General features: G+C 72.3%; 47 protein-coding genes (1 of these 47 running past the window's edge). 29 read left to right on the top strand and 18 right to left on the bottom strand.

The features are described from left to right. Window positions 1–1,134, top strand: partial view of an SWIM zinc finger family protein gene (locus ABZ714_RS04710; RefSeq protein WP_358823688.1) — the 3' portion only. 168 nt of this gene lie to the left of the window's left edge; 1,134 of the gene's 1,302 nt are visible here — the last part of the coding sequence; its start codon lies off the left edge, out of view; its stop codon occupies window positions 1,132–1,134. 64 nt (window positions 1,135–1,198) lie between these two features. On the opposite strand, the gene ABZ714_RS04705 is transcribed toward ABZ714_RS04710, so the two are convergent. After that, a complete protein-coding gene (locus tag ABZ714_RS04705) occupies window positions 1,199–1,732 on the bottom strand; it encodes a hypothetical protein (RefSeq protein ID WP_358823687.1) in 534 nt (177 codons plus the stop codon). Window positions 1,733–1,929: 197 nt separating this feature from the next. Here ABZ714_RS04705 and ABZ714_RS04700 point away from each other — a divergent pair, with 197 nt between their 5' ends. Next, window positions 1,930–2,583 (top strand): uridine kinase, encoded by a 654-nt coding sequence (locus tag ABZ714_RS04700; protein WP_358823686.1) that lies wholly within the window; start codon window positions 1,930–1,932, stop codon window positions 2,581–2,583. Between the two features lie 158 nt (window positions 2,584–2,741). On the opposite strand, the gene ABZ714_RS04695 is transcribed toward ABZ714_RS04700, so the two are convergent. From ABZ714_RS04695 to ABZ714_RS04680, 4 genes are all read right to left on the bottom strand, one after another. Next, window positions 2,742–3,686 (bottom strand): PfkB family carbohydrate kinase, encoded by a 945-nt coding sequence (locus ABZ714_RS04695; protein WP_358823813.1) that lies wholly within the window; start codon window positions 3,684–3,686, stop codon window positions 2,742–2,744. Window positions 3,687–3,805: 119 nt separating this feature from the next. Then, window positions 3,806–4,708, bottom strand: coding sequence for a pseudouridine-5'-phosphate glycosidase (locus tag ABZ714_RS04690; protein WP_358823685.1), 903 nt, complete (start codon window positions 4,706–4,708; stop codon window positions 3,806–3,808). Between the two features lie 54 nt (window positions 4,709–4,762). Continuing rightward, window positions 4,763–6,016 (bottom strand): MFS transporter, encoded by a 1,254-nt coding sequence (locus tag ABZ714_RS04685; protein ID WP_358823812.1) that lies wholly within the window; start codon window positions 6,014–6,016, stop codon window positions 4,763–4,765. Window positions 6,017–6,258: 242 nt separating this feature from the next. Continuing rightward, window positions 6,259–6,885 carry a methylated-DNA--[protein]-cysteine S-methyltransferase gene (locus ABZ714_RS04680; protein ID WP_358823684.1) on the bottom strand — a complete coding sequence of 209 codons (627 nt, stop codon included), beginning with the start codon at window positions 6,883–6,885 and terminating at the stop codon, window positions 6,259–6,261. Between the two features lie 325 nt (window positions 6,886–7,210). Here ABZ714_RS04680 and ABZ714_RS04675 point away from each other — a divergent pair, with 325 nt between their 5' ends. The 5 genes from ABZ714_RS04675 to ABZ714_RS04655 all read left to right on the top strand — a co-directional run bounded on the left by ABZ714_RS04675 (window position 7,211) and on the right by ABZ714_RS04655 (window position 14,787). Continuing rightward, complete coding sequence (locus tag ABZ714_RS04675) at window positions 7,211–8,206, top strand: MHYT domain-containing protein (protein ID WP_358823683.1); 996 nt, start codon at window positions 7,211–7,213, stop codon at window positions 8,204–8,206. 125 nt (window positions 8,207–8,331) lie between these two features. Next, on the top strand, window positions 8,332–10,491 hold the full coding sequence (gene uvrB / locus ABZ714_RS04670; RefSeq protein ID WP_358823682.1) for an excinuclease ABC subunit UvrB: 2,160 nt from the start codon (window positions 8,332–8,334) through the stop codon (window positions 10,489–10,491). A gap of 224 nt (window positions 10,492–10,715) precedes the next feature. Beyond that, entirely contained in the window at window positions 10,716–11,294 is a 579-nt protein-coding gene (locus ABZ714_RS04665; protein ID WP_358823681.1) for a TerD family protein, read from the top strand. Between the two features lie 161 nt (window positions 11,295–11,455). After that, window positions 11,456–13,531 (top strand): TerD family protein, encoded by a 2,076-nt coding sequence (locus tag ABZ714_RS04660; RefSeq protein ID WP_358823811.1) that lies wholly within the window; start codon window positions 11,456–11,458, stop codon window positions 13,529–13,531. Between the two features lie 221 nt (window positions 13,532–13,752). After that, window positions 13,753–14,787 (top strand): TerC family protein, encoded by a 1,035-nt coding sequence (locus ABZ714_RS04655; RefSeq protein ID WP_358823680.1) that lies wholly within the window; start codon window positions 13,753–13,755, stop codon window positions 14,785–14,787. A gap of 118 nt (window positions 14,788–14,905) precedes the next feature. Here the strand turns inward: ABZ714_RS04655 and ABZ714_RS04650 are convergent, their stop codons facing one another. The 4 genes from ABZ714_RS04650 to ABZ714_RS04635 are packed head-to-tail and all read right to left on the bottom strand — an operon-like array spanning window position 14,906 to window position 19,098. After that, window positions 14,906–16,264, bottom strand: a complete 1,359-nt coding sequence (locus ABZ714_RS04650) for an ABC transporter permease (protein WP_358823679.1) — start codon at window positions 16,262–16,264, stop codon at window positions 14,906–14,908. Then, window positions 16,261–17,100, bottom strand: coding sequence for an ABC transporter ATP-binding protein (locus tag ABZ714_RS04645; RefSeq protein WP_358823678.1), 840 nt, complete (start codon window positions 17,098–17,100; stop codon window positions 16,261–16,263). The genes ABZ714_RS04650 and ABZ714_RS04645 overlap by 4 nt, the downstream gene beginning before the upstream one ends. Further along, a complete protein-coding gene (locus ABZ714_RS04640; protein WP_358823677.1) occupies window positions 17,097–18,536 on the bottom strand; it encodes a peptidoglycan-binding protein in 1,440 nt (479 codons plus the stop codon). The genes ABZ714_RS04645 and ABZ714_RS04640 overlap by 4 nt, the downstream gene beginning before the upstream one ends. Further along, window positions 18,529–19,098: a hypothetical protein gene (locus ABZ714_RS04635; RefSeq protein ID WP_358823676.1), complete on the bottom strand. Its 570-nt coding sequence runs from the start codon at window positions 19,096–19,098 to the stop codon at window positions 18,529–18,531. Before ABZ714_RS04635 ends, ABZ714_RS04640 begins: the two co-directional genes overlap by 8 nt. A 246-nt stretch (window positions 19,099–19,344) precedes the next feature. Here ABZ714_RS04635 and ABZ714_RS04630 point away from each other — a divergent pair, with 246 nt between their 5' ends. Together ABZ714_RS04630 and ABZ714_RS04625 are read left to right on the top strand one after the other, a co-directional pair. After that, window positions 19,345–20,001 carry a response regulator transcription factor gene (locus ABZ714_RS04630; protein ID WP_358823675.1) on the top strand — a complete coding sequence of 219 codons (657 nt, stop codon included), beginning with the start codon at window positions 19,345–19,347 and terminating at the stop codon, window positions 19,999–20,001. Continuing rightward, window positions 19,998–21,464 (top strand): HAMP domain-containing sensor histidine kinase, encoded by a 1,467-nt coding sequence (locus tag ABZ714_RS04625; protein ID WP_358823674.1) that lies wholly within the window; start codon window positions 19,998–20,000, stop codon window positions 21,462–21,464. Before ABZ714_RS04630 ends, ABZ714_RS04625 begins: the two co-directional genes overlap by 4 nt. 165 nt (window positions 21,465–21,629) lie before the next feature. Here the strand turns inward: ABZ714_RS04625 and ABZ714_RS04620 are convergent, their stop codons facing one another. Beyond that, complete coding sequence (locus tag ABZ714_RS04620) at window positions 21,630–22,286, bottom strand: MBL fold metallo-hydrolase (protein ID WP_358823673.1); 657 nt, start codon at window positions 22,284–22,286, stop codon at window positions 21,630–21,632. A gap of 203 nt (window positions 22,287–22,489) precedes the next feature. After that, the gene (locus ABZ714_RS04615; protein ID WP_358823672.1) at window positions 22,490–23,254 is read right to left on the bottom strand and encodes a maleylpyruvate isomerase family mycothiol-dependent enzyme; all 765 of its coding nucleotides are present in this window, start codon (window positions 23,252–23,254) and stop codon (window positions 22,490–22,492) included. A gap of 279 nt (window positions 23,255–23,533) precedes the next feature. Between ABZ714_RS04615 and uvrA the strand changes: the two genes are divergently transcribed. Beyond that, a complete protein-coding gene (uvrA, locus tag ABZ714_RS04610) occupies window positions 23,534–26,470 on the top strand; it encodes an excinuclease ABC subunit UvrA (protein ID WP_358823671.1) in 2,937 nt (978 codons plus the stop codon). 164 nt (window positions 26,471–26,634) lie between these two features. On the opposite strand, the gene ABZ714_RS04605 is transcribed toward uvrA, so the two are convergent. Then, window positions 26,635–27,537, bottom strand: coding sequence for a carbohydrate kinase (locus ABZ714_RS04605; protein ID WP_358823670.1), 903 nt, complete (start codon window positions 27,535–27,537; stop codon window positions 26,635–26,637). Between the two features lie 212 nt (window positions 27,538–27,749). On the opposite strand from ABZ714_RS04605, the gene ABZ714_RS04600 reads away from it, so the two are divergent. Next, window positions 27,750–28,178, top strand: coding sequence for a Rieske (2Fe-2S) protein (locus ABZ714_RS04600; protein WP_358823669.1), 429 nt, complete (start codon window positions 27,750–27,752; stop codon window positions 28,176–28,178). Between the two features lie 51 nt (window positions 28,179–28,229). On the opposite strand, the gene ABZ714_RS04595 is transcribed toward ABZ714_RS04600, so the two are convergent. Continuing rightward, the gene (locus ABZ714_RS04595; protein WP_358823668.1) at window positions 28,230–29,153 is read right to left on the bottom strand and encodes a hypothetical protein; all 924 of its coding nucleotides are present in this window, start codon (window positions 29,151–29,153) and stop codon (window positions 28,230–28,232) included. Between the two features lie 361 nt (window positions 29,154–29,514). Here ABZ714_RS04595 and ABZ714_RS04590 point away from each other — a divergent pair, with 361 nt between their 5' ends. The 16 genes from ABZ714_RS04590 to ABZ714_RS04515 all read left to right on the top strand — a co-directional run bounded on the left by ABZ714_RS04590 (window position 29,515) and on the right by ABZ714_RS04515 (window position 48,866). Beyond that, window positions 29,515–30,147, top strand: coding sequence for a papain-like cysteine protease family protein (locus tag ABZ714_RS04590; RefSeq protein ID WP_358823667.1), 633 nt, complete (start codon window positions 29,515–29,517; stop codon window positions 30,145–30,147). Next, window positions 30,144–31,037 (top strand): hypothetical protein, encoded by an 894-nt coding sequence (locus ABZ714_RS04585; RefSeq protein ID WP_358823666.1) that lies wholly within the window; start codon window positions 30,144–30,146, stop codon window positions 31,035–31,037. Before ABZ714_RS04590 ends, ABZ714_RS04585 begins: the two co-directional genes overlap by 4 nt. A gap of 145 nt (window positions 31,038–31,182) precedes the next feature. Then, a complete protein-coding gene (uvrC, locus tag ABZ714_RS04580; protein WP_358823665.1) occupies window positions 31,183–33,252 on the top strand; it encodes an excinuclease ABC subunit UvrC in 2,070 nt (689 codons plus the stop codon). Next, window positions 33,249–34,187, top strand: a complete 939-nt coding sequence (gene rapZ / locus ABZ714_RS04575) for an RNase adapter RapZ (RefSeq protein ID WP_358823664.1) — start codon at window positions 33,249–33,251, stop codon at window positions 34,185–34,187. The genes uvrC and rapZ overlap by 4 nt, the downstream gene beginning before the upstream one ends. After that, the gene (gene yvcK, locus ABZ714_RS04570; protein WP_358823663.1) at window positions 34,184–35,248 is read left to right on the top strand and encodes a uridine diphosphate-N-acetylglucosamine-binding protein YvcK; all 1,065 of its coding nucleotides are present in this window, start codon (window positions 34,184–34,186) and stop codon (window positions 35,246–35,248) included. Before rapZ ends, yvcK begins: the two co-directional genes overlap by 4 nt. Then, entirely contained in the window at window positions 35,239–36,228 is a 990-nt protein-coding gene (whiA, locus tag ABZ714_RS04565) for a DNA-binding protein WhiA (RefSeq protein ID WP_358823662.1), read from the top strand. Before yvcK ends, whiA begins: the two co-directional genes overlap by 10 nt. Window positions 36,229–36,435: 207 nt before the next feature. Continuing rightward, window positions 36,436–39,390 carry a M14 family zinc carboxypeptidase gene (locus tag ABZ714_RS04560; protein ID WP_358823661.1) on the top strand — a complete coding sequence of 985 codons (2,955 nt, stop codon included), beginning with the start codon at window positions 36,436–36,438 and terminating at the stop codon, window positions 39,388–39,390. Between the two features lie 216 nt (window positions 39,391–39,606). Beyond that, window positions 39,607–40,614, top strand: a complete 1,008-nt coding sequence (gap, locus tag ABZ714_RS04555; RefSeq protein ID WP_358823660.1) for a type I glyceraldehyde-3-phosphate dehydrogenase — start codon at window positions 39,607–39,609, stop codon at window positions 40,612–40,614. Between the two features lie 168 nt (window positions 40,615–40,782). Further along, window positions 40,783–41,994, top strand: a complete 1,212-nt coding sequence (locus tag ABZ714_RS04550) for a phosphoglycerate kinase (RefSeq protein ID WP_358823659.1) — start codon at window positions 40,783–40,785, stop codon at window positions 41,992–41,994. Window positions 41,995–42,002: 8 nt separating this feature from the next. Then, the gene (tpiA, locus tag ABZ714_RS04545; protein ID WP_358823658.1) at window positions 42,003–42,779 is read left to right on the top strand and encodes a triose-phosphate isomerase; all 777 of its coding nucleotides are present in this window, start codon (window positions 42,003–42,005) and stop codon (window positions 42,777–42,779) included. Between the two features lie 113 nt (window positions 42,780–42,892). Beyond that, complete coding sequence (secG, locus tag ABZ714_RS04540; RefSeq protein WP_358823657.1) at window positions 42,893–43,129, top strand: preprotein translocase subunit SecG; 237 nt, start codon at window positions 42,893–42,895, stop codon at window positions 43,127–43,129. A 144-nt stretch (window positions 43,130–43,273) separates the two neighbouring features. Then, window positions 43,274–43,609, top strand: coding sequence for an RNA polymerase-binding protein RbpA (locus tag ABZ714_RS04535; protein WP_358823656.1), 336 nt, complete (start codon window positions 43,274–43,276; stop codon window positions 43,607–43,609). Between the two features lie 488 nt (window positions 43,610–44,097). Then, complete coding sequence (pgi, locus tag ABZ714_RS04530) at window positions 44,098–45,750, top strand: glucose-6-phosphate isomerase (protein ID WP_358823655.1); 1,653 nt, start codon at window positions 44,098–44,100, stop codon at window positions 45,748–45,750. A 4-nt stretch (window positions 45,751–45,754) separates the two neighbouring features. After that, window positions 45,755–46,258 carry a PH domain-containing protein gene (locus tag ABZ714_RS04525; RefSeq protein ID WP_358823654.1) on the top strand — a complete coding sequence of 168 codons (504 nt, stop codon included), beginning with the start codon at window positions 45,755–45,757 and terminating at the stop codon, window positions 46,256–46,258. Then, window positions 46,255–47,889, top strand: a complete 1,635-nt coding sequence (locus ABZ714_RS04520) for a PH domain-containing protein (protein WP_358823653.1) — start codon at window positions 46,255–46,257, stop codon at window positions 47,887–47,889. The genes ABZ714_RS04525 and ABZ714_RS04520 overlap by 4 nt, the downstream gene beginning before the upstream one ends. A gap of 56 nt (window positions 47,890–47,945) precedes the next feature. Then, window positions 47,946–48,866 (top strand): poly-gamma-glutamate hydrolase family protein, encoded by a 921-nt coding sequence (locus tag ABZ714_RS04515; RefSeq protein ID WP_358823652.1) that lies wholly within the window; start codon window positions 47,946–47,948, stop codon window positions 48,864–48,866. Window positions 48,867–48,954: 88 nt separating this feature from the next. Here ABZ714_RS04515 and pgl read toward each other — a convergent pair whose 3' ends face one another. The 5 genes from pgl to tkt are packed head-to-tail and all read right to left on the bottom strand — an operon-like array spanning window position 48,955 to window position 55,600. Continuing rightward, entirely contained in the window at window positions 48,955–49,740 is a 786-nt protein-coding gene (gene pgl, locus ABZ714_RS04510) for a 6-phosphogluconolactonase (protein ID WP_358823651.1), read from the bottom strand. Then, window positions 49,737–50,822: a glucose-6-phosphate dehydrogenase assembly protein OpcA gene (gene opcA, locus ABZ714_RS04505; protein ID WP_358823650.1), complete on the bottom strand. Its 1,086-nt coding sequence runs from the start codon at window positions 50,820–50,822 to the stop codon at window positions 49,737–49,739. Before opcA ends, pgl begins: the two co-directional genes overlap by 4 nt. Then, window positions 50,819–52,351 carry a glucose-6-phosphate dehydrogenase gene (zwf, locus tag ABZ714_RS04500; protein WP_358823649.1) on the bottom strand — a complete coding sequence of 511 codons (1,533 nt, stop codon included), beginning with the start codon at window positions 52,349–52,351 and terminating at the stop codon, window positions 50,819–50,821. Before zwf ends, opcA begins: the two co-directional genes overlap by 4 nt. A 5-nt stretch (window positions 52,352–52,356) precedes the next feature. Continuing rightward, window positions 52,357–53,478: a transaldolase gene (gene tal / locus ABZ714_RS04495; RefSeq protein WP_358823648.1), complete on the bottom strand. Its 1,122-nt coding sequence runs from the start codon at window positions 53,476–53,478 to the stop codon at window positions 52,357–52,359. A 34-nt stretch (window positions 53,479–53,512) separates the two neighbouring features. After that, window positions 53,513–55,600, bottom strand: coding sequence for a transketolase (gene tkt, locus ABZ714_RS04490; protein WP_358823647.1), 2,088 nt, complete (start codon window positions 55,598–55,600; stop codon window positions 53,513–53,515). 418 nt (window positions 55,601–56,018) lie between these two features. Between tkt and ABZ714_RS04485 the strand changes: the two genes are divergently transcribed. Next, window positions 56,019–56,993: a heme o synthase gene (locus ABZ714_RS04485; RefSeq protein ID WP_358823646.1), complete on the top strand. Its 975-nt coding sequence runs from the start codon at window positions 56,019–56,021 to the stop codon at window positions 56,991–56,993. A 157-nt stretch (window positions 56,994–57,150) separates the two neighbouring features. Further along, window positions 57,151–57,486, top strand: coding sequence for a hypothetical protein (locus ABZ714_RS04480; RefSeq protein ID WP_358823645.1), 336 nt, complete (start codon window positions 57,151–57,153; stop codon window positions 57,484–57,486). Window positions 57,487–57,671 lie beyond the last annotated feature (185 nt).

Genomic DNA, 57,671 nt, shown 5'->3' with positions numbered 1-57,671 from the left:
GAGGAGAGCGCCCTGGACCCGGCCCGGCTGGCCCGGGGGCGGGCGTACGCGCGCCGGGGCCTGGTCGACGCGATCACGATCACCCCCGGCCGGATCACCGCCTATGTCCACGGCAGCCGCCCCCGCCCCTACCGCACCCGGATCGGGCTGCGGGTCCTCGGCGACGGCGAATGGGACGAACTGCTGGCCGCCGCGGCCGGGCCCGAGTACTTCTCGGCGCTCCTCGACAAGGACGTCCCCCGGGCGCTCGCCGCCACCGCCGATCTGCTGCCGGGCCCCGGCGATCTGATCCCGGACTGCTCCTGCCCCGACGACGGCTTCCCCTGCAAGCACGCGGCGGCCCTGTGCTACCAGACCGCCCGGCTGCTGGACGAGGACCCGTTCGCCCTGTTCCTGCTGCGCGGCCGGGGCGAGCGGGAGATCCTGGCGGCCCTCATCCGGCACGACTCCACCGGGGGCCCGGGCCCGGCCGGGGGAGCGGGCACCGGCGAAGGCCCGCGGCTGCCGACCGTACCGGCGGACACGGCCGGGGCGCTGCACCGGCCCGTGGGCGTCCTGCCGCCGCCGTTCCCCGTACCGGCCCATCCCGGCAGACCTCCCGCGGGCTCCGACGAGCCGGGCGCCCCCGATCCGCTCGCCCTCGACCTGCTGGCGACCGAGGCGGCCCACCGCGCCCACGCCCTGCTGACCACGGGGGCCGACCCGGTCGCCGGACTGACGGTCTGGGAGGACACCGTCCGGCTGGCCGCCGCCCACCCCGGCGCCGGGCTCACCGCGTCCACCCGGACGCTCTACCGCGATCTCGCCGGGGCCGTCGGCCGGACCGCCACCGAACTCGCCCGCGCCGTCGCCGCCTGGCACCAGGGCGGACGCGCCGCCCTGGCCGTACTGGAAGAGCCGTGGGACCCGCCCGCGGGACCCTTCGACCGGGCCGGTCCGGCGCTCGCCGCCGCCGGGCTCCCCGCCTTCCGCCCGCTGCGCAACCGGCTCTCCACCCCGGCCGTCCAGCTCAGACTCGGCCGGGACGGGCTGTGGTACGGCTACGAGTCGGACCCGGGACGCGAGGAGTGGTGGCCCCGGGGGACACCGGACACCGACCCCGTGGGCGCCGCCACCGCCCTCCTCGGGCCCTGAACCTCGAACCGGCGCACCGCGGGTCCGGCAGATCACCGTCCGGCGGACGGCCGTCCCGTGCCGTTCACAGGGTTCCCGCCCAGGAGCGGAGCTCGGCGAAGTCCTCGTCCCGCAGCCCCCACCGGGGCGAGATCCGCATCAACAGCGCCGGGGCGTCGTGGTGTTCCGCGACATGGGCGGCGTCCCTGGAGGTGATCATGTCGTCCACCCAGGCGAACGGCCGCCCGGCCGCCCAGCTCAGCAGGGGACGGGTCTTCCAGCACAGTCCGTCCGGTTCGGTGCCGGGCGCCGCGGGCCACTCCACCACCGGGAGGTCGTCCGGCAGTCCGATCCGCGGCGAGACCAGCGCATTGGCGTCGTGCGTCCAGGCGGACGCCCAGGCCAGGGCGAACGGCAGCCCGGTGAGACGTTCACCGTGCGAGGGGTTCAGCCGGACCCGCAGCCCCCGCCGGTGGCGGCGCGATCCGGGCGCCTGACGCGACAGCCACACCTCGGGACGGAGCCGGTGGGTCGTATAGCCGCGCAATCGGGGACAGCGCGCCGCGAACGGGTTGAGCGGGCCGTCGATGTCGAGAAGGAGCAGCGGGCGGTCTGTCATGAGGGTGAACTCTCCCATCCCGGGCCCGGTTCGGCAGCCCGTGGTCCGGCCCTCGTTGCCGGACCCGCCAGGGGGGCCGGAGACGAGCCGGGGACGGGACGGTGCCGGGGGCGCGGCACCGCGGTTTCCGGGCCCGGGTTCCGGTTGGCGAGTAGTCGCCACGGGGGTCGACGGCCGGGCCGCGCGATGATGAACTGATGAGAGTCGAACCGATCACCTGGGAGCGGCTGACCGAAGCCGTCACGGACCGGGCCCTGGCGGCGGGGCTCACGACCGGCGGGGCGGAGGGCGCGGGCTCCCGGCTGAGGGTCGGGGTCGACGGGGCCCCGGCCGCGGGCGCCGGGGAGTTCGCCACCCGGATCGAGCAGGCCCTGCGGCTGCGCGGGCGGCCCGGACTCACCGTCGGCACCGGCGGATTCCTGCGCCCCGCGTCGCTGCGGTACGAGTACGGGCGCGAGGACCCCGACGCCTACTACGACGACTGGTTCGATACGGGCGCCCTGTGGCGGGAGGTCTTCGGCCCCTTGGAGGAGGGCGGCACGGGCCGGGTACTGCCCGATCTGTGGGATCCGGTGACCGACCGGGCGACCCGCAGCCCGGCGGTGCGAGTGCCGGGCGACGGCGTGCTGTTGCTGTACGGGCCGTTTCTGCTGGGGCACGGGTTTCCCTTCGACCTGACCGTACATCTGCGGCTCTCCCCGGCCGCGCTGCGACGGCGCACACCCCGGGCCGAACAGTGGACACTGCCCGCGTTCGGGAGATACGAGGAGGAGGCGGGGCCGGAGCGGACGGCCGACATCGTGGTTCGGGTCGACGATCCCCGGCACCCCGCATGGGGTGTTCCGGACTGAACAGTTCCGTCGGTCCCGTTCCCCGGGCAGGGGCCGAGGGCCGGCGGTCCGTATCGGCATACGCCGGATTTTCGGGCGTCGTGTGCGTGGTGACCGGTACGCCGGGTGAGCGGCGGCCGAACCGGCCGGGAGCGGTCCGCAGCCCCGCCCGTAGCCGGTCAGCCGGTGACCCCGGGAGGGGTGCCGGGCTCGTACGGCGTGTCGGGGAGGAGGGGGCGGCCGCCGGTCAGGGTGACCGCCTCGGCGCCGGCCCGGCAGCCCTCGACGGCCGCATCGGCGGGATCCGCCCCCGTGGTCCAGGCGGCGAGAAAGGCACCGGTGAAGGCGTCCCCCGCGCCCGTGGAGTCCACGGCCTCGGCCCGGGGAGCCGGGACCCGGGCCGTGATTCCGCCGGACCCGGCGACCACGGCGCCCCCGGCCCCGAGGGTGACCACGGCCAGCCGGAATCGGCGGCCCAGCGCCTCGGCGGCCGACATCGGATCGGCGATCCCGGTCAGCAGCCGGGCCTCGTCGGCATTGGGGAGGACGAGATCGACACCCCGGAGCGCGGCCAGGACCGGCTCGGTTCCCCGGCGGGCGATGAAGCCCGCCGACGCCGGGTCGACGCTCACGGTCACACCCCGGTCCCGGGCCGACTCCAGAGCCAGCCGGACGAGCCGGACGGCGGTATCGGCGAAGAGGAGATAGCCGGAGAGATAGAGATGCCCGACGCCGTCCAGCAGCTCCGGCGACCAGTCGGCGGGGCCGATCCGCAGTACGGCCCCGCTGTCGGTGAGGAAGGTCCGCTCACCGCCCGTACCGGCGTCGACGAGCGCGACCACGGTCGCCGTCGGGGCGGAGCCGTCCGGGATCAGCAGTGGCCTGACCCCTGCCGCGCGCAGCCGTCCGGCGTGCCAGTCGGCCTCGGCCCGGCCCACCCGGCCCAGCAGCCGCACTTCGGGTCCGCCGCCGCTCTCGCCCCGGGAACGGGCCGCCCAGCAGGCCGCGTTGGCCCCGGCGCCGCCGGGCAGGATCCGGATCCGGGCGACGGTATCGGTACCGGGCGCCAGGGGAGTGGTGTGCCGCGCCACGACATCCGTCACGACGTCACCGACCACGAGCAGCGCGCCCGGTCCGCCGGGCGGCCCGCCGGAGCCCCGGCGGACGGCGGTGGCGGGCCCGGGGCCCTCCTGCGGCCCGCCGGATACCGGGGGCGTATCCCGTACCGGGGCGGGAGCTCCGGTCACAGGGCTGCCGCGATCAGGGACGCGAGGCGGACATTGCCCCGTACGGCCGCCGCATTCGCCTCCAGGGACGCGCCGCCGGTGTGCCGGGAGAGATAGTCCAGCAGAAACGGTGTCACCCCCTGGCCGGTGATTCCGTGCTCCGCGCAGGCGTCGAGCGCCGCGCCCAGGACCCGGTCGTGGAGGTCCGGGTCGAGCTGGGCGGACTCCGGGACCGGATTGGCCACGATCAGCGCCGACTCGGGGCCGCCGAGCCGTTCCCGGGCCCGGATCACCGCCGCCGCCTCCTCGGGGGAGCCGACGGTCCAGTCCACCGGCTCGCCGGACGAGGTGAGATAGAAGCCGGGGAAGCGGTCGGTTCCGTAGCCGACGACACCCACCCCGAGGGTCTCCAGCCGCTGAAGGGTCGCCGGGACGTCCAGAACGGACTTCACCCCGGCACAGACCACCGCGATTCCGGTCCTGGCCAGCTCCGGCAGGTCGGCCGACTCGTCCTGGGAGCGGGCCCAGTCCCGGTGCACCCCGCCGAGCCCGCCGGTGGCGAAGACCCGGATCCCGGCCCGCGCGGCCAGAAAGGCGGTCGCGGACACGGTCGTCGCGCCGTCGGAGCCGGTCGCGAGTGCGGGCGCCAGATCCCGGCGGCCCAGTTTGCGGATGCCCTGGCCACCGGCGATCCGGGCCAGTTGGGCGGTGTCGAGACCGATCCTGGCCCGGCCGCCGAGTACGGCGATCGTGGCGGGTACGGCGCCCAGCGACCGTACGACCGCCTCCAGTTCGACGGCGATGTCGAGATTGCGCGGCCGGGGCAGGCCGTGGGCGATGATCGTGGACTCCAGGGCGACGACCGGCCGCCGGGCGGCGAGGGCGTCGCGTACTTCCTCGGAAACCTCCGTGAGCGCCATGTCCCCATCCCTGGCACCCGGGACGGCCCCGCAAACCCCGGGACCGGGGCCCGGTCAGGCGCGGCCGGGCGACCGGCGGAGCGCCAGCGCGGCCAGCGGGAGCAGCATCAGGGCCCCGATCAGGTTGAGGACGCCGTAGCCCAGCTGCGACACCACCAGCCCGGCGAGAGCGCCGCCGATTCCCGCCGCGGCGTTCATGGCCAGATCGGACAGCCCCTGGACGGGTGCCCGCGCGGCCTGCGGCACCGAGTCGGTCAGCAGGGCCGAACCGGCGACCAGCCCCGCGGACCAGCCGAGTCCCAGGACGAACAGTCCGGCGGCGACCAGGGTGTGGCTGCCGTCCGCCGTTCCGGCGAGCAGGGCGGCCAGCGCCAGCAGCCCCACCGCGAGTCCGATCACACGCACCCTGCCGTAACGATCCGCCAGCCAGCCCATCACCGGGGAGAACGCGTACATCCCCGCGATATGGCCGCTGATCACCAGACCGATCAGCTCGATCCCGGCGCCGTGGTGCTTCAGCGCCACCGGGGTCATCGACATGATCGACACCATCACGGTGTGCGAGACGGTGACGGCCACCAGGCCCAGCAGCGCCGCCGGGGATTCCCGTACCGCCCGGACGCCCGCCCGCAGCGACCCGTCCGCCTTGCCTGCGGGCTCCGGCGCCAGGGCCCGGGCCGTCAGCAGCGGATCGGGCCGCAGCGTCAGCTGGAGCACCGCCGCCGCCAGCAGGAACACCCCGCCCGCCCAGATGAAGGGGCCCGCCTCGGCCGGGACTCCGAGTCCGGAGACACTGTCCCCGGCGGGCGCCGCGATGTTCGGGCCGAGTACGGCACCGATGGTGGTCGCCCACACCACGAGGGAGATCGCCCGCCCCCGCCGCTCCGGCGGCGCGAGATCGGCCGCGGCGAACCGGGCCTGGAGATTCGCCAGACTCCCGGCGCCGAACGCCGCCAGGCCCGCCAGCAGGACGGGGAAGTTGTCGGCGACCGCGCCCAGCACCACCACACCCGCGCCGACGGCCCCGATGAGATAGGCCAGCACCAGGCCGGCCCGTCGGCCGCGCGCCGTCATCAGCGCCGCCAGCGGTACCGACAGCAGGGCCGTACCCACCACGGACGCCGTGGACGCGAGCCCGGAGAGCGCGTCCGTCCCGCTGACCTCCTGGGCCAGGACCGCCGCCAGCGCGACACCGGTCGCGATCCCCAGCCCGCCGAGGATCTGGCTGATCACCAGGGCGATGGTGATCCGCCGCTGCAGGGCGGGCAGTTCGGCCGCCGAGACGGTGCCACCCGGCGGGTCACCCACGGGGCGGGGCGCGGGGACCACGACGGGGCCGGGAACCGGCTCGGTCCCGGATATCGCAGGGGTGTCGGAGGGCTCAGGGCTCGGGTTCACCGACGCAGTGTCCCAGTTCGGCCGAGCCGGGGACACCGCTTTCCGCCCCTCCCACCTGCGGTTCCGATCACAGGGGTGCGGCGCCGCGACCGCGCGTTTGCCCGGCGGGGCTCATGGGGCGCGCGGGCCGCGCGGGATCCACGGCGGACTCCCTAGAACAGCGGCTCCGGCAGGACTCCCTCCAGCGCCAGCAGCAGACGCTTGGTCTCCAGGCCGCCGCCGAAGCCGCCGAGCCCGCCGTCCGTCTCCACCACACGGTGGCACGCCACCACGATCGGCAGCGGATTGGAGCCCATGGCGGCACCCACGGCCTGCGCGGCGCCGGGCTGACCCACCCGGGCCGCCAGATCGCCGTAGCCGACGACCGCGCCGTACGGGACGTCCTCGTCGAGCCGCTTCAGCACCTCGCGGTTGAAGCCGCCGGAGAGCGACCAGTCCAGCGGCAGTGAGAATGCCGTGAGCCCGCCCGCGAAGTAGGCCCTGAACTGCCGTATCGGCTCGGCGAGGCGGCCCGGAGCCTCGGCGGAGACCTCGACGGGTGTCGCCCGCAGGCGCCCGGCGAGCCGCCGCAGCGCCGTGGCCCGTATCCGCTCGTCGGCGTGGAAGACGACATTCACCAGGCCGCGTTCGGTCGCGGCCAGCAGCAGCGGCCCGATCGTGGTCTCCAGGACGGCCCACTCGACGGTGCCCGAACCGCCGGGCGCGTTCGGACGGCCCGCGGCGTCGCTCGGGTCGTCGCCCGGGGCGGCGGGCTCGGTGACGGCGTTCGTACGGCTCATACGGACCACCGTACGACCGGCCACTGACAGCGGGCCTCCACCACTGCCGCCGGGCCCGGAACGACTCCTTCACGGCCGGTTTCCCAACCCTCGGCGGAAACGCTCAGGAACCAACGCCGACATGCGGTATCCCGGCCCGAAAAGGCACTGGAACGCACAGAATGCGGCATGCGGGCGCCTCCGGGCCGATAATTCGACCCCTCGTGTTCTCCCCCGGTCCGCCGGGTCATACTCTCGGCTGCTGAACACGACACAGACGTTCCACCGGGGGATCGCGGATCACACCAGGGGATCGCGCGAAATTCCGGGAGCAAGGACGCACGCCATGCAGGGAACCATCGACGGATTCAGTTATGGGATCGTCACACCGCTGGCCGCCTATGTGATGGCCTGCCTGGGCGCCGCCCTCGGACTGCGCTGCACCACCCGGTCGGTCCGCAACAACCAGTCGTTCAAGGCGGGCTGGCTCGCCATGGGGGCGACGGCGATCGGGTCCGGCATCTGGACCATGCACTTCATCGCCATGATCGGCTTCTCGGTCGACGGCGCCCCGATCACCTACGACCCGCCGATCACCTTCGCCAGTCTCGCGGTGGCGATCGTCATGGTCGGTATCGGGATCTTCATCGTCGGCTACCGGGGCGCGACCACCATGGCCCTGGTCACCGGCGGGACCATCACCGGACTCGGGGTCGCCTCCATGCACTATCTCGGCATGGCCGGGATGCGGCTGCGCGGCACCCTCCAGTACGACACCACGACCGTCACCCTCTCCGTGATCATCGCCGTGGTGGCCGCCACCGCCGCCCTGTGGGCCGCCGTCTCCATCCACGGCTTCCTCGCCAGCCTCGGCGCCAGCCTGGTGATGGGCGTCGCGGTGACCGGAATGCACTACACCGGCATGGCCGCCGTCAGCGTCCATCTGCACGGCGCGTCCGGTGCCGCGCGGGGCGGCGAGTCGGCCGTGGCCCTGCTGCTGCCCATGCTGATCGGACCGCTGGCCTTCCTGCTGATCGCCGGAGTGGTCGTGATGTTCGATCCGCTGCTGGTGATGGGCCAGCCGGAGTGGGAGCGCTCCGGTACGGGCACCGCTTCCGCGCCGGGCATCCCCGCCGAGAGCGCCCGGCGCGCGGGAATGGTGACCGCCGACCCCGCCCGTTTCTCCGGCCACGGCCACGCGCACGGACAGCACCACGGCCACGGGGGCGGCACCGGCTACGGCTACGGTCACGGTTTCGATTCGGCCGCCGCCCCGGCCCCGGACCCGGTCGCCGACGAGGGCGCCCTGCGCCGCCGTTCCCAGCAGTACGACGGCTGGTGATCCCGGCGGGGCGACCGGACGCACCGTGACCGGCCGCCCACGGGCCGCCCGTACGCGGCGGTCCGCGGACCCCCTCGGAGCGGTCCGCGACCCCGATTGTCAGTGGGGGGTCGTACGGTGGATCCATGCGGCCCGTTTCCGATATCGAACGCACGGTGGCGCCTTTCGAGGTCGTCAGTCCCTATCGCCCCAGTGGTGACCAGCCCACGGCCATCGCCGACCTGGAGCGGCGCGTCCGCGCGGGGGAGAAGGACATCGTCCTGCTCGGTGCCACCGGCACCGGCAAGTCGGCCACCACCGCGTGGATGATCGAAAAACTCCAGCGCCCGACCCTGGTCATGGCGCCGAACAAGACCCTGGCCGCCCAGCTCGCCAACGAGTTCCGCGAGCTGCTGCCCAACAACGCCGTCGAGTACTTCGTCTCGTACTACGACTACTACCAGCCCGAGGCGTACGTCCCGCAGTCCGACACCTATATCGAGAAGGACTCCTCGATCAACGAGGAGGTCGAGCGGCTGCGCCACTCCGCGACGAACTCGCTGCTCACCCGGCGTGACGTGATCGTCGTCGCCTCCGTCTCCTGTATCTACGGCCTGGGCACCCCCCAGGAGTACGTCGACCGGATGGTCCCCCTCCGGGTCGGCGAGGAGATCGACCGCGACCAGCTGCTCCGCCGCTTCGTCGACATCCAGTACACCCGGAACGACACGGCGTTCACCCGCGGCACCTTCCGGGTCCGCGGCGACACCATCGAGATCTTCCCGGTCTACGAGGAGCTGGCCGTCCGGATCGAGATGTTCGGCGACGAGATCGAGGCCCTCTCCACCCTCCACCCCCTCACCGGCGAGATCATCGACGACCACCAGTCGCTCTACGTCTTCCCCGCCAGCCACTACGTCGCCGGACCCGAGCGGCTGGAGAAGGCGGTCACCGGTATCGAGGCAGAGCTGGAGTCCCGCCTCGCGGAGCTGGACAAGCAGGGCAAGCTGCTGGAGGCCCAGCGGCTCCGGATGCGGACGACCTACGACATCGAGATGATGCGCCAGATCGGCTCCTGCTCCGGCATCGAGAACTACTCCATGCACTTCGACGGCCGTGACCCCGGTTCGCCGCCCAATACCCTCCTCGACTACTTCCCCGAGGACTTCCTGCTGGTCATCGACGAGTCCCATGTCACCGTCCCGCAGATCGGCGCGATGTACGAGGGCGACGCCTCCCGCAAGCGGACCCTGGTGGACCACGGCTTCCGGCTGCCGTCCGCCCTCGACAACCGGCCGCTGAAGTGGGAGGAGTTCACCGAGCGGATCGGCCAGACCGTCTATCTGTCGGCCACCCCCGGCAACTACGAGCTGGCCCGCTCCGACGGCTTCGTGGAGCAGATCATCCGCCCCACCGGCCTCGTCGACCCGGAGGTCGTGGTCAAGCCCACCGAAGGCCAGATCGACGACCTGGTCCACGAGATCCGGCTGCGCACCGAACGCGACGAGCGGGTGCTGGTGACGACCCTCACCAAGAAGATGGCCGAGGACCTCACCGATTACTTCCTGGAGATGGGCATCCAGGTCCGCTATCTCCACAGCGACGTCGACACCCTGCGCCGGGTCGAGCTGCTGCGCGAACTGCGCGCGGGCGAGTACGACGTCCTGGTCGGTATCAACCTGCTGCGGGAGGGCCTCGACCTGCCCGAGGTCTCCCTGGTGGCGATCCTCGACGCCGACAAGGAGGGCTTCCTGCGCTCCGGGACGTCCCTGATCCAGACCATCGGCCGGGCGGCCCGCAATGTCTCCGGCCAGGTCCATATGTACGCGGACAAGATCACCCCGGCGATGGAGAAGGCCATCGAGGAGACCAACCGCCGCCGGGAGAAGCAGATCGCCTACAACACCGAGAAGGGCATCGACCCCCAGCCGCTCCGCAAGAAGATCAACGACATCGTCGCCAAGATCGCGCGCGAGGAGATCGACACCGAGGAGCTGCTCGGTACGGGCTACCGCTCGGGCAAGGACGGAAAGGGCGGCAAGGCGCCCGTGCCCTCCCTGCGGACCACCGGGCCCGGCGGGACCGCGGCCGGTGCCGCGGCCGGCGGCGGCAAGGGCCGGGGCAAGACACCCGCACCGGTCACCGACCGCCCGGCCGCCGAGCTGTCCGCGATCATCGAGGAGATGACCGCCCGGATGCGCGCCGCCGCCGCAGACCTCCAGTTCGAGGTGGCGGCCCGGCTCCGGGACGAGGTCGGGGAGCTGAAGAAGGAGCTGCGCCAGATGAAGGAGGCGGGGCTGGCCTGAGCCGGAGAAGAAGAGGGGGCACGGCCCGCGGGACACCCGGGCCGAGGGGTCGGTCGGACCCCCGGGACACGGGCCCCGGACCGTACGACGGCCCAGGCCATGGGGCTGTGTTGCAAGACCGACACAATAATCGGCCAATTGCGCCACGCGGTTGACGAGACTGCGTAGGGTGCAGGGCAGCCGTCCATAGGGGCGGCGGCACTTCAGTGAGAAGGGGACAGCGCGTGACGGTCAATATGACCAAGGGTCAGGCCATCAGCCTGCAGAAGAGCGACGGGGGCACCCTCACGGCTGTGCGGATGGGACTGGGCTGGCAGGCGGCCGCCCGCCGCGGCCTGTTCGGCACGCGGACCAAGGAGATCGACCTGGACGCGTCGGCGGTGCTCTTCGCCGACAAGCAGCCCGTGGACGTGGTCTTCTTCCGCCACCTCGTCAGCGACGACGGCTCGGTCCGGCACACCGGCGACAACCTGGTCGGCGGTGCCGGCTCGGGCGGTGACGACGAGGCCGTCCTGGTCGACCTGGCCCGGGTGCCGGTCCACATCGACCAGATCGTCTTCACGGTGAACTCCTTCACCGGCCAGACGTTCCAGGAGGTGAAGAACGCCTTCTGCCGGATCGTCGACGAGACCAACGGCCAGGAGATGGCCCGTTACACCCTGGACGGCGGCGGCAACTACACCGCGCAGATCATGGCGAAGGTACACCGCGTCGGCGACGGCTGGAAGATGACGGCCCTGGGCAACCCCGCCAACGGCCGGACGTTCCAGGACCTGATGCCCGCGATCCTCCCGCACCTGTAAGGCGTCCGGCTCCGGACGGACGACGGACACCACAGCTCCCGGCAGCGGACGGCCGGGAGCTGTACCGCTTGCCATCCGCGGGCACCGCGCGGCGCGTACCGCCGTCGCACGGCACCCGCCCGACGACAGCAGAGCAGCTGAAGAACCGAGGGGACGAGGCGATGACGGCCGAGCTGGTCCGAGGGCAGAACCATCCGCTGCCCGAGACCGTCCTGGAGGTACGGGTCTCCGCCCATCACCCCGTGATGGTCTGCGCCGCGGGCGCCGACGAGGCCGGTACCGTACGCGACGCCTGGCTCGCGCACCCCGGCGCGCCGCGCCCGCTGCCCGGGGTCGAGGTCTCCACCGGGACCACCCCGGCCCCCCGCTTCCAGGTCGACCTCGGCGCCGTACCGGACGAGGTGCACCGGCTCCATCTGCTGATCGCCCTGCCCGAGGGGACCGGGGGACCGTCCCATTTCGGCGCCACCGCCGCGCCCTTCCTGGCCGTGACCGGCCGCCGGGACGGTAGCGAGATCGCCGGCTTCACCATCACCGGCCTCGACGCCGAGAACGCGGTGATCGCCCTGGAGCTCTACCGCCGCCAGGGCGCGTGGAAGGTCCGGGCCGTCGGCCAGGGATATCCGGGCGGTCTCGCCCAGCTCCTCGCCGACCACGGCCTCGAAGCGGCCCGGGAGCGGGCCGCCGAGATCGCCTCGGCGGTCGCCCGCCCGGCGCCGCGTACCGAGCCCGCCCGGCTCCGTACCCGCCCCGGCGACGACGGCACCCGCTCCGCGACCGGCGGCACGGGTCCCGCCGGTACCCGGCCCGCCCCCGGTTCCGGCTCCCCGGCCGACGGCTCGGACACCGTCCCGGCCGGGCCCGGCCCGCTGTCCGGCCCGGGTGCCCGCCCGGGCCAGCCCCCGCTGACCCCCGTGGCCGACAGCGGCGACGCGACCCTCCCGAGCGCCCCGGCCGGTCCCGGCGAGGGGCCGCGGGACGCCGGAGCGGGAGCCCCCACGGTCCCGGGCGGCCGGATCGACTACTCGCACCCCCGCCGCCGCCCGGCACCGCCGTCCCCGCCGCCCGCCGCACCGGCCCCCGCCGCCGCCGCCGGGGAGCCCGCCGGGCCCGTCGCCGGTGACGCCACGGGCTGGTCCATGGAGGAACGGCTCTACAACCAGATCTGGGGCATGTTCGAGGATCTGGCCCGTACCGTCGCCGCCTATCGCAGCGCCGTCGAGTTCGCCGAGTCCCGGCTCGACCAGGAGCTGGACCAGGCGCTGGCCGACCCGCGCAGCCGGATCGGCGGCGCCGGTGACGCCGCCCGCGACGCCGCCCGGGCCAAGTGCGAGCAGCTGACGGACCGGGCCCGGCAGTCCCTCGACCGGGACCTGGCCCAGCTCTCCGCCGAGTCCGATGTGGTCGAGCCCGCCCTGCCGCCCGCCTACGCCCGCTGGGACAACCCCGTCTGGCACGCCTACCGGGTTCCGACGGAGACCCCGATGGCGATCCGGCTGGGCGACCTCCAGCTCCCCGAGACGCCGGAGCTGCGTATTCCGTTCCTGCTCCGGCTGCCGCTGGAGCGGGGGCTGTGGGTGGACAGCGGACGGTCGGGCTCCGATACGGCCCTGATGCTCGACGAGGCCCAGCTGCGGAAGCTGGCCCTGGACTGCGCGGTCTCCCACGCGGCCCGGCTGGTGGCGGTCCATCCGCCCGGCGACTTCGCCGTCCAGGTGATCGACCCGGCGGGTACGGGCGCTCCGTCGCTGGCGCCCCTGGTGGAGTCCGGGGTGCTGGCGGTGCCGCCCGCGACCGGGGCCCAGGGGGTCGCGGCCACCCTCACCCGGCTGACCCAGCGGGTGGACCTGGTCACCATGGCGGTCCGCGGCGGCGCGCCCGACGCGCTCCCGCCGGACCTCGACACCTCCGAGCAGCTGCTGATCGTCAATGACTTCCCGCACGGCTTCGACGACCGCGCCGTCACCCAGCTGCGCTATCTGGCCGACGAGGGTCCGCAGGTCGGGGTGCATCTGCTGATGGTGGCCGACCGTGAGGACGCGCGTGCCTACGGTCCCGTACTCGATCCGCTCTGGCGGTCGCTGCTGCGGATCACTCCGGTCCCGGACGACCATTTGGCGGATCCCTGGGTACGGCATTCCTGGACGTACCAGCCGCCCATGATCCCGCAGGGGAGTGCGATTCTCGGCCAGGTACTCGGTCGAGTGGCCGAAGCTCGACGCTCATGGGAGCGCTGACCAGCCACTTTGAACTTTCTTTACCAACTGCTTTACCGGTGCTTTGGTACTCCTGTACGCTCGCTCTGAAGCGGAGGGGAGTACTCCCGAATGCGGCGTGCCCGTCAGTACGGACCCTCAGGTCCCGGGGCGCCGGCCCGAGTGTGGCGAGGCCACCCGGGTGGAGGAGACCTCCGGCAGCGACGACGCTGATCAAGTAGCCGTACGACGCCGGAGGCGCAGTGGACATCTCGTTTACCGTGTGGTTGTTGACCATCCTCGGTCTCTCAGCCCTCATTGCGGTCGACTTCTTCATCGGGCGCAAGCCCCATGACGTGTCGATCAAGGAAGCCGGAATCTGGACGATCGTCTGGATCGCGCTGGCGGTGCTCTTCGGCGTCGGCCTGGCGGTCTGGGGCAGCGGCCAGGCGTCCGGCGAGTTCTTCGCCGGATTCATCACCGAGAAGTCGCTCAGCGTCGACAATCTCTTCGTCTTCGTCCTGATCATGGCGAAGTTCGCGGTGCCGTCCCACCTCCAGCAGCGGGTGCTGCTGATCGGTGTGCTGATCGCCCTGGTCCTGCGGGCGATCTTCATCGCCGCGGGTGCCGCGATCATCTCCAACTTCTCCTGGGTCTTCTACATCTTCGGCGCGTTCCTGATCTACACCGCCTGGAAGCTCATCCAGGAGGCGCGGGCCGACGAGGACGACGAGGACTGGGAGGAGAACAAGCTCCTCAAGGCCGCCGAGAAGCGGTTCGGGGTCGCCGACCAGTACCACGGCACCAAGCTGTTCATCCAGAAGAACGGCAAGCGCATCATGACCCCGCTGATGGTGGTCATGCTCGCCATCGGTACCACGGACATCCTGTTCGCCCTGGACTCGATCCCCGCGATCTTCGGTCTGACCCAGGACCCGTACATCGTCTTCACCGCCAACGCCTTCGCCCTGATGGGTCTGCGGCAGCTGTACTTCCTGATCGGCGGACTGCTGAAGAAGCTGGTCCACCTCAGCTACGGCCTGTCGGTGATCCTCGGCTTCATCGGTGTGAAGCTGGTACTGCACGCACTGCACGAGAGCGGTGTGAGCGTTCCGGAGATCTCCATCCCGTTCTCGCTCTCCGTCATCGGCGGTGTTCTGGTCATCACCACGATCACCAGCCTCATCGCCTCCAAGAAGCAGGCCCGGCTGGAGGCCGAGCAGGCCGCGGCCGACGGCGGCGACGGGGACTCCGGGGCCGACGGCTCCGGCTCCGCGAAGGACAGCGTGGACGCCTGACGCCCGTAGGGCATACGGCTCGAGGGGTGGGTGCGACGACCGTCGCACCCACCCCTTCCGCGTCGCCGGACCTCCGGCGGCGTCGCCGACCGGGTCCGCGGTGCCCGGGGCGGGCGGCTCAGGGCGTGGCCAGCGCCTCCGTGGGCGAGAGCCCGGAGGCCCGTACCGCCGGATAGAGCCCGGCCAGCGCGCCGATGGCGAGGGTGGCGCCGATCCCCCCGGAGACCGCCCACAGCGGTACCACCGACGGCCAGCCCTGATAGACCGCGTATCCGGTGGTCACCCCGGAGCCCAGGACCGCCCCGCCCAGCCCGCCGAGGGCCGACAGCAGCAGCGACTCCGCCAGGAACTGGATCCGGACCTGGCCCCGGGTCGCCCCGAGGGACCGCCGGAGCCCGATCTCGGACCGGCGTTCCAGGACCGAGATCACCATGGTGTTGGCCACCCCGACCCCGCCGACCAGCAGGGCGACCGCCCCCAGGCCCAGCAGCAGGGCGGTGAACGCCTGGTCCGCCGCCTGCTGCGCGGCCAGCGCGTCCGAGGGGCGGGAGACGTCGACCTCGTTGGGCGCCTCCGGATTGGCGGTCGACCCGAGGACGTCCCGGACGCTCTCCACCTCCGAGTCGGCGGACCTCGCGTAGACGGTGGTCGGGCGTCCGTCGAACGCCAGCGCCGACTCCGCCACCGGCCAGCCGATCAGCGCCGCCTCGTCCAGTTCGGGGGCGAGCGCCGCGGGGGCGAGGACCCCGACGACGGTGAACATCCGGTCGCCGACCAGGATCTGCACATCGGGTCCCGGGCGGCCGATGCCGAGCCGTTCGGCGGCGGCGGATCCCAGGACCACCGCCGGATAGCGGCCGGTCGCCGCGTTCAGCCAGGTTCCGGTACGCAGCTCGGCCGCGACGGTCTCCAGCAGATTCGTCCGGACCGCGTAGGCGGTCAGCCCGTTCGTCCGTGCCTTGGGGATCTTCCCGGTCCGGAAGATCTTCGTCTCCGGTACCCGCCCGATCGCCGACACCTCGTCCACGGGGGCGATCCGGCCGACCATGGCCTCGGCCTCCGACGGCAGCCGGGCCTCGCCGCCGGTGAGCGTCGAGCCGGGCGCGACGGTGAGCAGATTGGTGCCGAGGGCGCTCAGCCGCCGGTCCAGCTCGGCGCGGGACGACGAGGAGATACCCACCACCGCGACCATCGCGGCGATACCGATCGCGATGCCCAGCGCCGACAGGAAGGCGCGCAGGGGGCGGGTCCGCAGCCCGACCGCCCCGACCCGCAGCACATCGCCGGGGCCCAGCCGCGCGGGCCGCAGCTCCCGGGCGTCGCTCCGCCGTTCGCGCCGCTCGTGCCGCTCGTGCCGCTCGTGCCGTTCGCGCCGTGCACGGCGGGTGCCGCCGGGGGCCGGGTCCCGGGTGAGCGGTACGTCCCCGGCCGGTGCGGGGGGCTCGTGGCCGGTCCGGGAGTTCGTACGCGGGCTCATCGGTACGCCCCCGTGGTGTCGCCCCGGCCGTCCGGGTCGAGCCGCCGGACCGGGTCGTACGGGCCGTTCGGCTCCGCACCGCCCGCCCCCCGGCCGCCCCGCTCCGGACCGCCCGGAACCGGATCGCCCGGAACCGGAGAGCCCGGAACCGGATCGCCCGGAACCGGGTCGTCCGTACGGGTGTCCGCGACCATCAGCCCGTCCCGCAGCAGTACCTGACGGGGCAGCGACGCCGCGATCTCCCGGTCGTGGGTGATCACCAGAACGGTGGTACCCGCCCGGTTCAGCTCCCGCAGCAGCCGCATCACCCCGTCCCCGGAGACCGAGTCCAGCGCGCCCGTCGGCTCGTCGGCGAGAAGCAGCGGAGGGTCCCCCGCCACCGCGCGGGCGATGGCCACCCGCTGCTTCTCGCCACCCGACAGCTCATGGGGCTCGTGGTCCGTCCGGTGCCCGAGGCCGACCCGCTCCAGCGCGCTCGCCGCCCGCCGCCGGCGCTCCGCCGGACGCAGCCCGCTGTACAGCAGCCCGTCCGCGACGTTCTCCAGCGCCGTGGTCCCGGCCGCCAGATGGAAGTGCTGGAAGACGAAGCCGATCCGGCCCGCCCGCAGGGCGGAGAGCCGGCGGTCGCTCAGCGCCCCCACGTCGTATCCGTCGATCCGTACCCGCCCCGTCGACGGCCGGTCCAGCGTGCCGAGGACATGCAGCATCGTGGACTTCCCCGAACCGGACGGGCCGACGATCCCGACCAGTTCGCCCCGGCCGATCCGGAGCGACACCCCGGCGAGCGCCGTCACCCCGCCCGGGTACACCTTGGTCACCTCCGTCAGTTCGATCACTTGGGCATCCCCACGATCGCCCCCTCGGTGACGCCGTCCCCGGAGATCTCCACCCGGCCCTCCGCGAACAGGCCCGTGGTCACCGGCAGATAGGTCGACGTGGTGCCGGAGACGACCTCCACCCCGAAGCCGCCGCCGGTGAAGGCCAGCAGGGCCGCGACGGGGACGCTGAGGACGTTGTTCCGGGTGCCCGCGACGAATTCGACGTCCACCGAGGCCGAGCTGAATCCCTCGGCGGCCCGCTGGGCCTTCGCCCCGCTCAGCGCGATGACGGCCTCGATCTTCGTGGTCGCCTCCTCCTGCCCGGTGGCTGGTTCGAGTACGGTGTCGACGCTGGCGACCCGGCCCGGGACCCGGCGGTCGTCCGGCAGGACGACCGTGACCTCGCGGCCCTTCTTCACCAGCCGCAGGTGTTCGGGTTCCAGCTCGACCGTGGCGGCCTTCGCGGTCCCCGTGTACGTGAGGATCTGGGCCCCCATCTGGACGGCGCCGCCCTTCGCGGCGTTCACCCCGTCGACCCGGATCGCGGCCGGGGTGAACACCACCCGCCCCAGGTCCACCACACCGGTCTCCGTCAGACCGAGGTCCTCCTGCCACTCCTTCACGGCGTCGGCGGTGAGGTCGGTGAACTCGTCGTCCACGGTGAAGCCGGTGTACCCCAGCTCCCGCAGATTCCGCTCGAACTGGCGGACGTCCTCGCCCTCGACCCCCTCCTTCAACGCGCGGTAGGCGGGCAGGGAGCCGTAGAGCAGAGTGACCGGCCGGTCGTCCACCGCGTACAGCCGCTGCCCCCGGCTGATCCGCTTGCCGCTCTCCGGTACGGCGGTGACAGTCCCGGCGATCCGGCTGGTGACGGTGGCCGAGGTGCCGTAGCCGAGGGCCCCGTCCGCCGTCTGGATGTCGCGCAGGGTCTGCCGGGTCACCTTCGCCGTGTTCGGCGGCAGACCGGCCGACTCCCCGTCACCGGCGTCCGCGTCGTCGCCGATACCGAGCCCGGCGACGGCGAGCGCGCCGCCCGCGGCGAGCACCGTGAGGACGGCGGCGATCCGGCGGCCGCGCTTCCGGCGGCGCCGTTTGGTCCGGCCGGGCGGCGCCGGGACGCCCCCCGGTTCGCCGTCCGGACCGGATCCGGCCGTTCCGCCGGGCCCGGCCTCGCCGGTCCGACCGTCCGGTTCGCCCGGTCCCGGGTCCTGGGCCGGGTCGGCACCCCGGCTCTTACCGGGCTCATCAGCCCCATCAGCATTATCAGCCCCTCCGGTTCGGTCGGGCGGTCCGTCGCGGCGGTCCTCGCCCGGCACGGATTCCCGGATTCCGTACGGCAGCCGGAGCCGGGCCGTCGTGGCGGCCGGACCGTCGGCGGACCCGCCGGGCCCGGCACCGTACGCGCCGACCCGGCCCGGCTCGCCCCCGCCGCGTCCCGCCGGCGACTCAGCCATCGAGTTCCTGCTTCCCCTTGCCCTTCGGCATCTCGCCCCGGCACTTCTCCTCGGCGCCCTTGAAGTCGGGGTCCTCGGTGATCCGGCCGTCGATCTGGATCCCGCCGCCCGACTGCGGGTCGGGGAACTCCTCGACCCCGTTGGTCCGCATGCACTGGGCGAACTTCCGCATCGACTCGGCCATCTTCGGATCGGGCTTCCCGCCCTTGGCCATGCCCTGCGGCTGGTACTTGCGGCAGGCCTCGTTCGCCTTCTCGGCCTTCTCCTTGGAGAGCCCCTCCGCGTTCATCTGGATCCTGCCGTCCTTGGGATCCGGCACGTCGAGCCCGTGTTCCCGCAGGCACTCCGCGAACTTCCGGGCCCTCTCCTCGTGGTCCGCGGGCACCGGGCCCTCCCCGTTCCCACTGCCGGCACCGCCGCCCCCCTCGGCCGCGCCCTTCGCCGAAGGGGCCGCGGCCACCTTCTCCTTGCCGCCGTCCGATCCGCAGCCGGTCAGCGCCAGTGCGAGAGCGGCCAGGACGGCCAGTGCCCCGGTCGCCGGACGGCGGGTGAGTGATCGCATCGTCGTGACTCCTCGTCCCGGGGCCGGTCGGTCCCGGCCCCTACGCCGACCGATGGAACGCCCCAGGAGGTTTCCACCCCGTTTCCGGCCCGGCCCGCGGTCCCGGCCCGGCGCCCCGCCCGCGAGCCCGGCGAGATCCACAAGAGGTGACCTAACGCGATGGAAACGCGACGGCGTCCACCATGGCGGTGAGCCCGATGACCACGGGGGTGTCGTCGGGACCCACTGACCCGGGGGAGGACGACCATGCGCGTACTGGTGGTGGAGGACGAGCCGAGGCTCGCGGACGCGATCGCCGAATGGCTGCGCGAGGAGACCCATGCCGTGGACGTCGTCCACGACGGCGCGGCGGCGCTGGAGCGCGTCGGCGTCAACGACTACGACGTCGTCGTCCTCGACCGGGATCTGCCGGTCGTCCACGGCGACGAGGTCTGCCGGGCCGTCGTGGGCACCGGCAGCACCGCCCGGGTGCTGATGCTCACCGCGGCGGCGGAGATCGCCGACCGGGTCGGCGGCCTCGGCATGGGCGCCGACGACTACCTCACCAAACCCTTCGCCTTTCCCGAACTCGCCGCCCGGGTCCTGGCGCTGGGCCGCCGCTCCCGGCCCGCGACGCCACCCGTGCTGCGCCGGGCCGGGATCACCCTCGACCCGGCGCGCCGCGAGGTGTTCCGCGACGGCCGCTACGTACCGCTGTCGCCCAAGGAGTTCGCGGTCCTCACCGAACTGCTGCGCGCCGAGGGGGCCGCGGTCTCCACCGAGCAACTGCTGGAGAAGGCGTGGGACGAGCACGCCGACCCGTTCACCGGTGCCGTACGGCTCGCCGTGCTCAAGCTCCGGCGGAAGCTGGGCACGCCGCCGGTGGTGGAGACGGTGACCGGAACGGGGTACCGCATCGCATGACGCACGGCCAGGACACCACCGACGACCTTCATGGCACCCCTGAGACCCCTGAGACCCCTGACAACTATGACTTACGTGACCGCGACGGCGGCACCGGCGCGGACGTCACGGGGCACGGGACCGGGGCGCCGTTGTCCGGCGACCGGGCCCGGTGCCGCCCGTCCGCCCGCGGAACCCCGGCGGGCAGACGCCGGTTCCGGCTTCCGCGGCCCGAGAAGCTGCCCCTGAGAGCCCGGCTGACGCTGATCTACGGCGGGCTGTTCATGGCCGCCGGGGTGGTGCTGCTCGGGGTGACGTACGTCCTCTTCGAGAATCAGGTCCCGAGGGGCGCCAAGTTCCTCGACGCCGTCCAGAAGGCGCCCACCGCCGGACCGCTCCCCACGGCGTCGCCCGGCGGCGGCCCGTCCGGCCGCCCGTCGCCCGGCGTGCCGCCGCCCGGCCCCGAGCAGCGGTTCATCGACATCAACGGCGTACGGACCACCGCCGAGGACGGCGCGGTCGCCCTGAAGCGTCAGCAGGAGGCGCTGAACGACGCGGCGGCCACCAGCCTCCTCAGCCAGGGCGGACTGGTCCTGGTGGTCGTCGGCGGGGTCGCCGCCGGATTCGGCTGGCTGGTCGCCGGCCGCGTACTGGCTCCGCTCCGCCAGGTCACCGAGACCGCGCGGCGGATCGCGGCCGCCCCCGCCGCGGGCCGGGGGCTGCATGAACGCATCGCGCTCTCCGGTCCCCAGGACGAGGTGAAGGATCTGGCCGACTCCTTCGACACCATGGTCGAACGGCTGGACCGCTCCTTCGACGGCCAGCGCCGCTTCGTCGCCAACGCCTCCCACGAGCTGCGTACGCCACTCACCCTCGGCCGGGCCCTGGTGGAGGTGGCCATGCACCGCAGGACCGCGTCCGACGACGTCCTGCGGCTCGGTGAGGACCTGCTGGAGATCAATCTCCGGCACGAGCGGCTGATCGGCGGGCTGCTGCTGCTCGCCGACTCGGAGAACGAGGTCACCGAACGGCTGCCGGTCGACATGGCGGACATCGTCGCCCATGTCGTCGGGCAGACCGCCACCGAGGCCCGGGCGTCGGGCATCACCGTCCGTGAATCGGCCGCCGAGGCGCCCACCAGCGGCAATGCCCTGCTCCTGGAACGGATGGTGCACAACTTGGTGGAGAACGGGATCCGGCACAACACCGGCCCCGGCGGTACGTTGCGCGTCGCGAGCCGGGCCGCGCCCGGCGGCGGGGCGGTGGTGGAGGTGGTCAACACCGGCCCGCTCGTCGCCCCGTTCGACGTACCGACCCTCTTCGAACCCTTCCGGCGGCTGGGCCGCGACCGGGTGATCAGCGCCAAGGGCGCCGGGCTCGGCCTCTCCATCGCCCGCGCGGTGGCCCGGGCGCACCACGGCACGGTGACGGCCCGGCCCCGGGACGGCGGCGGCCTCGTGGTGACGGTGACCCTGCCCCCGTGACGCCCGAAGGGCCCGGCGCGGCGGCCCGTGATGGCCGGAAACCGCCGTCCACCCGGGGCCGGGCCGGGGGTCCGGTGCCGCCCTCGGTCCCGTACGACCTCGTACAGCCATGACCGCCGTGAACCTGGTGACCCCGCCCGCCGGACCCCGTCCCGGCCGGTGGGGTCACCAGCCCCGGGCGTGCCACTCCGGCAGCTGTGGACGCTCCGCGCCCAGGGTGGTGTCCTTGCCGTGCCCCGGATAGACCCAGGTCTCGTCCGGCAGCCGGTCGAACAGCTTGGTCTCCACATCCCCGATCAGCCGGGCGAACGCCTCCGCGTCCTGCCGGGTGTTGCCGACCCCGCCGGGGAAGAGGCAGTCGCCGGTGAACACATGGGGGTGGCCGTGCGGATCGTCGTAGACCAGGGCGATCGAGCCCGGGGTGTGGCCCACCAGATGCCGGGCGGTCAGCCCGACCCGGCCGACGGTGATCACATCCCCGTCGTCCACCGGGACGTCGGTGGCCACCGGAATGCCCTCGGCGTCGTCCCGGCCCGCGTACGTCCGCGCGCCCGTCGCCGCCACCACCTCCGCCAGCGCCTGCCAGTGGTCGCCGTGGCGGTGGGTCGTCACGACGGACGCGATCGAGTCGTCCCCGATCAGCGAGAGCAGCGTCCCGGCGTCGTTGGCGGCGTCGATCAGCAGCTGCTCCCCGGTGGCGCGGCACCGCAGCAGATAGCTGTTGTTGTCCATGGGGCCGACCGCGACCTTGGAGATCATCAGATCCGTCAGCTCGTGCACATCCGCGGGCCCGCCGACCTTCACCACTCCGCTGTACGTCATGGTTCGAGCCTAGGGCCTCTCCCGGTCCCGCCGAAGGCCCCCGGGGTGGTCCGGACGCCCGTGGCCCGGAGTGCTTCCCGGGAAACCGGCGGGATCCGGCCGGACCGGGCCGTACGGGATCGGCGGAACCGGGCCGTACGGGGCCGGCTGGAACCGCCTCCCCGGAATCCGCCGGTCCCGCCGCCCGGAACCGGGTGCGGCGGCTACAGCGGCGGCAGGGCGGGCGGTGCGGCCGGGGTGCCGTCCGCCGTCGCCGCCCTCAGCGCCGGGTCGTCGCCCCGGCGCCCCGCGAGCCAGCCCACCAGGGACGCCGCGGGGCCCTCCACGGTGTGCGGCCCCTCGGAACCGGCGGCCCGGCCCGTCGTCCAGCTCCCGAGGCCGCCGGCGGCGGTGATCAGGGTCGGCGGTACGTCGGGGTGGCCGGTGAAGCGCTCCGCGAGAAAGGCCGTCTCGCGCAGCAGGAACTCCTCGGGAAGGTCTTCGAGCACGACCCCCGCGTCGAGGTCGACATGGTGGAGTTCGATCTCCACGAGCCTGCGGAAGGGGATCCGGGCGGCCCGGTCGGTGACCCCGTTGCGCAGGGCGACCGTACGGTTCCAGTCGGCGGGGCGGGCTCCGACGGCGGCCAGCCGGGCCGCGCTGTCGCGGACGTCGGCGAGCTGGACGTCGAGCGGGCGTCCCGCGTCCCGCTCGATATCGGCTTCGCGGGCCTCGGCGCTCGGGTACATGGGGCGTCCTTCGAGGACGTTGACGAGCGCGTCGGCGTTTCTGGCGATATGGGCGAGTACATGGCCGCGGGTCCAGCCCGGGAGGCGTGACGGTCCGGCGAGTGCCGCGTTGTTCCCGGTGGAACCGCCGTCGCCGCCGTCACCGGTACGGTCGCCGCCGTCGCCGAGCGTACGGGCGGTGGCGAGCAGCCGATCGGTGGCCTTCCGCAGCAGGTCGAGGTCGCGCAGGGGATCGATCATGCGGTCGACCCTAGCCCCGGCCGGGCCCTCGCCACACGATCGGGTGAAGACGGTTCCTGGCCGCGATAAATCGAATGCGCGTGCTATAGCCTGGGGCGAGGCATCCTTGGTTGTCGGGCATCGGTACGGCACGGGACCGTACGGCCCCCGCACCGGCGGGGGAGTCCCGCGAACCGCCCCGTCCCCCCGTGGCCCCCCGTAGGCTGGAACGGTCTGGTCGGCGGCCGGTGCCGTTGTGCAGGACAGGACCAGATCACTCAAGAAAGGTGCGGACCCGGCGTGGCCGACCGTCTCATCGTTCGTGGCGCTCGCGAGCACAATCTCAAGAACGTCTCGCTCGACCTTCCCCGTGACTCCCTCATCGTGTTCACGGGTCTCTCGGGGTCGGGCAAGTCATCGCTCGCCTTCGACACGATCTTCGCCGAGGGCCAGCGCCGCTATGTGGAGTCCCTGTCGTCCTATGCCCGTCAGTTCCTGGGGCAGATGGACAAGCCGGACGTCGACTTCATCGAGGGGCTCTCCCCGGCGGTCTCGATCGACCAGAAGTCGACCTCGCGCAATCCGCGCTCCACGGTCGGCACCATCACCGAGGTCTACGACTACCTCCGGCTGCTCTTCGCCCGGATCGGCAAGCCCCACTGCCCCGAGTGCCGCCGCCCCATCTCCCGGCAGTCGCCGCAGGCGATCGTGGACCGGGTGCTGGAGCTGCCCGAGGGCAGCCGGTTCCAGGTGCTGTCGCCGCTGGTGCGCGAGCGCAAGGGCGAGTTCGTCGACCTCTTCGCCGACCTCCAGACCAAGGGCTACAGCCGGGCCAGGGTCGACGGGACGACGATCCAGCTCGCCGAGCCGCCGAAGCTGAAGAAGCAGGAGAAGCACACCATCGAGGTGGTCGTCGACCGCCTGACGGTGAAGGGCAGCGCCAAGCGGCGGCTGACGGACTCCGTGGAGACCGCCCTCGGACTCTCCGGCGGCATGGTCGTGCTCGACTTCGTCGACCTCCCCGAGGACGACCCCGAGCGCGAGCGGATGTTCTCGGAGCATCTGTACTGCCCCTACGACGACCTTTCGTTCGAGGAGCTGGAGCCCCGCTCCTTCTCCTTCAACTCGCCCTTCGGCGCCTGCCCGGACTGCACCGGTATCGGCACCCGGATGGAGGTCGACGCCGAGCTGATCGTCCCGGACCCGGACAAGTCCCTCGACGAGGGGGCGATCCACCCCTGGTCCCACGGGCACACCAAGGAGTACTTCGGGCGGCTGATCGGCGGGCTCGCCGACGCCCTGGGCTTCGCCACCGACATGCCGTGGGGCGGGCTGCCGCAGCGGGCCAAGAAGGCGCTGCTGTACGGCCACAAGACCCAGGTCGAGGTCCGCTACCGCAATCGGTACGGGCGCGAACGCGCCTACACCACCCCCGCCTTCGAAGGCGCCGTGCAGTTCGTGCGGCGGCGGCACCAGGAGGCGGAGAGCGACTCCAGCCGTGAGCGCTTCGAGGGCTATATGCGCGAGGTGCCCTGCCCCACCTGCGAGGGGACCCGGCTGAAGCCCGTCGTCCTCGCGGTGACGGTGATGGAGCGCTCCATCGCCGATGTCTCGGGGATGTCGATCAGTGAATGCGCCGAGTTCCTGGGGCGGCTGAAGCTGACCGCCCGCGACAAGAAGATCGCCGAGCGGGTGCTCAAGGAGGTCAACGAGCGGCTGAGGTTCCTGGTCGACGTCGGTCTCGACTATCTCTCCCTCAACCGGGCCGCCGGCACCCTCTCCGGCGGCGAGGCCCAGCGGATCCGGCTGGCCACCCAGATCGGATCCGGTCTGGTCGGGGTGCTCTACGTCCTGGACGAGCCCTCCATCGGCCTCCACCAGCGGGACAACCACCGGCTGATCGAGACCCTGGTCCGGCTCCGCGACATGGGCAACACCCTGATCGTCGTGGAGCACGACGAGGACACCATCAAGGTGGCCGACTGGGTGGTCGACATCGGCCCCGGCGCCGGTGAGCACGGCGGCAAGGTGGTCCACTCGGGCCCGCTGGCCGAGCTGCTGGCCAACGACGCCTCGGCGACCGGCCAGTACCTCTCCGGCAAGAAGGCGATCCCCACGCCCGAACTGCGCCGCCCGGCCGACCCGGCCCGGCGGATCACGGTCCGCGGCGCCCGGGAGAACAACCTCAGGGACATCGACGTCTCGTTCCCGCTCGGAGTCTTCACCGCCGTCACCGGTGTCTCGGGCTCGGGTAAGTCCACCCTGGTCAACGACATCCTCTACACCCATCTGGCGCGTGAGCTGAACGGCGCCAAGTCGGTACCCGGACGGCACACCCGGGTCGACGGCGACGACCTCGTGGACAAGGTCGTCCATGTCGACCAGTCGCCCATCGGCCGGACGCCCCGCTCCAACCCCGCGACGTACACGGGCGTCTTCGACCATGTCCGCAAGCTCTTCGCCGAGACGATGGAGGCGAAGGTCCGGGGCTATCAGCCAGGCCGGTTCTCCTTCAACGTCAAGGGCGGCCGCTGCGAGAACTGCTCCGGCGACGGCACGATCAAGATCGAGATGAACTTCCTGCCGGATGTCTACGTCCCGTGCGAGGTCTGCCACGGCGCGCGGTACAACCGAGAGACGCTGGAAGTCCACTACAAGGGCAAGTCGATCGCCGAGGTGCTCGACATGCCCATCGAGGAAGCCCTCGCCTTCTTCGAGGCGGTGCCGACGATCGCCCGGCACCTCAAGACGCTCAACGAGGTCGGTCTGGGCTACGTCCGGCTCGGCCAGCCCGCGACCACGCTCTCCGGCGGTGAGGCCCAGCGCGTCAAGCTCGCCTCCGAGCTGCAGAAGCGGTCCACCGGGCGGACGGTCTACGTCCTCGACGAGCCGACCACCGGTCTCCACTTCGAGGACATCAGCAAGCTGATCACGGTCCTCTCGGGCCTGGTCGACAAGGGCAATACGGTCATCGTCATCGAGCACAACCTCGATGTGATCAAGACCGCCGACTGGGTCGTCGACATGGGCCCCGAGGGCGGCAGCGGCGGCGGCCTGGTGGTCGCCGAGGGCACCCCCGAGGAGGTCGCGGGCGTTCCCGCCAGCCATACCGGCAAGTTCCTGCGGGACATCCTCGACCCCGAGCGGGTCAGCGACGCGGCGGTGCCCCGGGCCAGGACCGCGCCCAGGAAGCGCGCCGCGAAGAAGGCCGCGCCCCGCGCCCGCAAGGCGTCGTAGCCGGGCGGCCGTGAGCCGCCGACGGGCCCGTACGGACTTCCGTACGGGCCCGTCGCCGTCCGCCGGGGTGGCCCGGAACCCCGACGACGGACCCGGGCCCGGATGCGCTGAGCCCGGCTACGGCCCCGGGCGCGTACGCCGTGAGCCCCGCGACGGCGGGACCGTCAGCCGAGCTCCGCGGCGTACGGAGGCTCCGCGCCCGGCCGCGAGCAGGTCACGGCCGCCGCCCGGGCCGCCAGACCGAGGACCTCGCGCCAGCCGTCCCCGCCCAGTGCGGCCAGTCCCGCCGCCGACAGCGCGTCCCGGGCGGCCAGCCCGTGGAGCAGGGCCGCGTTCACGGTGTCACCGGCCCCGATGGTGTCGGCGACCGCCACCGGGACGGCCGGGACCGAGACCTCCGTACCGTTCCGGGTACGGACCGTGAGCCCGCCCGCGCCCCGGGTCACCACCACCGCGTCCGGCCCCTCCGGCACCCCGCCCAGCCACTCCGCGTCCTCCTCGGAGAGCTTCAGCACCGAGACGTACGGCAGCCACGACCGGAACCGCTTCCGATAGGCGCCGGCGTCCGGGATCAGCGGCGGCCGCACATTGGGATCCAGCAGCGTGCACCGGCCCAGCCGGGCCTCCCGCAGCAACAGCGCCTCGTAGGCCGACGCGCCCGGCTCCAGGACGAGGGAGCAGGTCCCGAAGGCGACCGCCCGGGTCCCCGCCGACAGCGGCGGCGGCAGTTCGAACAGCCGGTCCGCGGTGCCCCCGGCGTAGAACGCGTACCCCGCCGAACCGTCCGCGCCCACCGCCGCGACCGCCAGTGTCGTCGGCTCGGGTCCCCGGACCACGAAGGACGTGTCCACCCCCGCCGAGACGAGCCCGCCCAGCAGCGCGTCCCCGAAGCCGTCCGAGGAGATCCGGGAGCAGAACGCGGCCGGAGCGCCCAGCCGCCCCAGGGCGATCGCCGTGTTGTACGGTCCGCCGCCCGGTCTCGGCGCCAGCGGCGGAAGCGGCCCGCCCGCCTCCCGCGGTGCCACGGGGACCAGGTCGATCAGAGCCTCACCGGCGACGACGATCATGGCCCCGAACGTACTCCATGGCCCGTCCGCGCCCCGGGGAGCCCGGACGAGGGCCGCCGGGGACGCGCCGGTATCGTCGGATCCGTCACCGTCGGCCGGACCGGCGGCGGGCCCGGCCTGCCCGGGGCCGCGTCCACCCGGCCGTCCGTACGCCCGACCCACCCGGTCCGGCCGCCCCGTACGCCCGGCCCTCCCCGAACTGTGGAGCCTCTATGTCCGCCACCCCCTCCGCCCGCCGTACCGTGCTGAAAGGCGCCGCCCTCGCCGGAGCCGCTGGCCTGGGGGTCGCCGCCTGCTCCACCGAGTCCAAGCTGGGCCGCGCGCAGGTCCCCACACCCACGGCGCCCGTCGACCTCGGCGCGGCCGACGCGGTACCGGTCGGCGGCGCCCGGCTCTACCGCGAGCAGCGGCTGGTGGTGAGCTGCCCGGCGAAGGGGGAGTTCAAGGCGTTCAGCGCCCAGTGCACCCACGCGGGCTGCGCCCTGGACAAGGTCGAAGGCGTGGAGGGCAACTGCCCCTGCCACGGCAGCCGGTTCGACGTCACCACCGGCCAGGCCCTGAACGGCCCGGCGACCGTACCGCTGCCGCAGGTCCCGGTCACGGTCCGGGACGGTCGGCTGATCGCGGGCCCGGACGCCTGAGCCGCCGCCGCGCCTGCCGCCCGGCGCCGGACGGTAGGGGACAGACTGCCGTCACTCCCAGTCCCAGTCGATGCCCAGGATCCCCGGGCGCACCCCCTGCTCCACCAGATGGACCGTACGGTGACGGCCGCTGAGGGTCAGATCGGTCCGGCCGCCGCGCGGGGCACCGGTCGTGGCCTGGGCGAACCGTCGGCAGCGCACCGGGAGCGCGCCCTCGTCGAACCGGATCTGGAGCACGTACTGGCCGCCCGCGTAGGTGAAGCCCCGGACGTACTCGGCGCTCGGACCGCCCGTGCCGTCCTCGAATCCGTAGCCGAAGAAGTACGTCTCACCGGCCCGCAACCGGGCGTCGAACAGTAATTCGGCGACCACGATGGCGCTCTCGCGGTGCCAGCGCACCCGCCCCGTACGGCAGTTCTCCAGCGCGCTGACCCGGACCCGGGCCGGATCGCAGCCGGGGTCGCCGTGGTGGATCGCCAGACAGCGGTCGACGCCGTCGCGGTGGGCCCGGACCACATGCTGGGAATCCCGGCCCAGCAACTCCCGGGCGCCCCCGATCCGGACCCGCTCGTGGTGGCCGACCGTGTGCAGTCCGGCGTCCGCCGGGGACTCCAGATCGGCCAGCAGCGCCTCCACGGTGTCCGAGACCTCCAGCAGGGACCGGTACGAGCGGGACGGCGGGCGCTCCACCTCGGCGGACTCGTTGACCCCCAGTAGCCGGGTCAGGGAGTTGCCCGGCAGATCGAGTACCTCCTCCAGTGCCCGGACGGCCCGCAGCGACTCGGGGCGCTGGGGCCGCCGGGCGCCCTGCTGCCAGTAGCTGAGGCTGGTGACGCCCACCTTGATGCCCCGATGGGCGAGATGGTGCTGGACGCGCTGGAGCGGCAGCCCGCGCACCGAGAGCGCGGCCCGCAGCGCCAGATGGAACGGGCCGGTGTGCAGCACCTGCTTCAGATCGGCCTCGGTGTGACCCATGGAACCTCCAGCGGTGTCGCGTCGGGCGGACGCGGCGGGGCGCGCCCGCCGCACCCGTGCGCGGGTCCGTGGACCGTGCCGGCGAAGGGGCCCGGCCGGGGCCGGGCCCGGCGGCGGAGCCCGCGCAAGGGCCGCACGGCGACCGGTGAACGTTCACGGCCCCCACCGCCTCCACCCGGGTCCGGGCACGGCGGCGCAGGTCGGGCAGGGGGAGCCGTTCACACCGCGGGCCGTCCCGTTCACAGCGCCGTGTCCCCCGCATTGAAGCGTGTTGACCTGCCCCCGACAAGGATGGACGCTCGACGGGCAGCGTCCGGACGCGCTCCTCCACCCCCACCCTCTCCCCTCGGGAGGAACGCGAATGAGTGATATGACGAAATGGCGACGGCTCGCCGCCACGGCGGCCGTTCTCGCCGCGGTCGTCACCCTTCCGCTGTCGGCCGCGACGGCGGCCCCGGCCGCACCCCCGTCCCCCGCGCCCGCCGCGGCGGCCCCGGCCGATCCCGGCGCCCTCGCCGTGAAGCGGCTCGACATCACCATGCAGGCCCAGGAGAAGACCAACTGGTGCTGGGCCGCCGCGGGCAACACCATCGCCTCTTACTACGGGCGCAACTACTCCCAGAACCAGTTCTGCAACGCCGCCTTCAACCGGCAGCAGAACACCCAGTGCCCCAACAACCAGGCCACGCTCGGCACCGTGCAGACCGGGCTGCGCTGGGCGGGCATCAGTCCCGGCTCGTACATCGGTGACTGGCTGCGCTACACCGCCGTCCAGACCGAGATCAACGCCAACCGGCCGATAGAGACCCGGATCCAGTGGTCCAGCGGCGGCGGCCATATGCATGTGATCTACGGCTACGACACCGCGAACAACTGGGTCTACTGGGCCGACCCCTGGCCCTCCAGCTCGCGCTACAACTGGGCATCGCACGCCTGGTACGTCAACAACGGCTCCTTCTCCTGGACCCACTCGCTGTACCGGATCGGAGCGTGAGCGCGATGCAGCGGAACCCCTTCAACGGCCACCCCGCCCCCACCGCTGCCGACAGCGCTCCCGAGACCGGGCACCGCAGGGCGGCCCTCGTCGCGGGCGCCGCCGTCTGCCTGGCCTTCGGGGCCCTCGGCACCTTCACCGGCACGGCCTCCGCGGCCGGTCCGGTCCCGGCGCCCGCCCCGGCGTCGGCGGGCGATCTGACGGCGGCCAGGGCCGCCGCCACCTCCCCGGCCACCCTCGACACGCTCTCCCGGTTCTTCTCCCGGGACGGCGCGGTGCCCCGGACAGCCGCCGAGCCCCGGTCGGACGGCGCCACCGTGCCCGTCTACGTGCTCTCCCCGGCCTTCGTGGCGGGCAAGGCGGGCGCCCCGGTGGCCGAGGCGCAGTTCCTGGCCACCCCCGCCGTCGCGTCCGACGGACAGAGGGCGTCGGTCTGGGCGGCCCGTACCGGCTCCGGCTGGCAGGTGGTGAACATCGCCACCGGCGACGACGAGTTCCGGTACGCCCGGGCGGGCGCCGCGAAGCTGCCCGGCGGGACCGTCTTCCGCGAGCCCCAGACGGATGCCTGGTACGTCACCGGAGGCAGCCGGGTCCTGCCGCTCGACCAGGACGCCGTGAAGGCCGTCGGGGCGAAGGGGACCACCGTCGCCGCCTACCGGAACCGGGTCACGGCGGCCTACGGGGACAAGCTGCCCGGCTCCCCGTACGCCAAGAAGGGCGCGGCGGGCGGCTACGCGGCCCCCGCGGCGGCTCCGGAGCGGGCGGCCGGCGCCGGCTCCGGCGGCGGGGACGACAGCACCACCGCCGTCGCGGCCGGGACCGGCGGGCTGGTCGCCCTCGCCCTCGCCGGGATAGCCGCCCGGCGGCTGCGCCGGTCCCGGGAGGTCTGACCCGGGCCCGGCCCGGGGTGCCCCCGCCGCCGCCGTGACGGGCTGCGGGGGCACCCCGGAACACGACTCCGGTGGGCCCGCGGCAAGCCTTCGCCGCGGGCCCACCGGCCCTGGACTGTCAGTGACCGCCAGTAGGGTGGACGGTATGGCAGACCCCTCCAGCTACCGCCCCAGGCCGGGAGAGATCCCCGACTCACCGGGGGTCTACCGGTTCCGCGACGAGCACCGCCGGGTGATCTACGTCGGGAAGGCGAAGAACCTCCGCGCGCGCCTCGCCAACTACTTCCAGGACGTGGCGAATCTGCATCCGCGCACCGCCACGATGGTGACCACGGCCGCGTCGGTGGAGTGGACGGTGGTGGCGACCGAGGTCGAGGCGCTCCAGCTGGAGTACACCTGGATCAAGGAGTACGACCCCCGGTTCAATGTGAAGTACCGGGACGACAAGAGCTATCCCTATCTCGCCGTCACGCTCAATGAGGAGTTCCCCCGGGTCCAGGTCATGCGGGGCGCCAAGCGCAAGGGCGTCCGGTATTTCGGCCCCTACGGGCACGCCTGGGCCATCCGCGAGACCGTCGATCTGATGCTCCGGGTCTTCCCCGTCCGCACCTGCTCAGCCGGGGTCTTCCGCAATCACCGGCAGAAGGGCCGCCCCTGTCTGCTGGGATACATCGGCAAGTGCTCGGCGCCCTGCGTCGGCCGGGTCACACCCGAGGAGCACCGGGAGCTGGCCGAGGAGTTCTGCGACTTCATGGCCGGTCGTACCGGCGCCTATCTGCGCCGCCTCGAAGGGCAGATGGCCGAGGCGGCCGAGGAGATGGAGTACGAGCGGGCGGCCCGGCTGCGGGACGACATCGCGGCCCTGCGGCGCGCCCTGGAGAAGAGCGCCGTGGTGCTCGCCGACGCCACCGACGCCGATCTGATAGCGGTGGCCGAGGACGAACTGGAGGCGGCCGTCCAGATCTTCCACGTCCGCGGCGGCCGGGTGCGCGGACAGCGCGGCTGGGTCACCGACAAGGTCGAGGCCGTCGACACGGCGGGACTGGTCGAGCACGCCCTCCAGCAGCTCTACGGCGAGGAGCGCGGCGACGCCGTGCCCAAGGAGGTCCTGGTCCCCGCCCTGCCCGCCGGGCCCGAGGCCGTCGGCGACTGGCTCGCCGAGCGGCGCGGCTCCCTGGTCTCCCTCCGGGTGCCCCGGCGCGGCGACAAGAAGGCCCTGATGGAGACCGTGGAGCGGAACGCGCAGCAGGCGCTGGCGCTGCACAAGACCAAGCGGGCCGGCGATCTCACCACCCGCTCCCGGGCGCTGGAGGAGATCGCCGACGCCCTGGGTCTCGACTCGGCGCCGCTGCGGATCGAGTGCTTCGACATCTCCCATCTCCAGGGCCAGGACGTGGTGGCGTCGATGGTGGTCTTCGAGGACGGGCTGCCGCGCAAGAGCGAGTACCGCCGCTTCCAGATCAAGAGCTTCGAGGGCCAGGACGACGTCCGGGCCATGCACGAGGTGATCGGCCGCCGCTTCCGCCGCTATCTGGCGGAGAAGGACCGGACGGGGGAGTGGATCGGCGCCGACGACGCTCCGGTCACGGGCCCTGACGAGCCGCTGACCGGTACCACCGTCACCGAGGGGCCCGGCGCGGTCACCGAAGGTGCCGGAGCGGAAGCCGAAGGCGGCCGGGACGACGACGGGCGGCCCCGGAGGTTCGCGTACCCGCCCCAGCTCGTCGTGGTCGACGGCGGGGCGCCCCAGGTCGCGGCGGCCCGCCGGGCCCTGGACGAGCTGGGGATCGACGACGTCGCGGTCTGCGGACTCGCGAAGCGGCTGGAGGAGGTCTGGCTGCCCGGCGACGACGACCCGGTGGTGCTGCCCCGCTCCAGTGAGGGCCTCTATCTGCTCCAGCGGGTCCGTGACACGGCACACGATTTCGCCATCCGCTATCAGCGCTCCAAACGGACCAAACGCATCCGTACCAGCCCTCTCGACGCGATTCCCGGCCTCGGGGAGACCCGGAAACAAGCTCTGATCAAGCATTTCGGCTCGGTGAAGCGGCTGAAAGGCGCCACAATCGAGCAGATCTGCGAGGTTCCCGGGATGGGACGCAAGACCGCCGCGTCGGTGGTCGAGGCCCTCGCCCAGGCGGCACCGGCCGCCCCGGCCGTGAACACCGCGACCGGAGAGATCATGGAAGAGGACGACGGGGGAAGCACGGAATGAACAAGCACCACACAGACGGAGCGGCAGACGTGAGTACGGGCACGGTCAACGAAGTCGGCGGCGGCACGGAGGCGGCCATCCCGGAGCTGGTCATCATCTCCGGAATGTCGGGCGCGGGCCGCAGTACCGCCGCCAAATGCCTGGAGGACCTCGGCTGGTTCGTGGTCGACAACCTCCCGCCCGCCCTGATCCCCACCATGGTGGAGCTCGGCGCGCGTTCCCAGGGGAACGTGGCCAGGATCGCGGTCGTCGTCGACGTCCGCGGCGGCCGCTTCTTCGACAATCTGCGCGAATCGCTCGCCGATCTCGCCGCCAAGCGGGTCACCCGGCGGATCGTCTTCCTGGAGTCCTCCGACGAGGCCCTGGTCCGCCGCTTCGAGTCCGTCCGCAGGCCGCACCCCCTCCAGGGCGACGGCCGGATCGTCGACGGCATCGCCGCCGAGCGGGATCTCCTGCGCGAGCTGCGCGGCGACGCCGATCTGGTGATCGACACCTCCAGCCTCAACGTCCACGAGCTGCGGGCCAAGATGGACGCCCAGTTCGCGGGCGACGAGGAGCCCGAGCTGAGGGCCACCGTGATGTCCTTCGGCTTCAAGTACGGCCTGCCGGTCGACGCCGACCTCGTGGTGGACATGCGCTTTCTGCCCAACCCCCACTGGGTCCCCGAGCTGCGGCCCTTCACCGGCCTCAACGAGGAGGTGTCGAACTACGTCTACAACCAGCCCGGCGCCAAGGAGTTCCTGGACCGCTACACCGAGCTGCTCCAGCTGATCGCCGCCGGATACCGCCGCGAGGGCAAGCGCTATGTGACGGTCGCCGTCGGCTGTACCGGCGGCAAGCACCGTTCCGTGGCCACCGCCGAGAAGCTGGCCGCCCGGCTCTCCTCGGCCGGTGTCGAGACCGTCGTCGTCCACCGTGACATGGGGCGCGAGTGACCGGACACTCCCTGCGCCTGCGGCGGCTGCGCCGGTTCGGCTCCTCCGCCGGGCCGCGCAAGCGGGGCGCCCAGCCCAAGGTCGTCGCCCTCGGCGGCGGCCGGGGGCTCTCCGCCTCCCTCGCCGCCCTGCGCCGGATCACCGGCGACCTCACCGCCGTCGTCACCGTCGCCGACGACGGCGGCTCCAGCGGCCGGCTCCGGGAGGAGCTGGGCGTCCTGCCGCCGGGCGATCTGCGCAAGGCGCTGGCCGCGCTCTGCGGGGACGACGACTGGGGCCAGACCTGGGCCCGGGTCATCCAGCACCGCTTCCAGTCCGGGGGCGAGCTGCACGACCACGCCGTGGGCAATGTGCTGATCGTCGCCCTCTGGGAGCAGCTCGGCGACCATGTCCAGGCCCTCGACCTGGTCGGCAGGCTGCTGGGCGCGCACGGCCGGGTGCTGCCGATGTCCGCCGTACCGCTGGAGCTCCAGGCGCTGGTACGGGGACACGACCCCGACCGGCCCGACGAGATCGGCACCGTCCGGGGACAGGCCACGGTCGCCCTCACCCCCGGGGAGGTCCAGTCCGTCCATCTCGTCCCGGCCGATCCGCCCGCCGTACCGGAGGCCGTGGCCGCCGTCCTTGACGCCGACTGGGTGGTTCTCGGACCCGGTTCCTGGTTCTCCTCGGTCATCCCCCATCTGCTGGTCCCCGAACTGCTGGACGCGCTGGTGGAGACCAAGGCGCGCCGGGTGCTGTCGCTCAATCTCGCCCCGCAACCGGGCGAAACGGAAGGCTTCTCACCGCAGCGTCATTTGGAGGTTTTGGGACGACACGCGCCTAAACTCGCCCTGGACGTGGTGCTGGCCGACGAGGCCGCCGTGCCCGACCGCGATTCCCTCGCCGACGCCGCAAAACGCCTCGGTGCCGCGGTCGAACTGGCGCCCGTGGCGGTCGCCGGTGGGTCCTTCGCCCCGGGCGAAGGCCCCGGGCCGGTTCCGAAGCACGACCCGGAGCTGCTGGCCGCCGCGTACGACCGTATTTTTCGGATGCATGGAAGGATCGGCCCATGGCGATGACGGCAGCGGTGAAGGATGAGATCTCCCGGCTTCCCGTCACCCGGACCTGCTGCAGAAAGGCGGAGGTCTCGGCGATCCTTCGGTTCGCGGGCGGACTGCACCTGGTCAGCGGGCGGATCGTGATCGAGGCGGAGCTGGACACCGGGATCGCCGCCCGCCGGCTGAAGCGGGACATCCTGGAGATCTTCGGCCATGGCTCCGAGCTGATGGTGATGGCCCCCGGCGGGCTGCGCCGGGGCTCCCGCTATGTGGTCCGGGTGGTCGCGGGCGGTGACCAGCTGGCCCGCCAGACCGGCCTGGTGGACGGCCGGGGCCGCCCCATCCGGGGGCTGCCGCCGCAGGTGGTCTCCGGGGCGACCTGTGACGCCGAGGCGGCCTGGCGCGGCGCCTTCCTGGCCCACGGTTCCCTCACCGAGCCCGGCCGCTCCTCGTCGCTGGAGGTCACCTGTCCCGGCCCCGAGGCGGCGCTGGCCCTGGTCGGCGCGGCCCGGCGGCTCTCCATCGCGGCCAAGGCCCGGGAGGTCCGGGGCGTGGACCGGGTCGTCGTCCGCGACGGCGACGCGATCGGGGCGCTGCTCACCCGGCTCGGGGCGCACGAGTCCGTGCTGGCCTGGGAGGAGCGCCGGATGCGGCGCGAGGTCCGGGCCACGGCCAACCGGCTCGCCAACTTCGACGACGCCAATCTGCGCCGCTCGGCGCGGGCCGCGGTGGCGGCCGGCGCCCGGGTCCAGCGGGCCCTGGAGATCCTCGGCGAGGAGGTGCCCGAGCACCTCGCCGCCGCGGGACGGCTGCGGATGGAGCACAAGCAGGCGTCGCTGGAGGAGCTGGGCGCCCTCGCCGACCCGCCGCTGACCAAGGACGCGGTCGCCGGGCGGATCCGCCGGCTGCTGGCGATGGCCGACAAGCGCGCCCAGGACCTGGGCATCCCGGGTACGGAGTCCAGCCTCACCGAGGAGATGGCCGAGGGCCTCGTCGGCTGACCGCCCCGTCCCGGCCGCCCGTCGCCGGGTCCGGCCGGGAGGTCCGGTCCCGTATGCCCGGATGTACGTACGTCCGGGCGGTCCCGGCCCGCCCCGTATCCGACCCCCTGTCCCGGTTCACCGGCCCTCATCCCTTGACATGGTCATTGAGGGTCAACAGTCTTGCTCCCGTTCGCTTTCTGGCACGCACACCAGTAAGGGGGGCTCATGAGACGCAGAGCGAGATCCTTGCTCGCCGCGGCATCGCTGCTGGCCGCGACGCTCGCGGCGGCACCTTTCGCCCAGGCGCAGGCGGGGGACGGGGCAGGGGAGGGGGACGGCCTGTCGGTATGGCGGGCGACCGTCACCAAGGAACAGGTGCCGCTGCTGCTCGCGGCGGGCGCCGACGGCCATGAACTCAGCGAGCGGGTACCCGACCGGGGCACCGCCACCGTCGAGCTGTACCTGACCGACCGGCAAGCCGGTGAACTGCGCGAACAGGGCGTCGGCGTCAAGGAACACACCCTCTCCGCCGCCGCCCGGAAGCGGGTCGCCGCCGCCGGAGACGGGGTCTACCGCCCGTACGGCGGGGAGAACGGGCTGAAGAACGAGATCGTCGCCGCCGCCCAGGCGAACCCGGCGATCACCAAGGCCGTGAGCATCGGCAAGTCCGTCAAGGGCCAGGACATCCTCGCCCTGAAGATCAGCCGGAACGCCAAGACCGTCCGGGACGGCACCAAGCCCGCCACGCTCTACCTCTCCAACCAGCACGCCCGGGAGTGGATCACCCCGGAGATGACCCGGCGGCTGATGCACCACTATCTGGAGAACTACGGCAAGGACCCCCGGATCACCCGGCTGATCGACAGCTCCGAGCTGTGGTTCGTGCTCTCGGCCAACCCCGACGGCTACGACTACACCTTCACCGGGACCGCCGAGCGCCAGTGGCGCAAGAACCTCCGCGACAACGACGGCGACGGCCGGATCGCCCCCGGCGACGGCGTCGACCTCAACCGCAACTTCTCGTACAAGTGGGGCTACGACAACGAGGGTTCGTCCCCCGACCCGTACGACGAGACCTACCGCGGCTCCGGACCCGGCTCGGAGCCCGAGACCAAGGCGGTCGACGCCTTCCAGAAGCGCATCGGCTTCCAGTACGGGATCAACTACCACTCCGCGGCCGAGCTGATCCTCTACGGCGTCGGCTGGCAGGTCGCCACCAAGACCCCCGACGACGTCGCGTACGAGACGATCGCCGGCACCCCCGCTAACCCCGGGATCCCCGGCTACCGCCCCCAGGTGTCGTCCGAGCTGTACATCACCAACGGCGAGGCGGACGGGCACGCGGCCAATGTCAACGGGATGATGATGTTCACCCCGGAGATGTCGACCTGCGCCACCGCGTCCCGGGTCGATCCGAACGACCAGTGGAACGCCGCCGACTGCGCCTCGGTCTTCACCTTTCCGGACGACGAGAAGCTGATCCAGCAGGAGTTCGCGAAGAACATCCCCTTCGCGCTCGCGGTCGCCGAGAGCTCCCTCACCCCGGACCGGCCGGTGTCGCCGACCGGCGCGACGGCCCCCGACTTCACCCCGGACCCGTTCACCGTCTCGTACGCCCGCGGCGGTGACCAGGAGGTCTCGGTCGTCGCCAACCGGAACCTGCGGGACAAGGAACTGAACTACCGGGTCAACGGCGGCCGGGTCCACGACGAGGACCTCGAACCGTGGCGCGGCGGCGAGACCTACGGCGGCGAGGACAACATCCGCTTCGACGAATACCGCGCCGAGGTCGAGCACGGGGACGTCGGCGACCGGGTCGAGGTCTGGTTCACCGGCCGGACCAGGGAGGGCAAGCGGGTCTCCAGCACGCCCTTCGCCTACACCGTCGCCGAACGGCCCGTGGCCGACGCGCTGGTGATCGCCGAGGAGGGCGGCACCGCCCCGGCGCGGAACGCCGGCCTCTACACCGAGGCCCTGGCGAAGAACAAGAAGCGCGCCGCCGTCTGGGACGTCGCCACCCAGGGCACCCCGCATCCGCTGGGCGTACTCGCCCACTTCGACACGGCCGTCTGGTACACCGGCGCCGCGGCCCCGTCCTGGGCCACCACCAAGGCGGTCCGGGCCTATCTCAACGAGGGCGGCAAGCTCGTCACCACCGGCGAGCGGGCGGGCGGCAACGCCAACCTGGGCCGGGCGGTCAGCGACGACTTCGCCCAGTACTACCTGGGCGCGTCCGGCCGGGCCTCCCTCGCCGGGGTGAACTCCTTCGCGGGCTCCGGACCCCTTTCGGGTGCCACCGCGACCCTCGGGGACGCCCCCGGGAACCCGCTGAACGCGGCGGGCGCGTACACCATCACCTCCGACACCCTGCCCCCGGCCGAGTTCCCGCAGTTCCGCGGTGCCGCCGCGGGCGACTATCCGGGCGTACGGATGCCGTTCTCGCCGTACGAGGGCGCGTACTACGCGGTGGCCGCCCACCGCAACGCCTCCTGGCAGCGGCTCACCCGGACCGTCGACCTCACCGGTACCACGGCCGCCGACGCCCCGAAGCTCACCACCCGGCTCAGCTTCAACACCGAGCCCGGGTACGACAACGCGGTCGTCGAGGTCCGTACCGTCGGCCAGGAGGACTGGACGACCCTGCCCGACCTGAACGGCGGAACGTCCACCACCGTTCCGGCCGAGTGCGACCGGGCCTTCTACATCAACCAGCATCCGCATCTGCGGCACTACCTGACCCTCGGCCCGGACGCCTGCGCGTCCACCGGGACGACCGGCGCGTGGCACGCCTTCACCGGTGCCTCCGACGGCTGGAAGGCGGCCGCGTTCGATCTGAGCGCCTACGCGGGCAAGCGGATCGAGCTGCACGTCTCGTACGTCACCGATCCCAGCGACGGCGGCCGCGGGGTCTTCGTCGACGACACCCGGCTGGTCACCGCGGGCGGCGAGCAGGCGGACGGCGGCTTCGAGACGTCCCTCGGCCCGTGGACCGTCACGGCCCCGCCGGCCGGCAGCCCCGCGCCGCGCGGCAACTGGGACCGGGCGGGCGATCTCTATCCGTCGGCGTCGGCCGTCACGACCCGTGACACCGTGCTGATCGGATTCGGACTCGAACACGTGCCCGATGCCGCCGAACGCGGGCGGCTGGTCGGAAAGGCCCTGAAGGCGCTGCGGCGCTGACCGGACCGGCCGGACTGACCGACAGTAGTCGGAACTGAAGATTCCGTTTGTTGCGGCGGCGGGCCGTCCCTCTCCGGGGGGTACGGCCCGCCGTCGACGCGTACCGGCCGTCCGATGTCACTCCGGGGCGCCCGTGGAGGTAGGGTCGTAAGCGGTCGGGGACATCCCATACAGCTCGCCGGCGACGAGCCGGCACACCAACGAGGAGATCGGTTCGTGACGATCCGCGTAGGCATCAACGGCTTTGGCCGCATCGGTCGTAACTACTTCCGCGCGCTGCTGGAGCAGGGTGCAGACATCGAGATCGTGGCTGTCAACGACCTGGGTGACACCGCGACCACCGCGCATCTGCTGAAGTACGACACCATCCTGGGCCGCCTCAAGGCCGAGGTGTCGCACACCGCCGACACCATCACCGTCGGTGGTCGCACCATCAAGGTGCTCTCCGAGCGCAACCCGGCGGACATCCCCTGGGGTGAGCTGGGCGTCGACATCGTGATCGAGTCGACCGGCATCTTCACCAAGAAGGCGGACGCCGAGAAGCACCTGGCGGGCGGCGCGAAGAAGGTCCTCATCTCGGCTCCGGCCAGCGACGAGGACATCACCGTCGTCATGGGTGTCAACCAGGACAAGTACGACCCCGCGCAGCACAACATCATCTCGAACGCGTCCTGCACCACCAACTGTGTGGCGCCGATGGCCAAGGTCCTCGACGAGAACTTCGGCATCGTCCGCGGAATGATGACCACGGTCCACGCGTACACCAACGACCAGCGGATCCTGGACTTCCCGCACAAGGACCTGCGCCGCGCCCGGGCCGCCGCGGAGAACATCATCCCGACCACGACGGGCGCCGCCAAGGCCACCGCCCTGGTCCTCCCGCAGCTCAAGGGCAAGCTGGACGGCATCGCCATGCGCGTCCCGGTCCCCACCGGCTCCGCCACCGACCTGGTCGTCGAGCTCTCCCGCGAGGTCACCAAGGACGAGGTCAACGCCGCGTTCAAGAAGGCCGCCGAGGGCGAGCTGCAGGGCGTCCTGACGTACACCGAGGACCCGATCGTCTCCTCGGACATCGTCAGCGACCCCGCGTCCTGCACCTTCGACTCGTCGCTGACGATGGTCCAGGAGGGCAACTCGGTCAAGATCCTCGGCTGGTACGACAACGAGTGGGGCTACTCCAACCGCCTCGTCGACCTGACCGTCTTCGTCGGCAACCAGCTCTGAGCACTCAGCCGGCTCCGACCGCTCTGGGAGTACGACACGGCTCGGCCCCGCACAGCCCGGCACAGTACGGCTATCAGAGCACCACGAAGTGAGCGAGAGGGCTCGGACGGCGCAGCGCAGCGCCGCCCGGGCCCCCTCGCGCGTCCAGCCCTTCCGAGGAGACCGTCCATGAAGACGATCGACCAGCTGTTGGCCGACGGGGTCAGCGGCAAGCGGGTATTCGTCCGCGCCGATCTCAATGTGCCGCTCGACGGCACCACCATCACCGACGACGGCCGGATCCGCGCCGTCGCCCCCACCATCGCCCGGCTGGCCGAAGCCGGCGCCCGGGTGGTCGTCGCCTCCCACCTCGGCCGCCCCAAGGGCGCCCCGGACCCGGCGTTCTCGCTGGCTCCCGCCGCCGCCCGGCTGGGCGAGATCCTCGGCGCCCCGGTCGCCTTCGCCACCGACACGGTCGGCGACGCGGCCCGCGCCGCGGTGGACGGTCTGGCCGACGGGCAGGTCGCGGTGGTCGAGAACCTCCGCTTCAACCCCGGCGAGACCAGCAAGGACGACGCCGAGCGCGGCGCCTTCGCGGACCAGCTGGCCGCCCTGGCCGATGTCTACGTGGGCGACGGCTTCGGCGCCGTCCACCGCAAGCACGCCTCCGTCTACGATCTGCCCGCCCGGCTGCCGCACGCGGTCGGCGATCTGATCGCCACCGAGGTCCGCGTCCTGAAGCGGCTCACCGAGGACGTCTCCCGGCCGTACGCCGTGGTCCTCGGCGGCGCCAAGGTCTCCGACAAGCTCGGGGTGATCGACAACCTGCTGGGCAAGGCCGACCGCATCCTGATCGGCGGCGGCATGGCCTATACCTTCCTCAAGGCCCAGGGCTTCGAGGTCGGCACCTCGCTGCTCCAGGAGGACCAGGTCCCGGTCGTCCAGGAGTACCTGAAGCGCGCCGAGGCGGCCGGTGTGGAGTTCGTACTCCCCGTCGACGTCCTGGTCGCCCCCGGATTCCCGGACCTCAAGACCAAGGCCCCGGCCAACCCCACCACCGTCGCCGCGGACGCCATCCCGGCCGACCAGGAGGGGCTGGACATCGGTCCCGAGACCTGCAAGCTGTACGCATCGAAGCTCGCCGACGCGGCCACCGTCTTCTGGAACGGTCCGATGGGCGTCTTCGAGCACCCCGACTACGCCGAGGGCACCCGGGCCGTGGCCCGGGCCCTCGCCGACTCCCCGGCCTTCTCCGTGGTCGGCGGCGGTGACTCCGCCGCCGCCGTACGGACCCTGGGCTTCGACGCCGACGCGTTCGGCCACATCTCGACCGGCGGCGGTGCCAGCCTCGAATACCTCGAGGGCAAGACGCTGCCCGGCCTCGCCGCACTGGAGGACTGATCACTCTCATGACCACCCGCACCCCGCTGATGGCGGGCAACTGGAAGATGAACCTCAACCACCTGGAGGCCATCGCCCACGTCCAGAAGCTCGCCTTCGCCCTCGCCGACAAGGACTACGACGCCGTGGAGGTCGCGGTCCTGCCGCCCTTCACCGATCTGCGTTCCGTCCAGACCCTGGTCGACGGCGACAAGCTCCGGATCGGCTACGGCGCCCAGGACATCTCGGCCCAGGACTCCGGCGCCTACACCGGAGAGATCTCCGGCTCGATGCTGGCCAAGCTGAAGTGCTCGTACGTCGCCGTCGGCCACTCCGAGCGCCGCCAGTACCACAACGAGTCGGACGAGCTGTGCAACGCCAAGGTGAAGGCCGCCTTCCGGCACGGCATCACCCCGATCCTCTGCGTCGGCGAGGGCCTGGACGTCCGCAAGGCCGGAAACCAGGTCGCGCACACCCTCGCCCAGGTCGACGGCGGACTGAAGGACGTCCCCGCCGAGCAGGCCGAGACGATCGTCATCGCCTACGAGCCCGTCTGGGCCATCGGCACCGGTGAGGTCGCCACCCCCGAGGACGCCCAGGAGGTCTGCGGGGCGATCCGCGGCCGGCTGGCCGAGCTGTACTCGCCGGAGCTGGCCGACAAGGTCCGGATCCAGTACGGCGGCTCCGTGAAGTCCGGGAACGTCGCCGCGATCATGGCCCAGCCCGATGTGGACGGCGCCCTGGTCGGCGGTGCGGCCCTCGACGTGGACGAGTTCGTCAAGATCGTCCGCTTCCGCGACCAGTGAGTATGCGGTAGCGCCGATCCGTCGTACCCTTGCGGGGACCCCGGGCCGTGTCCGGCCGGGGTCCCCGCAGTCACCAGACCATCCAGAGAATTGCCAGGAAGTAGGGTCCAGCCGTGGTTATGGGGTTCTCGATCGCCCTGATCGTCTTCAGCCTGCTGCTGATGCTGCTCGTGCTGATGCACAAGGGGAAGGGCGGCGGCCTCTCCGACATGTTCGGCGGCGGTATGCAGTCGTCCGTCGGCGGCTCCTCGGTCGCCGAGCGCAACCTGGACCGGATCACCGTCGTGATCGGTCTGCTCTGGTTCGCCTGCATCGTCGTACTCGGCCTGCTGATGAAGCTGGACAACTGACACCCCCGCCACCCGGCCGGGAACAGATCGGCCCACGGGTGTAACTCCAACGACTGGACGGGCGTTGGGCCTTACGTAGACTGGGGCACCGCGGCGCAGCCGCTGTGAGACGCTGTGCAGCACCATCACGCAGGGAGTTACACCGTGGCAAGTGGCAACGCGATCCGGGGGAGCCGGGTCGGGGCGGGGCCGATGGGCGAGGCCGAGCGCGGCGAGTCCGCGCCGCGTCTGCGCATCTCCTTCTGGTGCTCCAACGGGCACGAGACGCAGCCGAGCTTCGCCAGCGACGCGCAGGTCCCCGACGTCTGGGACTGCCCGCGCTGTGGGTTCCCGGCCGGTCAGGACCAGGACAACCCACCGGACCCGCCGCGCACCGAGCCGTACAAGACCCATCTCGCCTATGTGCGGGAGCGGCGGAGCGACGCGGACGGCGAGGCCATCCTCGCCGAGGCGCTCGCCAAACTGCGCGGCGAGATCTAGGCCGTGTCCTGAAAGTTTCGTCTGGCCCGCGACGCCCGGCACGCACAATCTCCCCCTGTGCCCTACGGGCACGGGAGGTACCCACGGCGTTGCCGGGATTTCCCCAGTACGTCCGGTACGAGGGAAACCGCCCCCTGGCTTCGCCGGGGGACCCCCACCGCCGTCGCGAATTCGCACGCACCGGACGCCGCGGGCCCCGCCCTCCGGGCGGACGGCGCTACTTTCCGGACACGGCCCAGGACTTCGATCCGGCCGGGACACCCATGAGGTGTCCCGGCCGGATTTTTTCACGGGCTTCCGGGGTTGACCGGGATGCCCGGTTGTCAGTGCCGTCGCCTACGGTTCTGTATCAGGCGAACACGGAGCGTCATCGCGTCGGATCCGGTGGCGGGCGTCCGCCGTGCTCACCTCGCCGCCCCTGGTTGATCAACTAGGTTGGAGGCGGTGGGGCGCAAGGCAGGCACAAGACGAAGTGAGCTGATGTCCGAGTGATCGAAGAAGGCCGTACCCGGCTCAATCAGACGCCCGAGTGGACCGCGCTCGGCAAGCACCGCGAGCAGTTGGGCGACACCCGTCTGCGGGAGCTGTTCGCCGCCGACCCCGACCGCGGCCGCCGCTACACCCTGCGCGTCGGCGACCTCCGGATCGACTACGCCAAGCAACTGGTCACGGACGAGACCCTGGAGCTGCTGCGGGAGCTGGCGGAGGCGACCGGTGTCGCCGGGCTCCGGGACGCCATGTTCCGCGGCGAGAAGATCAACACCACCGAGGACCGGGCCGTTCTGCACACCGCCCTGCGGGCCCCCCGCGACGCCGTGATCGAGGTCGACGGGGAGAACGTGGTGCCCGGCGTCCACGCGGTGCTGGAGAAGATGGCCGCCTTCTCGGAGCGGATCCGCTCCGGGGCGTGGACCGGCCACACCGGACGCCCGATCAGAAATGTGGTCAATATCGGGATCGGCGGCTCCGACCTCGGCCCCGCCATGGCCTACGAGGCGCTGCGCGCCTACACCGACCGCGAACTGACGTTCCGTTTCGTCTCCAATGTCGACGGCGCCGACCTCCACGAGGCGGTCCGCGACCTCGACCCGGCCGAGACGCTCTTCGTCATCGCTTCCAAGACCTTCACCACCATCGAGACCATCACCAACGCCACCTCCGCCCGCCGCTGGCTGCTCGACGGGCTGAACGCCGGTCAGGACGCCGTCGCCCGGCACTTCGTGGCGCTCTCCACCAATGGGGAGAAGGTCACCGACTTCGGGATCGACCCGGAGAACATGTTCGAGTTCTGGGACTGGGTCGGCGGGCGGTACTCCTTCGACTCCGCCATCGGGCTCTCCCTGATGATCGCGATCGGACCGGAGCGGTTCCGTGAGCTGCTCGACGGCTTCCACCTGGTCGACGAGCACTTCCGGACGGCCCCGCCGGAGGAGAACGCGCCGCTGCTGCTGGGTCTGCTGGGTATCTGGTACGGCGCGTTCTTCGACGCCCAGTCGCATGCCGTGCTGCCGTACTCGCACTACCTGAGCCGTTTCACCGCCTATCTCCAGCAGCTCGACATGGAGTCCAACGGCAAGTCCGTGGACCGGGCGGGCCGGCCGGTGGAATGGCAGACCGGGCCCGTGGTGTGGGGCACGCCCGGTACCAACGGGCAGCATGCCTACTACCAGTTGATCCATCAGGGCACCAAGGTCATTCCGGCGGACTTCATCGGCTTCGCCCGGCCCGTCGGCGAGCTGGCGCCGGGACCGGCCGCCCAGCACGATCTGCTGATGGCCAACTTCTTCGCCCAGACCCAGGCCCTGGCCTTCGGCAAGACGTCCGACGAGGTACGGGCCGAGGGCGTGCCGGCGGAGCTGGTGCCGCACAAGACCTTCCGGGGGAACCATCCGACGACGACGATCCTGGCGGACGAGCTGACCCCGTCCGTACTGGGTCAGCTGATCGCGCTCTACGAGCACAAGGTCTTCGTCCAGGGCGCGGTGTGGCAGATCGACTCCTTCGACCAGTGGGGCGTCGAGCTGGGCAAGGTCCTCGCCAAGCGGATCGAGCCGGTACTGACCGAGGGCACCGGAGGGGAGGGGCTCGACAGCTCGACCGCCGCCCTGACCGCCGCGTACCGGGAGCTGAGGGGGCGCTGAGCCGATGGATCAGGGGGGAACGGCGGTCCGGCTGCGGCCGCCCCGCGAACGGCTCGACGCCCGTGCCGTGGGCTGGTGGCGGACGCAGTGGCTGGTGGCGCTGCTGGGGCTGGGAGGAATCCCGGCGCTGCTGGGGCTGCTGATCGAACCGGCGCGGTTCTGGCTGCTGCTGTCGGCGGCCGTGCTGGGCGGGCCGTGTCTGATCGGGGCCCTCGTCTTCCCGTCCTGGTGGTTCCGGGTACACCGCTGGGAGGTGACGGACGAGGCGGTGTACGTCAGAACCGGTGCCTTCTGGCAGGAGTGGCGGATCGCCCCGATGTCCCGGATCCAGACCGTCGACACCCTCCGGGGCCCGCTGGAGCGGTACTTCGGACTCGCCACCCTCACCGTCACCACGGCCTCGTCCCAGGGGCCGGTGAAGATCGTGGGGCTCGGTCATCGGACGGCGGCCGAACTGGCGGAGCGGCTGACCCTGATCACCCGGGCGACCGCCGGGGACGCGACATGACCGCCGAGGCGTCCGGCCCGGCCGGACCCACCGGGACGTCCGAGGCACCCGAGCCACCCGAGGTGCCCGTGACGGTGGAGCCCGGAACCGATTGGCACCGGCTGGACCGGCGGACGCTGCTGGTCACCGCCGCCGTGATGACCGGTGTCGCCGGGGGCGTCGTCCTCCCCGTACTGCTGGGACTCTCCTCCGGCGCCTGGTTCGGCAGCGGGCCGCGCCGGGGGATCGGCCTCGTCCTGCTCTTCACCGGCGCCGTGCTGCTGGTCGCCGGGGCCGTGATCGCCGAGTACCTCACCTGGCGGCACACCCGCTACCGGATCGGGCCCGACCGGGTCGATCTGCACAGCGGACTGCTGCTGGTGAAGCGGCGGTCCCTGGCCCGGGAGCGGATCCGCAGCGTCGACATCACCGCCCATCCGCTGCTGCGGATCCTGGGCCTGGTGAAGGTCAGGATCGGGACGGGCGAGAGCAGCGGCGGCAAGGAGTCGTCCCTGGAGCTGAACCCGGTCGCCCGGGCCGAGGGCGACCGGCTGCGGGCCGAACTGCTCGACCGGCCCGCCGAGCCGTCCGCCGCCACGGCCGACGGCGCGCTGGCCCGGTTCGACCCCCGCTGGATCCGGTACGCGCCCCCGGCCTTCCCGACCCTCGTCCTGGGCGCCGCGGCGGCCGGTGCCCTGATGCAGCTCAGCGACTGGTTCGGGGTCCAGAACGAGGTGATCTCCACCATCGGGGACCTCTTCGCCGGGGTATCGATCACCTTGATGGTCCTCGCCCTGGCACTCGCGGCCCTGATCGCCGGGGCGGTGGGGTCGCTCGGCCTCTGGGTCGAGATGTGGTGGAACTACCGGCTGGAGAGGGAGCCGGGCGGGGTGCTGCGGGTCCGCCGGGGGCTGTTCACCACCCGGTCGATATCCGTCGAGGAGCGGCGGCTGCGGGGCATCGAGCTGGTGGAGCCGCTGGGGGTACGGGGCTTCGGCGCGGCCCGGGTCGACGCCATCGCCACCGGGCTCGCCAAGGAGGGCGACGCCGACCACGAGGACCTGCACATACTGCTGCCGGTCGCGCCCCGGGCGGTCGCCGACGAGGTGGCGGCGCTGGTGCTCCGGGAGCCCGGGACACCGACCGCCGCGCCGCTGACCGCCCATCCCCGGGCGGCCCGGTCCCGGCGGCTGCGGTGGGCCCTGGGGAGCGCGGCGGCCCCGGCCGTCGTCCTGGCGGGCCTCGGCCTCTGGCTGACACCGGTCCTGCTGTACATCGCCGCCGGTTACGCGGTGGTGGCGCTGCCGCTCGCCGTATCGCTCGCCCGCGACGCGTACCGCAGCCTCGGCCACACCGTCTCGGGCCGCTATCTGGTGACCCGCTCCGGCACCATGGCCCGGCGTACGGTTGCCCTCCGGCGGAGCGGGGTGATCGGCTGGACCATCACCCGGTCGCTGTTCCAGCGCCGGGCCGGGCTGATCACCCTCACCGCGACCACGGCGGCCGGAGCGGGCGGCTACTCGGTCCACGACACCGCCGAGGGCGAGGGCCTGCTCTTCGCGGCGGAGGCGGTGCCCGGGCTGCTGGCGCCGTTTCTGGAACCGGTCCCCGCCCCGGACGGAACCCGAAGCTCCGGTGCCGGCGGGGCATGACCGGGTGATAGCCCGGTAAAGGTGTGGTGACCATGGAATCGGTTGAGGATCACCCCATGACTGACACCAGCCGACGTTCGGTACTGACCGCCGCGCTCGCCACCGCCGCCGGGACCACCGGGATCCTGGCCGCCGGACCGGGAACCGCCGTCGCCGCCCCGGCTGCGCCCGGCGCCGCTCCCGCCGGAGCGGGGGCCGGGTACGCCACCCTGTCCGGGTACACCAAGTACTCCCAGATCTACCAGGACACGGCCCGTATCGAGGGCACCGACTACGGGCGGCGCTTCAAGCGGCATGAGCGGGTGGACGCCACCTTCCCCGGGAAGGTACAGCTGCCCGGGACCTCGGTGATCGCCCTGCACGGCGGCGGGATCGAGCCCGGCACGTCCGAAGTGGCGCTGGGGGTCGCGGGCTACCACCCCAAGGGCCTGGTCCCGACCGGAGCGGCCACGGACCCCCGCTACGACTACTGGATGTTCGAGGGGCTGCTCGGCCAGGGACAGAACGCCGCGCTCCATGTCACCTCCACCGGCTGCGACGACTACCACGCGCTGGGGCTGACCGAGGGCAGTCTCAATGTGGTGAGCGTCCACGGCTGTACGGCGAACCAGCAGGGCGCTCCCGGCTACGGACTCGTACTCGGCGGGCTCAACCAGCAGTTCAAGGAGCTGGTGGCGGAGGAACTGGCGACCCTGAACAGCGGTCTGCCGGCCCCGGCCATCGTGGTCGTCGACGGTTCGCAGGCCCCCGAACTCGGCGGCGTCTCACTGAACAACCCGTGCAACCGGACCCTGTTGAAGCAGGGGGTCCAGTTGGAGCTGACCAACACCCTGCGGGACTCCCTCTTCGACGACCCCTCCACCCGGACCAGCCGGGCCAATACCGTCAATGCCCGGTTCTGGGCCTTCACCGGGGCCATCAGGGCGGCGATCGTCCGGCTGGAGGCGGCTCAGGCGGCGGCGAAGACCGCGCCCTGAGCCGGGCCGCTACCGGCGGGAACGACCGAGGACCCGGACACCGTGGCGGTGTCCGGGCCCTCGGGCCGTACCGAAGTGCCGATACCCCTCAGGCGGAGGCCGGGGGGTACAGCTCGCGCGGAAGCTGGGCCGCGGCGGCGGTGTCCAGCAGCCAGAGGGTGCGGGACCTGCCGCGGGCGCCGGCCGCCGGGGCCTGGAGTTCACCGGCCCCGGAGAGGGCGATCGCCACGGCGTTCGCCTTGTCCTCGCCCGCTGCCAGCAGCCAGACCTCGCGGGCCGCCCGGATCGCCGGGAGGGTCAGGGAGATCCGGGTCGGCGGGGGCTTCGGGGAGCCGTGCACCCCGACGACCGTACGGTCCGTCTCCCGGACGGCGGGGTGCTCCGGGAAGAGCGACGCCACATGGGTGTCCGGGCCGACGCCCAGCATCAGGACGTCGAACGTGGGCACCGGGCCGTGGTCCTCCGGTCCGGCGGCGGCGGCGAGTCCGGCCGCGTACGCCGCCGCTGCCGCCTCCACGTCGTTGCCGTACGGACCGTCCGACGCGGCCATGGGATGCACCCGGGCCGGGTCGACCGGAACGTGGTCCAGCAGCGCCGCCCGGGCCTGGGTGGCGTTGCGTTCCGGGTCCCCCTCGGGGAGGAACCTTTCATCGCCCCACCAGATGTCGAGCCGCTGCCAGTCCACCGCGTCCCGGGCCGGGGAGGACCCCAGCGCCGCCAGCAGACCGTTGCCGTTGCGCCCGCCCGTGAGGACCACGGACGCGGTGCCGCGGGCGGCCTGGGCGTCCACGATCCGGGTGATCAGCCGGGCCGCCGCGGCCTGGGCCATCAGCTCCTTGTCCCGGTGGACCACCAGCTGCGGGGCTCCGGTCACTTGGCCGCCGCCTTCTTCGCCGCGGTCTTCCGTGCCGAGGGCTTCCCCGCCGGAGTCGCCGGAGTCGCCGGAGCGGCCGCGGTGGCCTCCGCTTCCGCCTCGGCCGCCTTCGCCGCCGCCGCGATCTCCGACACGTCCGCCGAGCCGCCGGGCCCGCCGTCACCGAGCCGGTCCACCCCGTACCGCAGGGCGGAGGCATAGGTGTCGTCCGGGTCCAGCCGCCGCAGCTCCTCCGCGATCAGCTCGGCGGTCTCCCGGCGCTTCAGCGCCACCGCCCGGTCGGGCTGCCCCTGGATGGAGAGGTTCGCCAGGGCGCCGTCGGCCCGGTCGAGCACGATCGGACCGCAGTCCGTCTCCATCCGTACGGCGGTCAGTCCGGGACCGGGGGAGTGGGTGCGCCGTACGGGCACCCCCAGCCGGTCCGCCAGCCACATCGCCAGCAGCTCCACGCTCGGATTGAACTCCTCGCCCTCCACCTCGACCGCGGTGACCTCGCAGACCACCTGGTCCAGCGCGGCGGCCAGCATGGAGCGCCAGGGCGTGATCCGGGTCCACGACAGATCCGTGTCGCCCGGGGTGTACGCCTCCGCCCGCTTCTTCAGCTCGCCGATGGGATCCTCGGCGGCGTAGGTGTCGGTGACCCGGCGCTGGGCCAGCGCGCCCAGCGGGTCGTTCGCCGGGTCCAGCGGGGCGTTGACCGGCCACCAGACCACCACCGGGGCGTCCGGCAGCAGCAGCGGCAGCACTACCGACTGGGCGTGCTCGGTGACCTCGCCGTACAGCCGCAGGACGACGGTCTCGCCGGTGCCCGCGTCGGCCCCGACCCGGACCTCGGCGTCGAGCCGGGTCTGGGCGCGGTCGCGCGGGGTGCGGGAGACCCGCTTGATGACCACCAGGGTGCGGGAGGGGTGCTCGCGCGACGCCTCGTTGGCGGCCCGCAGCGCGTCGTAGGCGTTCTCCTCGTCGGTGACGATGACCAGGGTGAGCACCATGCCGACGGCCGGCGTACCGATCGCCCGGCGCCCCTGCACCAGCGCCTTGTTGATCTTGCCGGAGGTGGTGTCCGTAAGGTCGATCTTCATGGCCGGCGCCAGCTCCGTCCGTCTCGTGCGAGCATTTCGTCCGCCTCGACCGGGCCCCAGGTGCCGGACGGATACTGGGCCGGCTTGCCGTGGGCGTCCCAGTACTGCTCGATCGGGTCGAGGATCTTCCACGACAGCTCGACCTCCTCGACCCGGGGAAAGAGGTTGGAGTCGCCGAGCAGCACATCGAGGATCAGCCGCTCGTACGCCTCCGGGCTGGACTCGGTGAACGACTCGCCGTAGGCGAAGTCCATCGAGACGTCCCGTACCTCCATCGAGGTCCCCGGCACCTTGGAGCCGAACCGCATGGTCACACCCTCGTCCGGCTGGACCCGGATGACCAGGGCGTTCTGCCCCAGCTCCTCGGTCGCGGTGTGGTCGAAGGGGGAGTGCGGGGCGCGCTGGAAGACCACCGCGATCTCGGTGACCCGGCGCCCCAGCCGCTTGCCGGTCCGCAGATAGAACGGCACCCCGGCCCAGCGGCGGTTGTCGATCTCCAGCTTGACCGCGGCGTAGGTGTCGGTCTTGGAGTCCGGGTCGATGCCGTCCTCCTGGAGGTAGCCGACGGCCTTCTCGCCGCCCTGCCACCCGGCCGCGTACTGACCGCGTACGGTGGTGGCGCCCAGGTCCCTCGGCACCTTCACCGCACCCAGGACCTTGGTCTTCTCCGCCGCCAGCGCGTCCGCGTCGAAGGAGGCGGGCTCCTCCATCGCGGTCAGCGCCAGCAGCTGGAGCAGATGGTTCTGGATGACGTCACGGGCGGCGCCGATGCCGTCGTAGTACCCGGCCCGGCCGCCGATACCGATGTCCTCGGCCATCGTGATCTGGACGTGGTCGACATAGGACCGGTTCCAGATCGGCTCGAAGAGCGTATTGGCGAAGCGGAGCGCCAGGATGTTCTGGACGGTCTCCTTGCCGAGGTAGTGGTCGATCCGGAAGACCTCGTTCGGCGGGAAGACCTCGTGCACCACCTGGTTCAGCTCCACGGCGGACGCCAGATCGTGCCCGAACGGCTTCTCGATCACCGCCCGGCGCCAGGAGCCTTCCCCCTGGTCGGCCAGCCCGTGCTTCTTCAGCTGCTGGACGACCTTCGGGAAGAACTTCGGCGGCACCGACAGATAGAAGGCGAAGTTGCCCCCGGTGCCCTGCGCCTGGTCCAGCTCGGCGATCGTCTTCTTCAGCGTCTCGAAGGCGTCGTCGTCGTCGAAGTCGCCCTGCACGAACCGCATGCCCTGGTTGAGCTGCTGCCAGACCTCCTCGCGGAAGGGGGTCCTGGCGTGCTCCTTGACCGCGTCGTGGACCTCCTGGGCGAAGTCCTCGTCCTGCCACTCCCGGCGGGCGAAGCCCACCAGGGAGAAGCCCGGGGGCAGCAGCCCCCGGTTGGCCAGGTCGTAGACGGCCGGCATCAGCTTCTTGCGCGACAGATCGCCGGTGACCCCGAAGATCACCAGGCCCGACGGCCCCGCGATCCGCGGGAGCCGTCGGTCCGCCGGGTCGCGCAGCGGATTGGCCGCGGGTGAACCGGACACGGTGGTCAGCCCTCCGACGGTACGAGGCGGGCCAGCGCCGCCTCGGTCGATGCGAGCAGGTCGTTCCAGGCCGCCTCGAACTTCTCGACGCCGTCGTCCTCCAGCAGCTGGACGACCTCGTCGTACGAGACACCGAGCGCGGCCACGGCCGCCAGATCGGCGCGCGCGGCGTCGTACCGGCCGCGGACCGTGTCACCGGTGATCTCGCCGTGGTCGGCGGTGGCCTCCAGCGTCGCCTCCGGCATGGTGTTCACCGTGCCCGGGGCGACCAGCTCGTCCACGTACAGCGTGTCCTTGTAGGCCGGGTCCTTGACACCGGTGGAGGCCCACAGCGGGCGCTGCTTGTTGGCCTGGAGCCGGTCGAGGGCGGCCCACCGGTCGGAGCCGAAGACCTCCTCGTACGCCTCGTACGCCAGCCGGGCGTTGGCCAGCGCCGCCTTGCCGCGGGCCGCCTTCGCCTCCGGGGAGCCCAGCGCGTCCAGCCGCTTGTCGATCTCGGCGTCCACCCGGGAGACGAAGAACGACGCCACCGAATGGATCTTCGACAGATCCAGACCCCGCTCCGCGGCCTTCTCCAGACCGGCCAGGTAGGCGTCCATCACCTCGCGGTAACGCTCCAGCGAGAAGATCAGCGTGACATTGACGCTGATACCCAGGCCGATGGTCTCGGTGATGGCCGGCAGGCCCGCCCGGGTCGCCGGGATCTTGATCAGGGTGTTGGGGCGGTCGACCAGCCAGGCCAGCTGCTTGGCCTCGGCGACGGTCGCCTCGGTGTGATGGGCGAGCCGGGGGTCCACCTCGATGGAGACCCGGCCGTCCTGGCCGCCGGTGGCGTCGAACACGGGACGGAGGATGTCCGCCGCGTCCCGGACGTCCGCCGTGGTGATCATGCGGATGGCTTCCTCGACGGTCACCTTCCGGACGGCCAGCTCCCGCAGCTGCTGCTCGTAGCCGTCACCACCGCTGATCGCCTTCTGGAAGATCGACGGGTTGGTGGTCACACCCACCACATGCTGCTGATCGATCAGTTCGGCCAGATTGCCGGAGGTGATCCGCTTGCGGGACAGGTCGTCCAGCCAGATCGCCACGCCTTCGTCGGTGAGGCGCTTGAGCGCGTCTTCTGTCATCGAAAAACAACTCCTGAAGTCACTTGTAGTCGCGTCAGCGCTGGACGGCGGCGAGAGATTCCCGGGCGGCGGCGGCCACCGCTTCGGCGGTGAGGCCGAACTCCCGGTAGAGGACCTTTCCGTCCGCCGAGGCACCGAAGTGCTCCAGCGACACGATCCGGCCCGCGTCCCCGGTGTACCGGTGCCAGGTCAGCCCGATACCCGCCTCGACGGCCACCCGCGCCCGCACCGACGGCGGCAGAACCGCGTCCTGGTACGCCTGGTCCTGCTCCTCGAACCACTCCACCGACGGCATCGAGACCACCCGGGTCGGCACGCCGGCCGCCTGGAGCTCGTCCCGGGCCGCGACGGCGAGCTGGACCTCGGAACCCGTACCGATCAGTACGACCTCCGGGGCGCCGCCCTCGGCCTCGAACAGGACATAGCCGCCGCGGGCCGCGTCCTCGTTCCGAGCGTAGGTCGGCACACCCTGCCGGGTCAGCGCCAGGCCGTGCGGGGCGCCCACGCCGAACTCCTTCGTCCAGCGCCGCAGGATCTCGCGCCAGGCGACCACGGTCTCGTTGGCGTCCGCCGGACGGACCACGTTCAGACCCGGGATGGCCCGCAGCGACGCCAGGTGCTCCACCGGCTGGTGGGTCGGGCCGTCCTCGCCCAGACCGATCGAGTCATGGGTCCAGACGTACGTCACCGGCAGATGCATCAGGGCCGAGAGCCGGACCGCGTTCCGCATGTAGTCCGAGAAGACCAGGAACGTCCCGCCGAAGATCCGGGTGTTGCCGTGCAGCGCGATGCCGTTCATCTCGGCGGCCATCGAGTGCTCGCGGATGCCGAAGTGGATGGTCCGGCCGTACGGGTCGGCCTCCGGCAGCGGATTGCCCTCGGGCAGGAACGACGACGTCTTGTCGATGGTGGTGTTGTTGGAGCCCGCGAGGTCGGCCGAGCCGCCCCACAGCTCCGGGATCACCGCGCCCAGCGACTGGAGGATCTTCCCGGAGGCGGCCCGGGTGGCGACCGAGGTACCGGCCTCGAAGTCCGGCAGCGCGTCCTCCCAGCCGGCGGGCAGCTCGCCCGCCCGGATCCGGTCGAACTCGGCGGCCCGCTCCGGGTTCGCCGTCCGCCAGGCGGCGAGGCCCTTCTCCCACTCGGCCCGCGCCTCACGGCCCCGGTCCAGCGCCTCACGGGTGTGCCCGATGACCGCGTCCGAGACCTCGAAGCTCTGCTCCGGGTCGAAGTCGAGCACCCGCTTGGTGGCCGCGACCTCCTCGTCGCCCAGCGCCGAGCCGTGCGCGGCCTCGGTGTTCTGGGCGTGCGGGGCGGGCCAGGCGATGATCGACCGGGCGGCGATGAAGGAGGGCCGGTCGGTGACGGCCTGCGCGGCGCGGAAGGCCTCGTACAGCCCCTCGGGGTCGAGGTCGCCGTTCTCCTTCGCCGCCACGCGCTGGACGTGCCAGCCGTACGCCTCGTACCGCTTGAGGGTGTCCTCGGAGACCGCGGTCTCGGTGTCGCCCTCGATGGAGATGTGGTTGTCGTCCCAGAGCAGCACCAGGTTGCCGAGCTTCTGGTGTCCGGCCAGCGACGACGCCTCGGCCGCGATGCCCTCCTGGAGGCAGCCGTCCCCGGCGATCACCCAGATGGTGTGGTCGAAGGGGGAGGTGCCGGGGGCGGCGTCCGGGTCGAACAGGCCGCGCTCGTAGCGGGCGGCCATCGCCATGCCCACCGCGTTGGCCACGCCCTGGCCGAGCGGCCCCGTGGTGGTCTCCACTCCGGCGGTGTGGCCGTACTCGGGGTGGCCCGGGGTCTTGGAGCCCCAGGTGCGGAAAGCCTTGAGGTCATCCAGCTCCAGACCGTATCCGGCCAGGTAGAGCTGGGTGTAGAGGGTCAGCGACGAGTGGCCCGCCGAGAGCACGAACCGGTCCCGGCCGGTCCAGTCGGCGTCCGCCGGGTCGTGCCGCATGACCTTCTGGAAGAGGAGGTAGGCGGCGGGTGCGAGGCTCATGGCCGTACCGGGGTGGCCGTTGCCGACCTTCTGTACGGCGTCCATGGCCAGAACCCGGGCGGTGTCGACGGCCCGCTGGTCCAGATCGGTCCACTCGAGGTCTGTGGTGGTCGGCTTGGTGCTCACCCTGGCTCAGGGCTCCTTTCCGCATGTTCTCCACATGGCGTGTACCCGGTGACGAGGAATGCACCGGGTGTGGCCGAGCCTACCCTTGGGACCGACCGGCGGTTTTCGGCCGAGAAGCCCCGCCGGCGCCGCAGGACGCCACGGCGTCCTCCTGCCAGCCTGCCGCCAACGGGGGGACTTCGCCTCCCGGCGCCGCCGCGGCCCCCGGGCGGGCGCGTCCGGGGACGCCAGAGGACGTCAGGGGGACGGGCCCGGGGCGGCCCGGGCCGTCCGGCGAGACGCCGCACAACACGACCCACCCCCGTGCGAGGCGAGAGAAAGGCAGCCTCTAGAGTGGCGTGGTACGCGCAAGTCTCAAGGGTCTTCCAACGCGCTGTCATGCGTCCGGGACTTGCTGGAATCTTCCTCAGGGGTGTGCGTGACGGCCGTCGATTCCCGTCCAGCGGGTGAGGGCACCACCCGCCCCGAGCGGACCGCGGGGACGCCCGGTACGAGCCGGGGCGACCGGACGTTCGGGGCCCGGGTCATGGGGTTCGTGGCGCTGACGAAGCCGCGGATCATCGAGCTGCTGCTCATCACCACAGTGCCGGTGATGTTCCTCGCCGCGCAAGGGGTGCCCGACCTGTGGCTCGTCCTGGCCACCTGTACGGGCGGATATCTCTCCGCGGGCGGCGCCAACGCGCTCAATATGTACATCGACCGGGACATCGACGCCCTGATGACCAGGACGGCCCACCGCCCCCTGGTCACCGGCCTGGTCTCGCCGCGTGAGGGCCTGGTCTTCGGCCTCGCCCTCGCCGTGGTCTCCACCCTCTGGTTCGGCCTCCTGGTCAACTGGCTCTCCGCCTGGCTCTCCCTGAGCGCACTCCTGTTCTATGTGGTCGTCTACACGATGCTGCTGAAGCGGCGCACCACGCAGAACATCGTCTGGGGCGGGATCGCCGGCTGTCTGCCGGTGCTGATCGGCTGGTCCGCGGTGACCAACTCGATGTCCTGGGCCGCGGTCGTCCTCTTCCTGGTGATCTTCTTCTGGACCCCACCGCACTACTGGCCGCTCTCCATGAAGGTCCGTGAGGACTACGCCCGGGTCGGCGTCCCGATGCTGCCCGTGGTCGCCTCCAACAAGGTCGTGGCCCGCCAGATCGTGCTCTACAGCTGGGTGATGGTGGCGGTCTCCCTGCTGCTCACCCCGATGGGCTACACCGGCTGGTTCTACACCGCGGTGGCGCTGATCGCGGGCGGCTGGTGGCTCTGGGAGGCCCATGCCCTCCAGGCCCGCGCGAAGGCGGGAGTGACCGGGGCGAAGCTCAAGGAGATGCGGCTCTTCCACTGGTCCATCACCTATGTGTCGCTGCTCTTCGTGGCGGTCGCGGTGGACCCCTTCCTGCGCTGAGAGCCGGTCGCCGAAACCCTGACAGTCGCCGAGGGGCGGACCTGACCGGTCCGCCCCTCGGCCGTTTCCCCGCTGCCCTTCCGGCCGGACGGTACGTGGTTCACACCACGCCCCGGCGCCATGGCCACCGCCGATTACCCGTACGTAACATCGGGCCATGACCGACGCAGCAGACGCAGACACCAAGCGCGCGGACCGCAAGGCCGCCCGGCTCGCCCGTGAGATCACCGCCTTCGCGAAGAAGCACGGCGGCGCGGAGGGGCAGCTCGCCCATATCGGCCGGGCGGGCACCCGGATCGTCCTGGTCGGCTCCGACGGCGCCTGGGGCGATCTGGTGGCCCCGAGCCATCCGGTGGCCGAGGCGGCGGCCGGGAAGGCGGGGATCGCCCTGCACGACTCCTTCGACGGCGAGTTCGCGGCGAGGGTGCGGACCGGGCCGTACGAATGGACCCGGATGGCGGGGATCCAGCTCGGCGGCCCGTCCAACGGCTGAGCCCGGTGGTACCGGCCCCGGCGCCGGTGGCACGGACGGCTGTACGGACGGCTCCACAGACGGCGGCGCGGACGGCTACGACGACGGCGGGCCGGAACCACGATCTCCGTGGTTCCCATGTGCGGGGAACGCAGGTTCCGCGCCCGCCTGACATTACATGGGGTGACCCGTTGGTCACGCCTCCG

Source organism: Streptomyces sp. NPDC006798, assembly GCF_040635975.1.
Lineage (GTDB): Bacteria > Actinomycetota > Actinomycetes > Streptomycetales > Streptomycetaceae > Streptomyces.
This window is presented reverse-complemented; position numbering and strand designations above follow the sequence as displayed.

What these genes read in the sequence shown, in the direction of transcription:
- ABZ714_RS04705 (WP_358823687.1), bottom strand. Translation starts at nt 1,732, where the DNA reads ATGACAGACCGCCCGCTGCTCCTTCTCGACATCGACGGCCCGCTCAAC.
- ABZ714_RS04700 (WP_358823686.1), top strand. Translation starts at nt 1,930, where the DNA reads ATGAGAGTCGAACCGATCACCTGGGAGCGGCTGACCGAAGCCGTCACG.
- ABZ714_RS04690 (WP_358823685.1), bottom strand. Translation starts at nt 4,708, where the DNA reads ATGGCGCTCACGGAGGTTTCCGAGGAAGTACGCGACGCCCTCGCCGCC.
- ABZ714_RS04680 (WP_358823684.1), bottom strand. Translation starts at nt 6,885, where the DNA reads ATGAGCCGTACGAACGCCGTCACCGAGCCCGCCGCCCCGGGCGACGAC.
- ABZ714_RS04675 (WP_358823683.1), top strand. Translation starts at nt 7,211, where the DNA reads ATGCAGGGAACCATCGACGGATTCAGTTATGGGATCGTCACACCGCTG.
- uvrB (WP_358823682.1), top strand. Translation starts at nt 8,332, where the DNA reads ATGCGGCCCGTTTCCGATATCGAACGCACGGTGGCGCCTTTCGAGGTC.
- ABZ714_RS04660 (WP_358823811.1), top strand. Translation starts at nt 11,456, where the DNA reads ATGACGGCCGAGCTGGTCCGAGGGCAGAACCATCCGCTGCCCGAGACC.
- ABZ714_RS04650 (WP_358823679.1), bottom strand. Translation starts at nt 16,264, where the DNA reads ATGAGCCCGCGTACGAACTCCCGGACCGGCCACGAGCCCCCCGCACCG.
- ABZ714_RS04640 (WP_358823677.1), bottom strand. Translation starts at nt 18,536, where the DNA reads ATGGCTGAGTCGCCGGCGGGACGCGGCGGGGGCGAGCCGGGCCGGGTC.
- ABZ714_RS04635 (WP_358823676.1), bottom strand. Translation starts at nt 19,098, where the DNA reads ATGCGATCACTCACCCGCCGTCCGGCGACCGGGGCACTGGCCGTCCTG.
- ABZ714_RS04630 (WP_358823675.1), top strand. Translation starts at nt 19,345, where the DNA reads ATGCGCGTACTGGTGGTGGAGGACGAGCCGAGGCTCGCGGACGCGATC.
- ABZ714_RS04625 (WP_358823674.1), top strand. Translation starts at nt 19,998, where the DNA reads ATGACGCACGGCCAGGACACCACCGACGACCTTCATGGCACCCCTGAG.
- ABZ714_RS04620 (WP_358823673.1), bottom strand. Translation starts at nt 22,286, where the DNA reads ATGACGTACAGCGGAGTGGTGAAGGTCGGCGGGCCCGCGGATGTGCAC.
- ABZ714_RS04615 (WP_358823672.1), bottom strand. Translation starts at nt 23,254, where the DNA reads ATGATCGATCCCCTGCGCGACCTCGACCTGCTGCGGAAGGCCACCGAT.
- ABZ714_RS04605 (WP_358823670.1), bottom strand. Translation starts at nt 27,537, where the DNA reads ATGATCGTCGTCGCCGGTGAGGCTCTGATCGACCTGGTCCCCGTGGCA.
- ABZ714_RS04600 (WP_358823669.1), top strand. Translation starts at nt 27,750, where the DNA reads ATGTCCGCCACCCCCTCCGCCCGCCGTACCGTGCTGAAAGGCGCCGCC.
- ABZ714_RS04595 (WP_358823668.1), bottom strand. Translation starts at nt 29,153, where the DNA reads ATGGGTCACACCGAGGCCGATCTGAAGCAGGTGCTGCACACCGGCCCG.
- ABZ714_RS04590 (WP_358823667.1), top strand. Translation starts at nt 29,515, where the DNA reads ATGAGTGATATGACGAAATGGCGACGGCTCGCCGCCACGGCGGCCGTT.
- uvrC (WP_358823665.1), top strand. Translation starts at nt 31,183, where the DNA reads ATGGCAGACCCCTCCAGCTACCGCCCCAGGCCGGGAGAGATCCCCGAC.
- rapZ (WP_358823664.1), top strand. Translation starts at nt 33,249, where the DNA reads ATGAACAAGCACCACACAGACGGAGCGGCAGACGTGAGTACGGGCACG.
- whiA (WP_358823662.1), top strand. Translation starts at nt 35,239, where the DNA reads ATGGCGATGACGGCAGCGGTGAAGGATGAGATCTCCCGGCTTCCCGTC.
- ABZ714_RS04560 (WP_358823661.1), top strand. Translation starts at nt 36,436, where the DNA reads ATGAGACGCAGAGCGAGATCCTTGCTCGCCGCGGCATCGCTGCTGGCC.
- ABZ714_RS04550 (WP_358823659.1), top strand. Translation starts at nt 40,783, where the DNA reads ATGAAGACGATCGACCAGCTGTTGGCCGACGGGGTCAGCGGCAAGCGG.
- tpiA (WP_358823658.1), top strand. Translation starts at nt 42,003, where the DNA reads ATGACCACCCGCACCCCGCTGATGGCGGGCAACTGGAAGATGAACCTC.
- ABZ714_RS04525 (WP_358823654.1), top strand. Translation starts at nt 45,755, where the DNA reads ATGGATCAGGGGGGAACGGCGGTCCGGCTGCGGCCGCCCCGCGAACGG.
- ABZ714_RS04520 (WP_358823653.1), top strand. Translation starts at nt 46,255, where the DNA reads ATGACCGCCGAGGCGTCCGGCCCGGCCGGACCCACCGGGACGTCCGAG.
- ABZ714_RS04515 (WP_358823652.1), top strand. Translation starts at nt 47,946, where the DNA reads ATGACTGACACCAGCCGACGTTCGGTACTGACCGCCGCGCTCGCCACC.
- opcA (WP_358823650.1), bottom strand. Translation starts at nt 50,822, where the DNA reads ATGAAGATCGACCTTACGGACACCACCTCCGGCAAGATCAACAAGGCG.
- tal (WP_358823648.1), bottom strand. Translation starts at nt 53,478, where the DNA reads ATGACAGAAGACGCGCTCAAGCGCCTCACCGACGAAGGCGTGGCGATC.
- ABZ714_RS04480 (WP_358823645.1), top strand. Translation starts at nt 57,151, where the DNA reads ATGACCGACGCAGCAGACGCAGACACCAAGCGCGCGGACCGCAAGGCC.